Source organism: Streptomyces sp. NPDC050164, assembly GCF_044459945.1.
Taxonomy (GTDB): Bacteria; Actinomycetota; Actinomycetes; order Streptomycetales; family Streptomycetaceae; genus Streptomyces; species Streptomyces coeruleorubidus_A.
Map to the genome: position 1 here is coordinate 93,691 of NZ_JBITJK010000016.1, position 55,046 is coordinate 148,736.

The window sequence follows — 55,046 nt, forward strand, 5'->3', positions numbered from 1 at the left end:
GGTCCGGCTTCGGCGGGATCGGGGCCGCCGTCGGGCCCTTCGTAGGCGGCTGGCTGGTGGACGGGCCGGGCTGGCGGTGGGTGTTCCTGCTGAACGTTCCGCTGGCGCTGCTGTGCGTGCCCGTGGCGCTGCGGCACGTGCCCGAGTCGGGCGGTGAGGGGGCCCGGGGCCGGTTCGACGTGCTGGGGGCGGTGCTGGGCGCGTCGGCGCTCGCGCTGCTGACGTACGCGTTGATCGAGGCGGCCGGTGTGGGCGGCCTGGTGGTGGCGGGTGCGGCGGTGGCGGGGGCGGTCGCGGCCGTCGCCTTCGTGGTGGTCGAGCGGCGGCGGCCCCAGCCGATGATGCCGCCGGACATCTTCTCCTCCCGCCAGTTCACCGCGGTCAACCTCGTCACGCTGTGTGTGTACGCCGCCCTCGGCGGGTTCTTCTTCCTCGCCGCGCTTCAGCTCCAGGTGGTCGTGGGTTACTCGGCCCTCGCGGCCGGTACGGCGTTGCTGCCGACGACCGCGCTGATGCTGGTGCTGTCGGCGCGGTCCGGCGAGCTGGCCGACCGGATCGGGCCGCGGCTTCCGCTCACGGTGGGGCCGCTGCTGTGCGCCGCGGGGATGCTGCTGATGCTTCGGGTCGGGCCGGAGGCGTCGTACGTGGCTGATGTGCTGCCTGCGCTGGTGGTGCTCGGGCTGGGCATGGTCACGCTGGTGGCGCCGCTGACGGCGACCGTGCTGGGGTCGGTGGATGTGGCCCGGGCGGGGCTGGCCAGCGGGATCAACAACGCGGCGGCTCGGGCGGCGGGGCTGGTGGCGGTGGCGGCGTTGCCGTTGCTGACGGGGATGGGGGAGGAGGCGTACCGGGAACCGGGTGCGTTCGATCTCGCCTTCGGGAAGGCGATGGCGTGGTGTGCGGGGGCATTGGTGGTGGGGGCCGTCGCCGCCGCGGCGGTGGTGCGCAGGCCGCAGCCGGGCTGCAAGCGGCCGGAGTGTCTGAGGCACGGGGGTGTGACGGCGCCGCCGCTGGAGGGGGAGCCGGTGCGCAAGCGGTTGTCGTAGGGGCGGGGCGTTGGCGCTGAGGCCGGGGCGTTGCGCAACCCGGCGGAGCGGGGTGCCGCTTCTTCGGGACGGATGCCGCCCTGGGGGTACCAGGCCCTTAAGGCACTGGGGGAGGCACGACTGCCCGCAGCTCACGCCTGCGGCAGACTTGGGGCATGTCCATTCACGAGAACCTCCTCGGGGGCCCGCCCCCGACCCACCTCCCCGACGACCCCGGGCCACGGGAAATGCTCGCGTCGGGTACCGCGCCGGTCGACGTCGCCGCCGCACACCCCACCTCCTCGCTCGCCTGGGCGCAGCTCGCCGACGAGGCGTACGAGCGAGGCTCGACCGTCGAGTCGTACGCGTACGCCCGTACGGGCTACCACCGCGGCCTGGACGCGCTGCGTCGCAGCGGCTGGAAGGGCCACGGCCCGGTCCCGTGGGAGCACGAGCCGAACCGCGGCTTCCTGCGTGCCCTGCACGCCCTCGCCCGGGCCGCACAGGCGATCGGCGAGCAGGAGGAGTACGAGCGCTGCTCCCAGTTCCTGAAGGACTCCTCGCCGACGGCGGCGCAGGTCCTGGGCTGACGGCGGTCCGTGTGCGCGAGGCCCGTCCGCCGAGCGGGCGGGCCTTGCGGTTTCGGGGGACGATTGCGGAGTATGCCGGTGGGGACCGGGGCCCCCGTGCCGGCATCGGCAGGGGCGGACCGCTACCCGGAGTTGCAAAGCAGGAGACAGCGATGTCCCACGAGGCTCACGAGCCCGAGACCCCGCATCTCGATTTCCACGGCACGACGCCGTACGAGGACTACGTCAAGGCGGACGTGCTCACCCACCTCCAGCACACCCTCTCCGACGATCCCGGAGAGATGGTCTTCCTGGTCACGACCCAGGTGATGGAGCTGTGGTTCACCGTCATCGTCCACGAGTGGGAGACGGCGGCACACGCGCTGCGCGGCGACGACGTACCGACCGCGACCGCCGCGCTGAAGAGGTCCGTACGCGAGCTGGAGGCGCTCAACGCCTCCTGGAAGCCGCTCGGCCAGCTCACACCGGCCCAGTTCAACTCGTACCGGTCCGCCCTCGGCGAGGGCTCCGGCTTCCAGTCGGCGATGTACCGGCGGATGGAGTTCCTGCTCGGCGACAAGTCCGCGTCCATGCTGGTCCCGCACCGGGGCGCGCCGCGCGTGCACGCCGAGCTGGAGAAGGCGCTGCACGAGCCGAGCCTGTACGACGAGGTGGTGCGGCTGCTCGCGCGGCGCGGGTACGACATCCCTCAGGCCGTGCTGGGGCGTGACGTGTCGCTGCGCTACGAGCCGTCCCCGGAGGTGGAGGCCGCCTGGACGACCGTCTACTCGGGCGACGAGAGCGACGAGGTCGCCCGGCTCGGCGAGGCGTTGAGCGATGTCGCCGAGCTGGTGTGGCGCTGGCGCAACGACCACCTCGTCGCCACCCGCCGCGCGATGGGCGCCAAGACCGGCACGGGCGGCTCCGCCGGAGTGGCCTGGCTGGAGAAGCGGGCGCAGAAGCAGGTCTTCCCCGAGCTGTGGACGGCGCGGTCCCATGTCTGAACTCGCGATGCGTGCGGAGAAGCTGGACGCCGCCGACGACCTGCGCGGCAAGCGGGACGCCTTCGTCCTCGACGACGTGACCTACCTCGACGGCAACTCGCTCGGCGCGCTGCCGGCCGTCGTCCCCGGGCGGGTCGAGGATGTCGTACGCCGCCAGTGGGGCGAGCTGCGCATCCGGTCCTGGGAGGAGAGCGGCTGGTGGACCGCGCCCGAGCGGATCGGTGACCGGATCGCCCCGCTGGTCGGGGCGGCGCCCGGGCAGATCGTGGTGGGCGACTCGACAAGTGTCAATGTCTTCAAGGCGCTTGTGGGTGCGGTGCGGCTCGCCGGGCAGGGCCGCGATGAGGTCCTCGTCGACGCCACGACCTTCCCCACCGACGGATATATCGCGGAGTCGGCCGCCCGGATGACCGGCTGCGCGCTGCGGCCGGTGGCACCGGCACAGGTGCCGGGCGCTCTGGGCGACCGTACCGCCGCCGTCCTCCTCAACCACGTCGACTACCGCACCGGCCGGCTGCACGATCTGCCGGCGCTGACGGCCGCCGTGCACGGGGCGGGCGCGTACGTCGTCTGGGACCTGTGCCACAGCGCGGGCGCGCTGCCGGTCGGGCTGGACGAGCACGGTGTGGACCTCGCGGTCGGCTGCACCTACAAGTACCTGAACGGCGGGCCGGGGTCACCGGCGTACCTGTACGTGCGCCGGGAGCTTCAGGACCGCTTCGACTCCCCGCTGCCCGGCTGGAACTCCCACGCCGAGCCGTTCGGGATGCGCAGCGGCTACGAGCCGGCCCCCGGCGCCCTGCGCGGCCGGGTCGGCACGCCCGACATCCTCTCCATGCTCGCCCTGGAGGCGGCCCTGGAGGTCTGGGACGGGGTGTCGGTCGAGGCGGTGCGGGCCAAGTCGCTCGCGCTGACGGACTTCTTCCTGGAGTGCGTGGCCGCGTATGTACCCGAGGGCAGGGTCGAGTGTGTGACGCCGGTGCCGCACGCGGAGCGGGGCAGCCAGATCGCCCTGCGCTGTGACGACGCCGGTGACGTCATGAAGCGGCTGATCGAGCGGAATGTGGTCGGTGACTTCCGGGCACCCGACGTGCTGCGCTTCGGCTTCACACCGCTGTACGTCGGGTTCGCCGACGTGGAGCGGGCGGCGCGGGTGCTGGCTCGGACGCTGGAGTGAGTTCCCCGGGACGAACGGCCCCTGCCGCCGCGGGGGCCGTTCGTTCAGGAACCTCGTCCGCCCCTCCCGGCGCGCCGGGAGGGGCGTCGGACGCGGCGGGAGATGACACTGGCCGACCGCTGCCACGCGGCAGACCAGGAGCGCATCGCACCCGGACAACGGTGGACGCAAGGACGGGCCGTGCTTCGCCGGGTACGTCGAGGTGCTCGGCCCGCTGCATCCGTCTCGCCCGCCCCGGCATCGGCCGCACCCGGATCCGGCCGACGCCTGGCAGCGACAGGCGCTGATCGGCGCGGCCACCGCCGCGCCCAGCCGCACCACCGGCGCCGGTTCCCCGAGGGAGGCCGCACGGCGCGGCCGAGCCCGGTGATCGGGCTGATCGGCCGCGCCGGACTCGGGTTCGCGTTGCCGGGAACCTCCCTCCTGGCGCCGAAGCCGGTCCAGCGGCCGACGCCACGTGGGAACGCACCTGCACGGTCCGGCGGTCGCGTTCCCACGCTGCATGAGGACGTCCCGGTCACGCCCTGGACGGCACCTCCGCCTTCTCGTCCGGCTCGGCCTCGCCCACCTCGGATGCGGCGAGCGCCTTGTTGCGGCGGACGGAGGCGAGGAAGGACGCGGCGATCAGGACGACGCCGATCAGGCCGGTGATGATCTCGCTGATCTGGTGCTGGATGGTGATCAGCAGGATCGTGGCGAGGGCACCGATGGCGTAGTGGGCGCCGTGCTCCAGGTAGACGTAGTCGTCGAGGGTGCCCTGGCGGACCAGGTAGACGGTGAGGGAGCGGACGTACATCGCGCCGATGCCGAGGCCGAGCGCCATCCAGAAGATGTGGTTGGTGATGGCGAAGGCGCCGATCACGCCGTCGAAGGAGAAGGAGGCGTCGAGGACTTCGAGGTAGAGGAAGAGGAAGAACGCGGCCTTGCCGGCGAGGGCGACCGCCGAGACCGGTCGGCCTTCGGCTCCGGCCTTCTCCTCCCTCTCGTGTTCCTCTTCTGCTTCGAGCCTGTCCTCGAAGTAGCCGGAGAGGCCGCCGACCACGAGGTAGGTGATGAGACCGGCGACGCCGGAGAGCAGCACGGTGGCGGACTTGTCCGCGTGGCCCGTGCTGACGTGGGCGTGGGTGGCGAAGGTCATCGCCGTGGCGAGCAGGACGATGAGCGCGACACAGACCGCCAGCATGTCGATCTTGCCGAGCCGGGCCAGCGGGCGCTCCAGCCGGCCCAGCCACTTGATGTCGCGGTCCTCGAAAATGAAGTCCAGGAAGATCATCAGCAGGAACATGCCGCCGAAGGCCGCGATCGCCGGATGGGCATCGGTGACCAGGTCCTCGTAACGCCGGGGTTCGTCGAGGGCGAGCTGGACCGCCTCGACGGGGCCGACCTCGGCGCTGATGGCGACGATCAGGACCGGGAAGACCAGCCGCATGCCGAACACCGCGATCAGGATGCCGATGGTGAGGAAGAACTTCTGCCAGAAGGCGTTCATCTTCTTCAGGATCCCGGCGTTGACGACCGCGTTGTCGAAGGACAGCGAGATCTCCAGGACGGAGAGGATCAGGACGATCCCGAAGGCCTCCCAGCCCCACTGCCACGCGGCGAAGGCGAGGCCGAGCGCCGTGACGGCGAACGACCAGCCGAAGGTACGCAGCACCACCGCTAGCCCTCCGCCTTCACGGCCAGGACCGGGCAGCCCACGCCCAGGAGGATCTGCTGGGCCGCCGAGCCCATGATCAGCTTGCCGACCGCGCTGCGGCGCCGCAGCCCGATCACGACCAGGGACGCGTCCGTCCGCTCCGCCAGGTCGATGATCTCCTCGGCGGCGTCCCGGGCCCCGAGGACCTGGCGGATGTCGAAGTCGACGCCCAGGGCCGCCAGATCCTCGCGGACGTGGCTCAGGTCGGGCTCCTGGGCGAAGCGCGGGTCCACATACGCGTCGCCCCGGGTGGTGTTCACCACCAGCAGCTTCTCGTCGCGCCGGTGGGCCTCGCCGATCGCCGCGCGCAGGGCCGCCTCGCCCTCGGGGGAGGGCACGTAGCCGACCAGAATGGTCATCTCGATCTCCAGATGTCTCAGGCGGCGTTGCGCGCGCGCAGGGGACGTACGACGAACCGGCCTATCAGCGGCCACACCAGGACCAGCGCGATCGCCGCGTAGACGGTGTACGACACGGGACCGCCCAGCAGGCCCGACAGCTCGCCGCCGGAGAGCTGGAGGGAGCGCCGGCCCTGCAGCTCCGCGCGGGGGCCGAGGATCACGCCGACGATCAGCGGCAGGACCGGCAGTCCGAAGCGGCGCATGCAGAAGCCGAGGAGGCCCAGGGTGAGGAGGATGAACAGGTCCAGGGGCTGGGCGTTGACGGCGTAGGCGCCCATCGTGGCGAAGAACAGGATGCCCGCGTAGAGGTACGGGCGCGGAATCCGCAGCAGCTTCGCCCACGCCGGGGCCAGCGGAAGGTTCAGCAGCAGGAGCAGCAGGTTGCCGATGAACAGGCTCGCGATCAGGACCCACACCAGGCTCGCCTCCCGTTCGAAGAGGAGGGGGCCGGGCTGGATGCCGTACGACTGGAAGGCCGCCAGCATGACCGCCGCCGTGGCGTTCGTCGGGAGGCCGATCGCCAGCATCGGGACCAGCGTGCCCGCCGCGGATGCGTTGTTCGCGGCCTCCGGACCCGCCACGCCCTCGATGGCGCCCTTGCCGAACTCCTCAGGGTGCTTGCTCAGCCGCTTCTCCGTGGCGTACGACATGAACGTCGGGAGCTCGGCGCCACCGGCCGGCAGCGCGCCGAACGGGAAGCCGAACGCCGTGCCGCGCAGCCAGGGCTTCCAGGACCGCCGCCAGTCCTCCTTGCCCATCCACGGGCGTCCGACCGGGATCACCTCGGCCGGCTTGCGCCGCAGATGCGCGGCCACCCACAGTGCCTCGCCGACGGCGAAGATGCCGACCGCCACCACGACGACGTCGATGCCGTCGGCCAGCTGCGGGACGCCCAGGGTCAGGCGCTGCTGGCCGGACACCGAGTCGATGCCGACCAGACCGATCGTCAGGCCCAGCGACAAGGAGATGAAGCCCCTGACGCGGGACGATCCCAGCACGGACGTCACCGCTATGAACGCCAGCAGCATCAGCGCGAAGTAGTCGGGCGCGCCCAGGCTGACCGCGAAGGACACCACAAACGGGGTGACCAGGACCAGCAGCAGGGTGCCGATCGTGCCCGCCACGAAGGAGCCGATCGCCGCCGTGGCGAGGGCCTGGGCGGCCCGGCCCGCCTTCGCCATCCTGTTGCCCTCGATCGCGGTGACCACGGACGAGGACTCGCCGGGGGTGTTCAGCAGGATCGACGTCGTCGAGCCGCCGTACATGCCGCCGTAGAAGATGCCGGCGAACATGATGAACGCCTGCACCGGCTCCATGCCGTACGTCACCGGCAGCAGCAGCGCCACCGTCATCGCCGGGCCGATGCCCGGCAGGACGCCCACCGCGGTGCCGATGACGACGCCGATCAGGGCGAGCAGCAGGTTCATCGGGGCCATGACGTCCGCGAAGCCCTGCATGAGGTTGTTCAGATTGTCCATCGCCCAGGCCTCACAGGATTCCTTGCAGGACACCGGCGGGGAGGTTCACGCCGAGGCCGATCGCGAACGCGTAGAACGTCGTCAGGGACAGCGTCACCGCGATCAGGAGGTTGCGGATGTAGTGCCGGTTGCCGAGGGTGAACGCCGTGCCCCAAAACAGCAGGGCGCCGCTGATCACCCAGCCGAGCCGCTCGATGAGCAGCGCGTTCGCCACGAACACACCGATCAGCAGCAGCACGGTGCGCCAGTCGCTCCCCTGGGACAGGTCGACGTCCTCGCCGGCCTCCGGCTCACCGCGGCCGCCCCGGGCCACGTCGACGGCGTACAGCACCGCGAGCAGGACGAGCAGGCCGCCCAGAATCAGGGGCACCGCGCGCGGCCCGACCGGGTCGGTGCCGCTGGTGACGTGCGGGATGCCGAGGGCGTCCACGATCACGGCGGCGCCCAGCAGGGCGAGGAACGCGCACACGCCGTACTGTGCGCGGTCCCCGCCCTCCCGGGACGGACGGGAGTCCTCCACGGTCCGTTCGTTCGCCTGGGAGCTCATGCCAGCCCGAGCTCTGCCAGCAGGTCGGCGACCGCCTTGTCCTGCTTGGTCAGGTAGCTGCCGAACTCGTCACCGGTCTGGAACGCGTCGACCCAGCCGTTCTTCTCCAGCTGCTTCTTCCACTCGTCGGAGTCGTGCATCTTGGTCAGCGCGTCGACCCAGGCCTGCTTCTGCTCGTCGGTGATGCCCGGAGGGGCGACGATGCCACGCCAGTTGGTGAAGACCAGGTCGATGCCGGAGTCCTTGAGGGTGGGCGCGTCCTTCAGCGCGTCGACCGGCTTCTCGCTGCTGACCGCGAGCACCCGCACCTGGCCCGCCTCGACCTGGTCGAGGAACTCACCGAAGCCGCTCGCCCCGAAGGCGATCTTGTTGCCGAGAAGGGCCGGGAGCAGCTCGCCGCCGCCGTCGTACGAGACGTAGTTGACGTCGGTCGGCTTGATGCCGACCGCCTTCGCCAGCTGCATCGGGAGCAGGTGGTCGGGGCCGCCCGGCGAGGAGCCGCCGCCCACCGCGAGCTTCTTGGGGTCCTTCTTCCAGGCGGTGACGAGGTCGTCGATCGTCTTGTACGGGGAGTCCTTCGGCACGACGATCGCGCCGGCCTCCTCGATCAGCCTGGCGAGCGGCGTGGTGTCGGTGAGCGTCGCCTTGGACTTCTGGGTGTGCGAGGCTCCGACGACACCGAGGCCCATCTGCATGGCCATCTTGCCGTTGCCCTTGTCGTTCACCAGGCGCTGCAGGCCGACCGTGCCGCTGGCGCCGGGCAGGTTGAACACCTGGACACCGGAGGCGGCCTTGGTGTCCTGCATCACCTGGGAGACGGTGCGGGCGGTGAGGTCGTACCCGCTGCCAGGGGTGTTGGGGACCATGAGGCGGAGGCCGGTCACGGGCTTCGAGGCACCGCCTGCGCTCCCGGACTCCTCTTTATCGGCGGTGGCGCCACAGGCGCTGACCGCGATCATGGATACGGCAGCAAGAGCTCCGACAAGTGCGGCTCGTCGCGTTCTCATGGCTCATCTCTTTCGCTTGGGCCGATCCGGCGCCATGAGTGTGCGGTTCCTGAGATATCCTGTCTCGGTTGTGTGACCATTGAAGGTTGAGTTCATTGTGGTCACGACGTCACGCGGCTGTCGTTCGTGCCGCCCTCCGCCTGGGGTAACCCAGCGTGACATCCCCGTGTCCGCGCATGTCGCGCGCCCTGATACCGTCCCGGCCAATGGCCGAACCCCCACCTGGTCCGCCATATACGTTTGAGCGCTGAGAGGTTGGAGCATGACGGACGACGTCGCAGCAGCACGGGCCGCCGCCGAGGAGAAGTCGGCGTTCTCCCACGCGCCCGTCGCCCCCGACGCCACCGCCGCCTACGGCGACCACCCCGACCAGGTGATCGACTTCTACGCCCCGCGCGGGGAGGGCGGCCCGGGCGGGCCCGCCCCGGTCGTCCTCGTGCTGCACGGCGGTGCCTGGCGGGCACCGTACGACCGGCGTCACATCAGCCCGTTCGCGGACTTCCTCGCCCGTCGCGGGTTCGCCGTGGCCAGCGCCGAGTACCGGCGCGGTGGTGACGACGACTCCGTCGCGGGGCGCTGGCCCGACACCTTCGACGACGTCGCGGCCGCGCTGGACGCCCTTCCGGCGCTCGTCCGGGAGCTGCTGCCGCAGGCCGACCCGCGCCGTACGGTCCTCACGGGTCACTCGGCGGGCGGGCACCTCGCGCTGTGGGCCGCGGCCCGGCACGTCCTGCCGGCCGGCTCGCCCTGGCGCGCCGGCAGCCCGGCGGCACTGCGCGGGGTGGTCGCCCTCGCACCGATCGCGGACTTCGCGGTCGCCGACAAGCTGGACGTGTGCGGCGGTGCCGTACGGCAACTCCTGGGCGGGGACGAGCACTTCGCCGAGCGGCAGCCGTACGCGGACCCGGCGCTGCTGCTGCCCACCGGCATCGCCACCACTCTCGTCCAGGGCCGCACGGACCTCGACGTGCCGCAGGCGGTCGCCGAGTCGTACGCGGACGCAGCGGCGAAGGCCGGGGAGATGGTGGGAGTGACGCTGCTGGAGGACGTGGGGCACTTCCCGCTCATCGACCCGGCGGCGGACGCGTGCGCGGTGGTGGTGGAGGAGATCGCGCAACTGGCCTGGTGAGCGGCTTTCCTGGGCGCCCGTGGGAGACCCCCGGTCCTACCCGTGGGAGACCCCCGGTCCTACCCGTAGGAGCGACCCCCGGTCCTACCCGTAGGTCATACCCGTAGTACCTGAGAGCCAGGCCGCAGGTGAGCTCCGCGGTGTGACGCGGACGACGGGTCCCGCTCCGTAACTTCCCTTCCACGCAGACCCGATGGCCGGGTGCGCTGGAGGGGGACGACCATGGGGTTCGCAGCGAAGTACGGCCGTGGCGACGGCGGTCGGCGCCGCGGCGGCCGATGGCGTCGTGCCGCGCTCGCCGCCCTCATCACCGGCGCGGTGGTGTTCCCTCTCTCCGGGGCGGTGCGGCCGGAGATCCCCGCGCCGGCACCCGCCTCCCTCGCACCTCTCAGCGCGTCGACGCTCGACGAGGCGTACGCGGCCAACCGTGCCAACGCCGCCGAAGCGGCCCGAATGGCCGCCGCCCACCAGGACCGGGACCGTGCCGCGACGGACCGTGCGCTGGCCGCCCCGGCCCGGCGTCTCCTCGGGTTCGACGGCCGCGGCTCCGGCCGGGTGACGGAGGTCCTGGGCGACCTCGCCCGCGCCGACCGCATCGCCGTCCTGGTCCCCGGCTCCGACACGAGCCTCGACACCTACGGCCGGTTCCACGCGGCCGCCGCCGCCCTGTACGGGCAGCTCGCCCGGCAGGCTCCCGCGGGCACGCGCACGGCGGTCGTGGCCTGGCTGGGCTACGAGACGCCGGGCACGGTCAGCGCGACGGTCACGACGACCGGCAGGGCGGAGCAGGCGGCCCCGCACCTGCGCGCGCTCGTCACCGACCTGCGCGCCACAACGGGCGGCGGGCCGCGCATCTCGCTGCTGTGCCACTCGTACGGCTCGGTCGTCTGCGGCCGGGCCGCCGCCGGGCTCGCCGTCGACGACATCGCGCTGGTCGGCAGCCCCGGCACGGGCGCGGACTCCGCGGCCGACCTGCACACCCGCGCCCACGTCTGGGCGGCCCGCGGCGGCGACGACTGGGTGGAGAACGTCCCGCGTGTCAGCGCGGACCTGTTCGGCACCACCGTCGGCTTCGGCACCGACCCCGTCTCCCCGGCCTTCGGCGCCCGGGTCTTCGCGGCCGGCGACGGCGGTCACAGCGACTACTTCAGCCCCGGCTCGACCTCCCTGACCAACCTGACCCGGATCGTCCTGGGCGAGACCAAGGCGGTGACTCATGACTGACGTCGGAGTACGAGGTGTCCGAGATGTGGAGCGAGGGGTCCGGCATGCAGTGCGCCGCGGCGCCCAACGCGTCGGTGCGGCCACCCCGGCCGACCGCGACCGGGCCGTGGACGCCCTGCGCGCCGCCGCGGTCCTCGGCGTCGTCCTCGGGCACTGGCTGGTCACGGCCCTGGTCGCCGACGGCCGCGCCCTGCGCACGGCGAGTCCTCTCCAGCACATGCCCTGGCTGACGCCCGTCTCCTGGCTGTTCCAGACGCTCGCCGTGTTCTTCCTGGTCGGCGGGCACGTCGCCACCCGCGGCCTGGCCTCGGCCCGGGCCCGTGGCATCCCCTACCACCGCTGGCTGACGGCCCGTCTGTCCCGGCTGTTCAAGCCGGTCGCCGCCGTCCTCACCCTGTGGACGGTCGCCGCGCTCGCCCTGCTGCTGTCGGGCGCCGAGTTCGGGACGGTCCGGACACTGGTGAAGCTGGCCCTGTCCCCGCTGTGGTTCCTCGTGGTGTTCGCGGCCCTGACGGCGGCGACCCCGCTGCTGACCCGGCTGAACCCGCTCTGGCCGCTGGCCGTCGTGCTCCACGTGGACCTGCTGCGCTTCGGCCTCGGCGGCCCCTCCTGGCTGGGCTGGGTGAACGTGGCCGCGGGCTGGCTGGTGCCCTACACACTGGGGGCGGCCTGGACCCGGGGCGAGCTGGAGCGCCGCCGCGCGGGCTGGATCCTGGTCGCCGGCGGTGCGGCGGCGACCGCGGGGCTCGTCGCGTGGGCGGGCTATCCGGCGTCGATGGTCGGGGTCCCTGGGGAGGGCATGTCCAACCTGGACCCGCCGACGCTGGCCGTCGTCACCTTCGGGCTGGCCCAGTGCGGTCTCGCCCTGCTGCTGCGCGAGCGGCTGCGGCGGGCGATGCGCCGACCGGTGGCGTGGGCGGCGGTGGCGCTGGTCAACCTCTCCGCGATGACCGTCTTCCTGTGGCACCAGACGGCCCTGATGGCCACGACGGCCACCGGCCTCCTCGCGGGCCGGCTCCCCGGCCTGCACACGCTGCCCGACAGCCTCGGCTGGGTCGGGGCCCGGCTGCTGTGGCTGCCCGCGTTCGCCCTGGCCCTCGCCGTCTGCTGGGCCGCCTTCCGGTTCTTCGAGCAGGGCGGTGGCCGGGGCAGGCGGTCGCGGGTGGTGCGGGCGCACCGTCCGTCCGACCGGGGGACAGCGGTGAAGGCACACCATGTCTAGGCTGGGGCGCGTGACGGACACGGGGGTGGGCGGCGCGCTGCGGGCGCGCGTCATGGGCTGGCTGCGGGTGCTGCGCGAGGACCTGTGGACCGCCCGGGTGGACCCGTTGCCGCCGTCCACCTGGCTGCGCTGGCTGCCGCACGGTCTGCTGTGCCTGGCCGCTTTCGGCATCACGCTCGGTGGCACGGCCCAGCTCAACGACAACGGCCATCTGAACGCCGGGTACGCCTTCCTGCTCGCGTTCGGGCAGGGCGTGGCGGTACTCCTCGCGATGTGGCGGCCGGTTCCGGCCTGGTGGCTGTCGACGGTGGCGACCGTGGTGGGCGCGGTCGCGGTGTACGCCCGGATAGAACCCGACTACTCATTCACCTGGCCCTGGACCGCGGCCGGGATCATCGCCCACCTGCTCGTCCTGTTGCTGCTCGCGCTGCGGGTGCCCACCCGCGTCGCCGTGGAGGCGCTGGCCGTGACCGTGCTGGCCACCTGGGTCCTGGAGGGACTGACGGTCTCCGGGGTCCAGTACCAGCCCACCGGGGTCCTCGCGGTCACCCTGTTCGCCGTCGTCGTGGTCGTCGGCACCGCCCTGCGCGGCCGCCGAGAGGCCCGCGCGGAGCTCGTCGAGCAGACCACGCTCACCGCCGAGGAGCGCACCCGGCGCACCCTGCTGGAGGAGCGCAGCCGCATCGCGCGGGAGCTGCACGACGTGGTGGCCCACCACATGTCCGTCATCTCCATCCAGGCGCAGGTCGCCCCGCACCTGGTCGAGAACCCGCCCGACGAACTCAAGGAGAACCTCGCGGGCATCCGGCAGAACGCGCTGGAGGCGCTGACCGAGCTGCGCCGGGTGCTGGGCGTGCTGCGCTCGGAGCACCCCGGGCCGGGGGAGCCCGCCGGCCCGGACGGAGACACCGCCGGCCACGCCCCGCAGCCCGATCTCGACCGGCTGGACGCACTTGTGGAGAACACCCGGGCCGCCGGCCGCGAGGTCATCACCGAGATCAACGGCGAGCGGCGGCCGCTGCCGCCCGGCGTGGAGCTGTCCGCGTACCGGATCGTGCAGGAGGCGTTGAGCAACGTCCTGCGGCACGCGCCCGGTGCGAGAGCCACGGTCCGTCTCACGTATCAGCCGGACGGGCTGGAGGTGGAGGTCGTCAACGGCCGGCCGACCGGGCCCGCGCCGCCGTCGACGGGAGCGGGGCACGGACTGCTCGGCATGCGGGAGCGGGTCGCGATGCTCGGCGGCACCATGACGGCGCACCCGTGGCACTGGGACGGCTTCAAGGTCACCGCCTTCCTCCCGGACACCCCGCCCGCCGACGCCCCGGGCACCGCCCGTTCCACCGACCGCACCACCGATCCCCGGGGAGGGACCCCATGACGAGCAGCTCCGGCCGACCCATCCGGGTTCTCATCGTCGACGACCAGGCGATGGTCCGGCAGGGCTTCACCGTGCTGCTCGGCACCCAGCCCGACATAGAGGTCGTCGGCGAGGCGAAGGACGGGGAGGGCGGCGTCGCGAAGGCCGCCGAGACCGCCCCGGACGTCGTCCTCATGGACATCCGCATGCCCGGGATCGGCGGCATCGAGGCCACCGAGCGCATCACCACCGCGAACCCGGACATCAGGGTGCTGGTGCTCACCACCTTCGACCTCGACGAGTACGTGTACGACGCGCTGCGCGCCGGAGCCTCCGGGTTCCTCCTGAAGGACGCGTCGTCGGAGCAGCTCGCCGAGGCGGTCCGGGTGATCGCGGCCGGTGACGCGCTGCTCGCCCCGGTCATCACCCGCAAGCTGATCGCCGAGTTCTCCCGGCTGGACGACCGGCCCCGCGCCCCGCTCAAGGAGCGGATCGGTGACCTGACCGAGCGGGAGACGGAGGTGCTCGCCCTGATCGCGCAGGGCCTGTCGAACGCGGAGATCTCCAAGCACCTGTTCGTCGCCGAGCAGACGGTGAAGACCCACGTGGGCCGGATCCTGGTGAAGCTGGGCCTGAGGGACCGGACACAGGCGGCGGTGTTCGCGTACGAGTCGGGGCTGGTGCGCCCGTCGGGGTACTGAGGGCGGGCCCCCGGGGACCCGTAGTACCTGAGAGGGACGCCGGGGAACCCCTCTCACTGGGGACGACCGCGACCCGGGGGTGCGCATACCGTTCTGTACGTGACCGAGACGACTCACATGCAGACCACGCCGCCGGGGGACGGGGCCCAGATGCGCAGCCCCGAGTACCGAGTGGCCGTGGACTCCCTGCGCGGGCTGCGGCAGGACCTCATCCACGACGCGTTCGCCTACCGGCCGCTGCCGCGCAGGAGCACCGACGGGCGGATCATCCGGCGGCTGCCCGGCCGCCTGCGGGAGTACGCGACCTGGACGCCGCACGCACTGATAGCCATGGCGGCCCTGTTCGCCCTATTCCTCTCCAGCGTCGACACCGATGGCGAGCTGCTGCTGGTCGCGCCGCTGACCGTGCTTCCGGTCCTGCTGACCATGATCCGGCCGGTCGGAGCGTTCTGGGCGTCCATGGCCTTCACGCCGCTGGCCGCCGTGCTCGGCAGCAACGGCGAATGGCCATGGGCCCCCGCCAGCTTCGCCTGCCATCTGACCGTGCTGACGGTCGTGGCCATACGCACCAGGCCGCGTGCGGCCGGGTGGATGTGGGCCCTGACGGCGCTGTACGCCCTGATCGCGGACAGCGGCATCGGCCCGACCTACCTGTACGGCACCAACTCCGCCCCCATGCTGGTCTTCTCGGCCATGATCCTCCTCTGCGTCACCGTCTGGCACATCCGCCGCCACGCGGAGCAGGAGGTCACCGCCCAGCAGACGGTCACCGCGCACGAGCGCTCCCGCCGCACCCTGCTGGAGGAGCGCACGACGATCGCCCGCGAGCTGCACGACGTGGTCGCCCACCACATGTCGGTGGTCGCCATCCAGGCGGAGGCCGCGCCCTACCGGGTGGAGAACCCGCCGCCGGAGCTGGAGAAGGCCTTCGCCACGATCCGGGAGAACGCGGTGGCGGCCCTGACCGAGCTGCGCCGCGTCCTGGGCGTCGTCCGCGCCGAGGACTACGAGGCCCCGGACGCCCCGCAGCCCACGCTCGCCGACCTGGAAGGGCTGCTGGCCAATGTGCGGGAGGCCGGACTGGGTGTCGACAAGGTGGTGACCGGCGCGGTGCGCGAGCTGCCGCAGGGCGTGGAACTGTCGGCGTACCGGATCGTGCAGGAGGCCCTGAGCAACACCCTGCGGCACGCGCCGGGTGCGAGCGCCCGCGTCGAGATCGGATACGTTCTCGGGGGCCTGGGCCTGCGCATAGTCAACGGCCCGCCGCCGAACCCCGGCCTGATCAAGCCCTCGCCGGGCGCCGGGCACGGCATCACGGGCATGCGGGAGCGCGTGACGATGCTGAACGGCGAGATGACGGCGGGCCGGACGGACGACGGAGGCTACGAGGTGGCGGTGTTCCTGCCGGTCGCCCTGCCGGACGAGGATGACGCATGACCATTCGCGTGCTGATCGCGGACGACCAGATGATGGTGCGCGAGGGCTTCTCGGTCCTGCTGAACGCAATGCCGGACATGGAGGTCGTCGGCGAGGCGGTGAACGGCCGGGAGGCCGTCGCGAAGGTCCGCGAACTCGCCCCGGACGTCGTGCTGATGGACATCCGCATGCCCGAGCTGAACGGCATAGAGGCGACCCGCGAGATCGTCGCCGCCGACGGTGCGGCGAAGGTGCTGGTGCTCACCACCTTCGACCTCGACGAGTACGTCTACCAGGCGCTGCGCGCGGGAGCCTCCGGCTTCCTCCTCAAGGACGCCTCGGCCCGCCAGCTCGCCGACGGCGTGCGGGTCGTGGCATCCGGTGAGGCCCTCCTGGCCCCCTCGGTGACCAGGCGCCTGATCACCGAGTTCTCCAAGCTCTCCGAGACCCCGCGCCTCATGCCCTCCGCGCAGGCGGCGTACGGCGACCTCACCGACCGGGAGACGGAGGTGCTGGTCCTCATCGCACAGGGCCTGTCGAACGCGGAGATCGCCGAGCGGCTGGTGGTCGCCGAGTCGACGATCAAGACGCATGTCAGCCGGATCCTGGTGAAGCTGGGGCTCAGGGACCGGACGCAGGCGGCGGTGTTCGCCTACGAGGCGCGGCTGGTGACGCCCGGCTAGCCGGGGACGTCGCCCCGCAGGCCCTCGGGCCCGGGGGCGACGGGCCGGATCAGTCCAGCTGCATCGGCACGCAGTCGCTCACGTACGACTTGTTGACCCAGCCGGTGGTGCCCTTGGCCAGCCCGCTCTTGGACTTCTGGCCCAGCTTCAGCTTGATCCAGGAGCCCTTGGTGCCGACCTTCTTGCCCCAGTCGTTCTTGTGGAGGATGCCCTTGGACTTGTAGCCGGTGCCGGGGCCCGTGCGGAAGTTCACGCCACTGCTCTTGTAGACGTAGTAGTAGACGCGCGGCTTGCACGGCATCTCGGCGGCGGTGGCGGCCGGGGCGCTGGTCGCGACCGCGCCGGCGGTCAGCGACAGGGCCAGCACGGCCGAGGCGGCCAGTCGTGCGGGGACGCGGGTGCGGAACTCGGCTCGCTGCTGTGTCATGAAGTTCTTTCCTTGCGAAGGCATGTGCCGCTCAGTCGGCACGCACAGCTTAACGATCTTGGTCTGGATGGCTGACCCTGCCTGTCCTGCCGGAACACCCCTGGTCAGATGGGCGGATGTGGGGCTAGCGTCCGTCCATGGCAGCTGCTTTTGACCTCGCGTTCGACCCGTGGGACCCGGCGTTCCTCGCCGACCCGTACCCCGCCTACGCCGAGCTGCGTGCCCGGGGCCGCGCGCACTACTACGAGCCCACGAACCAGTGGCTCGTCCCGCACCACGCGGACGTCTCGGCGCTGCTGCGGGACCGGCGCCTGGGCCGGACGTACCTGCACCGGTTCACGCACGTGGAGTTCGGCCGCACCGCGCCCCCGCCGGAGCAGGAGCCGTTCCACACGCTCAACGACCACGGGATGCTCGACCTGGAGCCGCCGGACCACACCCGGATCCGGCGCCTGGTGTCGAAGGCGTTCACGCCGCGCACGGTGGAGCGGCTGAAGCCGTACGTGCGGGGCCTGGCGGACGAGCTCGCCTCGGCCCTGGTCGAAGAAGGCGGCGGCGACCTGCTGAAGGACGTAGCCGAGCCCCTCCCGGTGGCGGTGATCGCCGAGATGCTCGGCATCCCGGAGTCCGACCGGGCCCCGCTGCGTCCCTGGTCGGCGGACATCTGCGGGATGTACGAGCTCAACCCGTCCGAGGAGACGGCGACGAAGGCGGTCAGGGCGTCGGTGGAGTTCTCCGACTACCTGCGCGAGCTCATCGCGGCCCGCCGCAAGGAACCGGGCGAGGACCTCATCTCGGGCCTGATCGCGGCCCATGACGAGGGAGACCGCCTCACCGAGCAGGAGATGATCTCGACGGCCGTCCTCCTCCTCAACGCCGGTCACGAGGCGACGGTGAACTCCACGGTCAACGGCTGGTACGCCCTGTTCCGCAACCCGGCCCAGCTGGAGCTGCTGCGCGCGGACCACACGCTCATCCCCTCCGCCGTGGAGGAACTGATGCGCTACGACACCCCGCTCCAGCTCTTCGAGCGCTGGGTCCTGGACGACATCGAACTCGCCGGCACGACGATCCCGCGCGGCGCGGAAGTCGCCCTGCTCTTCGGCTCCGCCAACCATGACCCGACGGTGTTCGAGACCCCGTCCGCCCTGGACCTGACCCGCCAGGACAACCCCCACATCTCCTTCAGCGCCGGCATCCACTACTGCATCGGCGCACCGCTGGCCCGCATCGAACTGGCGGCGTCGATGGGGGCGTTGCTGGAGCGGGCCCCGACCCTGCGACTGGCCGCCGAGCCGGTCCGCAAGCCGAACTTCGTGATCAGGGGGCTGGAGGGGCTGGCCGTGGAGATGGGCTGATCACCCGTTTCGGATGATCACTGAGCGATTCCGGGTGATCGGTGCCGGTGGCCCGGTCACGCTGGTGCCTGCCTGCGGAGGGAGGCACCATGACGGTTATGGCAGAGCGCGCGTCGTCTCAGTTGTCGGTGGCCATGTTCGAGCGGATCGCGGAGTTCGCCGAGCGTGAGGACGAGACCCGGAAAGGGCGACTGGGCCGACCCCGACGGCGTGCTGATGGCCGTCGAGGTCACGTCGTACGACTCGGACACCCACAACCGCGATCGTGTGGAGAAGCCCCGGACGTACGGCGAGGCCGGTGTCCCCGTCTATCCGCTGATCGACCGTGATCACCTGTCGGTCCTCGTGCACAGTGACCCGGACCCGGACCCGGAGGTGGGCTACCGGACCACTCGCATGTCCAAACTCGGTGGGAAGGTCGCCCTCCCCGACCCGGTCGGCATCGAACTCGACACCGCGGAGCTCAAGCAATACGCCGACTGATCACGTCGTCATGTCCCGCCTCCGCAATCCCGCCAGCCCCGCAGCCACCAGCACCACAGCCAGCGCGGTCAGCACCACCACCGGCCCCCACTCCATGGATCCTCCCGGCAACTTCGGCAGATGCCCGAACGGCGAGAGATCCAGCACCGCCTGCGGTACATCCAGCGCAGGCCCGACCCAGCCGATCAGCAGCACCGCCCCGGCGGCCACCCACGCCGCCATGGCCCCCCGCGGCAGCACGCCGTGCAGCAGCACCGCCACCCCGCCGATCACCCACACCGCCGGCAGCTGCACCAGGCACGCCCCCAGGATCGGCCCGGTCTCCTTGCCGTAGCCGGCGGCCAGGCCCAGGCCGGCCAGGAGCATGATGAGCGCCGAACCGCCGAAGGCGATCACCAGGTGGCCCGCGGCCCACCGCAGGCGCCCGACCGCGTTCGCCAGGACCGGTTCAGCCCGGCCGGAGGTCTCCTCGCCGTGCAGGCGGAGCACCGACGCCACGATGTACAGCGCGGCGACCAGGCCGAGCATGCCGACCATCGACGCCAGGAACGCGTCCGTCAGGCCGGACCGGCCGCCCATCCGCTCGAAGATCCGCCGGGCGTTCTCGTTGTCCCCGACCAGGTCGGCCGCGCCCTCGGTCATGCCGCCGTAGACGCCCCCGGCGAGGAGGAACCCGATGCTCCAGCCCAGCACGCTGCCCCGCTGCAACCGCCAGGCCAGCGCGCCCGCACTGCCCAGGCGGCCGGTCGCCGGGCCCGGCCGGGTGGGCAGGAAGCTCATGCCGAGGTCCCGGCGGCCCGCCAGCCCGTACGCCACCGCGCCCTGCAGGAGGACCGCACCGGCGAGCAGCGCCAGCACCCACCAGCGTTCGTCCGCGTACGGCCGCAGGTTCTCCAGCCAGCCCAGCGGCGACAGCCAGGTCAGCACCGACGAACCGTCGTCCGTCGCCGAGTCGCCCGCCGCGCGCAGCACGAACGCGGCGCCCAGCACCGCCGCCGTCAGACCACGGGCCAGCCGCGCGCTCTCCGTCAGCTGGGCGACGATCGCCGCCATCGTGGCGAAGACCATCCCGACACCGGCGATGCCGAGGCCCAGGGCCAGTGCCCCGGCCGCCCCCTGTCCGGCCAGGCCGACCGTCAGCAGCAGCGCCAGCACCCCGTTCGCGACCACCGCCGCCAGCAGGGCCGCCGTCAGGGAGGCCCGGCGGCCCACCATCCCGGACGCCACCAGCTCCTGACGGCCGCTCTCCTCCTCGTCCCGGGTGTGCCGTACGACGACCAGCAGGCTCGTCACGGCCGCCAGGGCGCCCGCGTAGACGCCGGCCCGCCAGGCCGTCAGCGCGCCCAGCGAGTCGCCGAAGACCGGACCGACCATCGCGCGCAGCGAGGAGTTGGCCTCCATCTGCCGGATCAGGTCGGCGCGTTCGGCCGGGGTGCCGTAGAGGCCCTCCAGGGTGTTCGGCATGGAGAGGACCATCAGGGCGTTCACCGCGATCCACACCGGGATCATCAGCCGGTCCCGGCGCAGGGCGAACCGCAGCAGCGTGCCCGTCCCGGCCAGCTGGCGTGAGCTGCCGGGCCTCACCGCGAAGGCCGTCATCGGGTAGCCGCCTCGTCCTGGTAGTGCCGCAGGAACAGTTCCTCCAGCGTCGGCGGCGTCGACGTCAGCGACCGTACGCCCGACTCGCTCAGGGACCGCAGGACGGCGTCCAGCCCGTCGGTGTCGACCTGGAGCCGGACCCGGCGCCCCTGCACGTCGAGGTCGTGGACGCCGGGCAGGTTCGCCAGCCCGTCGGGGGAGGCCGCGAGTTCGGCCGTCACGCTCGTACGGGTCAGATGGCGCAGGTCGGCGAGCGAACCCGACTCGACCGTGCGGCCTTTGCGGATGATGCTCACCCGGTCGCACAGCTCCTCGACCTCGCTCAGGATGTGGGAGGAGAGCAGGATCGTGCGGCCCCGGTCGCGCTCCTCGGCCACACAGCGCTGGAAGACCTCCTCCATCAGCGGGTCCAGGCCCGAGGTCGGCTCGTCCAGGATCAGCAGGTCGACGTCCGAGGCGAACGCGGCGACCAGGGCGACCTTCTGCCGGTTGCCCTTGGAGTACGTGCGGCCCTTCTTGGTCGGGTCGAGTTCGAACCGCTCGATCAGCTCCGCGCGGCGCCGGGGGTCCAGCCCACCGCGCAGCCTGCCGTACAGGTCGATGACCTCGCCGCCGGAGAGGTTGCGCCACAGCGTCACGTCCCCGGGGACGTAGGCGATACGGCGGTGCACCTCCACCGCGTCCGACCAGGGGTCGTGGCCGAGCACCTGTGCGGCGCCCGAGTCGGCGCGCAGCAGGCCGAGCAGGACCCGGATGGTGGTGGACTTGCCCGAGCCGTTGGGGCCGAGGAAGCCGTGGACCTCGCCGGAGGCGACCTCCAGGTCGAGCCCGTCCAGCGCGTGGGTCCGCCCGAAGGACTTGTGCAGTCCGGAGACGGTGAGGGCCTTCGTCATGCTTCAGAACGTACGTCTGCTTCAGAAATTTGTGAAGTTAAGGAAGCGTATAAATCGTCGATAGGATGGGCGCATGAGGGAATCAGCCGGGGCGGACCGGAACGCGCAGGCCGTGTCGAGGTTCGTCGAGTCCTTCGCGGCGCAGCTCGTCGAGGCCGGGATGCCGCGGATGCCCGCCCGGGTCTTCGCCGCTCTCCTCTCCTCGGACGAGGGCTCGATGACCTCCGCCGGACTGGGAGAACAGCTGCGCATCAGCCCCGCGGCGGTGTCCGGGGCGGTGCGCTACCTGGCCCAGACGCACATGGTCTCGCGCGAACGGGAGCCCGGCTCCCGCCGGGAGCGCTACCGGGTGCACGGCGACCAGTGGTACGAGGCCCTGACCAACCGCGACGCCGTCCTCAAGCGCTGGGAGGCGGCCCTGCGCGAGGGCGTCACCAGCCTCGGCGCCGACACCCCGGCCGGCCGCCGCATGTCCGAGACGCTCGCCTTCTTCGAGTTCCTGGAGAGCGAACTCGCGGAGCTGATGGAGCGCTGGCGGGTGCAACGGGAGAAGACGTTCGGGCAGGAATGACGCGAGGGTGCGGTTCACGGCGCGGCCGGCACCGTCAGCCCCCAGGCCCCCTCCCGGACCACCCACGTCCGGGTCCGTACCGGCCCCGACACCACCGTGTCCGCCCGGTAGCGGAAGTGGGCCCCCGACACCGTCACCGTCCGGCCCTCGGCGAGCAGGGGTGAGGCCTCGGCGCCCACCGACACCGGGCGGACCTCCACCGACGCCACACCGGAGGCCGAGGGCGACACCGACACCGCCTCGACCGGCTGGTTCAGGTCGACGAGGGTTTCGCCGTCGACCTCGACCCGCAGCCGGGAGGGGCCGGGCTCGGGAGCGGAGGCGAGCCGCGACGGGCGGGAGGCCGGGACCAGGGTGCGTACCAGGGACTGGCAGGTCCGCAGCCAGGGGCGGCCCGGCTCGGCCTCGGGGTCCGGCGCCTGCGGGCCTGCCTGCACCGGCGGTATCCGCAGTGCGCCGAGCACCACCCCGTCGCTGTCGTCGACCAGCAGGTCCATCCGCCGCTCGACCCCGTCGAGCACCGCCCGCGCCGCCGCCACCGTCCCCGTCGGCACCCCCAGCGACCGGGCGAGGGACAGCACGTCCCCGACCGGCACCACCGACAGTGCACATCCGGCCAGCTCCCGATGCCGGTGCAAAAGCGACACCGCGCGGATCAGGGCCCGGTCGTCACCGACCACGACCGGGCGCCGCGAGCCCCGCCGGGCCAGCGCCCGGGCGAACTCCTCCGGCCCCTCCGGCAGGCACAGCTTCACGGCCGCACCCGCTCCGAGCACGTCTTTCGCGATCCGTACGGACTCGCCGTCGGACCGACGGGCGACCGGGTCGATGACCACCAGCAGCTGCTCGGACGTCGCGGAAGTCGCCACCTCGGCCATGCCTCGCTTCCTCGGGTAGCATCTTTGTGCAAGAGCCCCTTGCGCTATTGCGCCAGGGGCTTCGTCTATTCCGGGGCATCCGGTCCGACGGTTGGCGGCCAACGGCGGTCGCGGTGCACGCGGCGGAGATCCGCCGCGTTCGCCCTCGACCATGGACATGCCCCGCCCGGAAGGGGTGTACGCGCGTGCCCGCACTTGTGCTGCTCGGTGCTCAGTGGGGTGACGAAGGCAAGGGAAAGGCCACCGACCTGCTCGGTGGCTCGGTGGATTATGTAGTGCGCTACCAGGGCGGCAACAACGCCGGCCACACCGTGGTCGTGGGCGACCAGAAGTATGCCCTCCACCTCCTCCCTTCCGGAATCCTGTCCCCCGGCTGCACGCCGGTCATCGGTAACGGTGTCGTCGTCGACCCGTCGGTCCTGCTCTCCGAGCTGAGCGGTCTGAACGAGCGTGGTGTCGACACCTCCAAGCTCCTCCTCAGCGGAAACGCGCACATCATCACGCCGTACAACGTCACGGTCGACAAGGTGACGGAGCGCTTCCTCGGCAAGCGGAAGATCGGCACGACCGGACGCGGTATCGGTCCGACCTACGCCGACAAGATCAACCGCGTCGGCATCCGCGTGCAGGACCTGTACGACGAGTCGATCCTCACGCAGAAGGTCGAGGCGGCCCTCGACGTCAAGAACCAGATCCTCACCAAGCTCTACAACCGGCGCGCGATCGCCGTCGACCAGGTCGTCGAGGAGCTGCTGGGCTACGCCGACAAGCTCGCGCCGTACGTCGCCGACACCGTCCTGGTCATCAACCAGGCGCTGGAGGAGGACAAGGTCGTCCTGTTCGAGGGCGGCCAGGGCACGCTCCTCGACATCGACCACGGCACGTATCCCTTCGTCACCTCCTCGAACCCGACCGCGGGCGGCGCCTGCACGGGCGCGGGCGTGGGCCCGACGAAGATCAGCCGGGTCATCGGCATCCTCAAGGCCTACACGACCCGCGTCGGCGCGGGCCCGTTCCCGACGGAGCTGTTCGACGAGGACGGCGAGGCCCTGCGCCGCATCGGCGGCGAGCGCGGTGTCACCACCGGCCGTGACCGGCGCTGCGGCTGGTTCGACGCGGTGATCGCCCGCTACGCGACCCGGGTGAACGGCCTGACCGACTTCTTCCTCACCAAGCTCGACGTCCTCACCGGCTGGGAACAGATCCCGGTCTGCGTGGCGTACGAGATCGACGGCAGGCGCGTCGAGGAGCTTCCGTACTCCCAGACGGACTTCCACCACGCCAAGCCGGTCTACGAGATGCTGCCGGGCTGGAGCGAGGACATCAGCAAGGCCAAGTCCTTCGCCGACCTGCCGAAGAACGCCCAGAGCTACGTCAAGGCGCTGGAGGAGATGTCCGGCGCCCCGATCTCCGCGATCGGCGTGGGCCCGGGCCGGGACGAGACGATCGAGATCAAGTCGTTCCTGTAGCCGGACCGAGCGGCATACGCCCTGCGTCCCGGCGACCCTCGTGGTCGCCGGGACGTTCTGCTGTCTGCTCCTGATGGAGCAATCAAGGGGCTTGAAGGGCAAATCGGGTCATACGCTGAGCTTGCGATTCGCAGCAGACACCACCCCGACGAGACAGACACCACCCCGATGAGACAGAGGAAGTGAGTGCTATGCGCGTGATGCTCAAGGCGACGCTGGACACGGACAAGGGCAACGAGGCGATCCGGGGCGGCAAGATGCCGCAGCTCATGCAGGAGGCCATGGAGAAGCTCAGGCCGGAGGCGGCCTACTTCGGCCCCGAGGGCGGTCGCAGGACCTGCTTCATGGTCTTCGACATGCAGGACAGCTCCCAGATGCCTCCCGCGCTGGAGCCGTTCTTCACCGGCCTCAACGCCGAGGTCGAGGTGTTCCCGGTCATGAACAGCGACGACCTGCAGAAGGGGCTGTCCCAGCTGCGCTGACGCTCAGCTGAAGACGATCATCGACCCCTGGGCCAGACTCCGCGTCACGGCCGCGTGCAGGCCGAGCCAGACGTGGCGCTCCCTGGCGAAGGGGCTGGGATCGTAGGGGGCCGGGACCGCGGGTTCCTCCAGTTCTGTGGGCACGAGCGGCGGTTGGGGCGGCGCCGGCGGATTGGCCGGGTCGATGCCGATGGCCGGCGCGACCAGCTCCAGCTCCCGCAGCAGGGCGTGGGAGGAGCCCAGCGGACCGCCGCCCGCGAGGAGCTCGTCGTCGGCGAGCGGGCTGGGGAAGTCGACGGGGACGTACGCACCCGCGTGGTCGTAGTGCCAGACGAGGTGCGACTGCTGGGCCGTCGACTCGAACATCTCCAGCAACTGCTCGTAGTCGCCGCCGAGTTCGTCCACGGGCGTCACCGGCAGCCCGCACACCTGGAGCAGATAGGCGCGGCGCAGGAAGTGCAGCGCGTCGTAGTCGAAGCCCGCGACCGGGGCGACGTCGCCCGACAGGCCCGGCATGTACTGGTACACCGGCACCGGCGGCAGCCCGGCCTCGGCGAGCACCTTGTTGTATTGCGCGAGTTCCTCGGCGAACGGGTTGTCCGGCGTGTGGCACAACACGTCGACGAGCGGTACCAGCCACAGGTCACAGGCCAAAGAAGGCTCCTCGCTCAGCTCGTTGGTCGGGTGGCGCGGTGGTCAGGGAAGGGTATCGGTGCGGCACGGAAGCGGCTCCTGCCGTGCATGTCCCATACCCATACGAACACATGCGACGCAGGTCATCCTGAGGCGAGGCGCTCGATCAGGGCGATGGAGTGGGCGTTGTAGTCGGCGATGATCGACCGGGCGGTGTCGTTGTCGCGGGCGATCAGGGCGTCGACCAGTTCGGTGTGACCGGCCCACAGCTCGCCGCGCAGGTCGGTGAGCCGACGCAAGTGCTGCACCGCGCAGACCCAGCTCTGAACGCGCAGCCGGTTCAGGAAGTCGGCGAGGTAGGGGTTGCCGAAACAGGCGCCGAGCTCGCGCCAGAAGCGCAGGTCGTAGCCGATGAGGACGGTGAGATCACCGGCGGCGGCGGCCCGCTGCGCCTCCTCGCCGCGCCTGCGGACCCCGGCGACGACGGCGGCGGCCCGGGGGTCGTCGGGCCGCACGGCGCCGGGATGCCCCTCGCTCAGCGCGAGGAACATCCCCTCGATGACCAGGCCGCGGGCCTCGATCATGCCGCGGAAGTCCTCGACCGAGTACTCGTGGACGCGGAAGCCGCGGTGCTGGTCGGCGTCGAGGAGCCCCTGCGCGGAGAGGTCGACCAGCGCCTCCCGGACCGGCGTGGCGGACACCCCGTACTGCTCGGCGATCTCCTTGACCGTGAACTCCTGCCCCGGCTGGAGCCGCCCCGCCAGCACCTCGTCACGAAGCGCGTCGGCGATCTGCTGCCGCAGGGTGCTGCGCGTCACGGCGCCGTTGCCGGAGCTGCGGGGCATGGTCAGAGCGTCTCCCTCGTCGCGTTCGGGGGCCGTGCACGTATATGTCTACGGGCACGCCACCTTACGCGTTCGAACGAGGGGCGAGATGGTCGGCTACTGACGGGTTGTGGTCGGCTGCTGGCGGGATTACGGCTGTTTACTCCGTGTATTCGTCCGCCACCGAGAGCGCCGCGTCCAGGGTCGCGAGCCCCTCCTTCAGCTCCGCCTCGGTGATGTTGCAGGGCGGCACCACATGCGTCCGGTTCATGTTCACGAACGGCCACAGCCCGCCCGCCTTCGCGGCGGCGGCGAAGGCGGCCATCGGCGCGTTCGCCTCCCCGGCCGCGTTGTAGGGCACCAGCGGTTCCCGCGTCTGCCGGTTCCGGACCAGTTCCAGCGCCCAGAACATGCCGACACCGCGCACCTCGCCCACGCTCGGGTGCCGCGCGGCCAGCTCACGCAGTTCCGGCCCGAGGACGGACGCGCCCAGCCCGGCCGCGTTCTCCACGATGCCCTCCTTGGCCATGACGTTGATCGTCGCGACGGCCGCGGCGCACGCCAGCGGATGCCCGGAGTACGTCAGACCACCGGGGTAGGGCCGCTTCCCGAAGGTCTCCGCGATCGCGCCGGAGATCGCGACACCGCCCAGCGGCACGTATCCGCTGTTCACGCCCTTGGCGAAGGTCAGCAGGTCGGGCGTGACGTCGAACAGGTCCGCCGCGAACCACTCACCGGTCCGCCCGAACCCGGCCATGACCTCGTCCAGGACGAAGACGATCCCGTACTTGTCGCACAGCTCCCGCACCCCGGCGAGATAGCCGGGCGGCGGGACCATGATCCCGGCCGTCCCCGGGATCGTCTCCAGGATGATCGCCGCGACGGTCGAGGGCCCCTCGAAGGCGATCGTGGTCTCCAGGTGCTCCAGCGCCCGCGCGCACTCCTGCTCCTCGGTCTCCGCGTAGAAGCGGGAGCGGTAGAGGTAGGGCGCCCAGAAGTGCACGACCCCGGCGGTGCCGCTGTCGGAGGCCCAGCGGCGCGGGTCGCCGGTGAGGTTGACGGCCTGCTGCGTACCGCCGTGGTACGAGCGGTACGCCGAGAGCACCTTCGGGCGGCCGGTGTGCAGCCGGGCCATCCGGATCGCGTGCTCGACGGCGTCGGCGCCGCCGTTGGTGAAGAAGATCTTGTTCAGGTCGCCCGGGGTCCGCTCGGCGATCAGCCGGGCCGCCTGCGACCGCGCCTCGACCGCGAACGCGGGCGCGAAGGTCGTCATCGTCGCCGCCTGCTCCTGGATCGCGGCGACGACCTCGGGGTGCTGGTAGCCGATGTTCGTGAAGACGAGCCCGCTGGAGAAGTCGAGGTAGCGCCGGCCGTCGTAGTCCCAGAAGTACGACCCCTGCGCCCCGGCGACGGCGAGCGGGTCGATGAGCTCCTGAGCGGACCAGGAGTGGAACACATGGTCACGGTCGGCGGCCTTGACGGCGGCACCGGCTTCGGGGTTCGGCTGAGGGGTCATGCGGGCGAGCGTAGGTGCGGGGGAGAGGGCGGTGAAATCGGCGGCCTGTCTGCCGTCGGCGGCATTCCGCGACAGGTTGTACAGGTGAGGCGTCGGATGTTGACAGTGTGCTGTCTGAATGTCAGGATGCTGTCATATCTACTTCGGGTGGGAGCTCGGGTTTCAGGAGGAGCCATGAACGCCATCGCAGACCGCAAGCCCGTCCATCTCGCCGTCTACGACACCCTCGCCGACTGGGAGACGGGCCACGCCACGGCCCATCTCGCCCGCGCCGGACACCGGATCCGCACCGTCGGCCCGTCCACGGACCCGGTCACCAGCATCGGCGGACTGCGCATCCAGCCCGACACGGCCCTGGACGAGGTGCGGCCCGAGGACAGCTCCCTGCTGATCCTCCCGGGCGCCGACCTCTGGGACGCGGGCGACGACCTGGCACCCTTCGCCCGCAAGGCCCGGGCGTTCCTGGTGGCGGGCGTGCCGGTCGCCGCGATCTGCGGGGCCACCGCCGGGCTCGCCCGGGAAGGCCTGCTCGACGACCGGGCCCACACCAGCGCGGTCTCCTTCTACCTGGCCGCGACCGGCTACGCGGGCGGCGAGCGCTACGTCGAGGCCGACGCCGTCACCGACGGAAACCTCGTCACCGCCGGCCCGACCGAGCCCGTCGCCTTCGCCCGGGAGATCTTCCGGCTGCTCGGTGTGTACGAGGGCGAGGTGCTCGACGCCTGGTACCGGCTGTTCCACGACTCCGACGCGGCGGCGTACGCCGTGCTGGAGAAGGCCGGGGCGGCATGAGCCGGGAGCGTCAGGACCTGCTCAGCCGCAGCGCCCTCGGGGTGTTCCGGCTGAACGGCCAGTTCCTCGCCGTGGCGGAGGAACTGGCCCGGCCGGCCGGGCTCACCGCCGCCTGGTGGCAGGTGCTCGGCGCGGTCCTCGGCGAGCCGCTGCCCGTCTCCGGCATCGCCCGCGCCATGGGCATCACGCGGCAGAGCGTGCAGCGCATCGCCGACCTGCTGGTGGAGCGCGGGCTCGCCGAGTACCGGCCGAACCCCGCGCACCGCCGCGCCAAGCTCCTCGCGCCGACCGAGGAGGGGCGTGCGGCGATCGCCCGTATCGGCCCCGGGCACGCGGCGTTCGCCGACCGGCTGGCCGAGGCGTTCGGGGAGGCGGAGCTGGCGGAGGCGGTGCGGGTGCTGGAACGGCTGTCGAAGGTGCTCGACCAGGAGGGGCTGCCCGTCCCGCCTGTTACGGAACCGTAGACATCGCCCAGGTCACCCCGCCCGGGCCCCGCACTATTCTCGATCCGTTGCTCACGTGTGGGGGGAAGGCGGCTGAGCGATGGAGAAGCTGGGGCCCGGGGATCCGCTGGGGGTGCCCCCAGGCGTCAAGAGCATCGGTGCGTACCGGCTGCTGGCGCTGCTCGGTGCGGGTGGCATGGGGCACGTGTATCTGGCCCGCTCGGAGCGGGGTCGTACGGTCGCCGTGAAACTCGTGCGCGAGGAGCTGGCCGCGCAGGAGGAGTTCCGCGAGCGGTTTCGGCAGGAGGTGCAGGCCGCGCGGCGGGTCGGCGGGTACTGGACGGCGCCGGTGCTGGACGCGGACACCGAGGCGGCGGTGCCGTGGGTGGCCACCGGATACGTCGCCGGGCCGAGCCTGCAGCAGGTCGTCGGACACGACCACGGCGCCCTGCCCGAGCGGACGGTCCGCATCCTCGCGGCCGGGCTCGCGCACGCGCTGAAGGACATCCATGCCGCGGGCATCGTCCACCGCGACCTCAAGCCGTCCAACGTCCTGGTCACCATCGACGGCCCGCGCGTCATCGACTTCGGTATCGCCCGGGCCCTGCAGACCGTGACGGACGGCGGGCTCACCCGCACCGGCGCGCTCGTCGGATCGCCCGGGTTCATGGCGCCCGAGCAGGTGCGGGGCGACCGCATCACCCCCGCGTGCGACATCTTCTGCCTCGGCTCGGTCCTCGCCTACGCTGCCACCGGCGCCCTGCCCTTCGGCACCGCCAACAGCGGCGTGCACGCCCTGATGTTCCGCATCGCCCAGGAGGAACCGGACCTGGAGGGCGTCCCCGAGGGCATCGCCGACCTGGTCCGTGACTGCCTGCGCAAGGACCCCGCCGCACGCCCGTCCCTCGACCGCATCCTGGAGCGCACCGGCGCCGACGACACCGTCTCCGACGGCCGCGCCCTCGACCCCTGGCTGCCGAGCGCCCTGGTCGCCCAACTCGGGCGGCACGCGGTGCGGTTGCTGGACGCGGAGGATCCGGAAGGGGAGGCCGCAGGGGAGCGGGCCGGTGGCGCCGGCCTCCCAGACCTCCCTGTGGAGCAGCGGGGTTCCGGTCCTGACGAGAGCCCCGGCCCCGACCCGACACCCGAGCACGCCCCCGCCGCCGACGAATCGTCCCCGGGCCCCGCGTTGCCCCCGGCCCCCGCGACGGCGCCCGCCGCGCCCGGCGGCCCGCCCCCGCCGGGCCGCCCGGGCGAGGGCCCGGCGCTGAACCATCTGCCCACCATGGTCGTCGGCCCGAGCACCGCCCCGGCGCCCCAGCAGACCCCGGGCGCGCCGTCCCACCCGCAGGCACCTCCGCCCCCGTACCCGGCATACGGCTACCCCCAGCAGCACCCCCACCCCGGCGCCCCGGGCGCCGCCCCGCCGTACCACCCCGCCTACGGCGGCCTCGGCTCCACCCCGCCCTACGGCCCGCCGCCGTACGGCACGAGCCCGCCCTACGGCATGGCCCCGCCCTACGGTCCCCAGGGGCCGGCGCGAAGAAACGGCCGTTCCACCGCGCTGCTCGTCGTGATCGCCCTGGTCGTCGCGCTGGCAGCGGGCGGCTCCGTGTACGCGCTGATGAATGGCGGCGATGGCGGCCGGGCCGGCGGCGACCCCACCCCCACGCAGAGCACCGGCGCGCCCCCGACCACGCCGGGCCCGTCCCCGACGACCTCGGCGCCGGACACCTCCGCCTCTCCGACGGACGGCTCGATCCCGACGGCGTACCTGGGCACCTGGACCACGACCATCGACAACGCCGACGGCCGGCACACCCGCCGGCTGACCATCCAGCAGGGCGAGCCCGGCGACACGGTCCTGTCCCTCGTGGCCGACGGCCCCACGAAGGGGGGCGGCAGCTACCACTGCGTCTTCGAGGGCGAACTGACCGACGCCCCCGACGCCGGCGGCCCGGTGAGGATCGGCCCGTCCACCGTGACCGTCGGGCAGCCGCGCACGGCCTGCACCCCGGGCGCCGCCACCGAGATCACCGTCCTTTCGGACGGCACGCTCCAGCGCGTGAACTCAAGCAGCGGGGAGAGGCTGACGTACACGAGGCAGTGACCGGAGGCGGCGACCGAGCTTCTCCCCGCACCCTCTTGCCGAGACTTGGCGTGTCCACAACCATGTTGCGGAGTCGGCCGGCACCCCAGCCCCGGGAGGACGCATGCGCCCCAGCAGAAGAACGGTCCTGACCGCGACGGCGGCGTTAGGGGCGGCAGGGGCGGCGGCGGGCACGGCCGAGGCCGCGTCGCAGCCGGAAGCCGGGCGCCCCCCTGCCACGGCCCAGCGCCCCACCCGCGAACTCCGCGCCCTGCTGCGGGAGATCGACACGGACCGCATCGAGCGCACGGTCCGCAAGCTTGTCTCCTTCGGCACCCGCCACACCCTCTCCTCCCAGGACGATCCGGCACGCGGCATCGGCGCGGCCCGGGACTGGCTCCTCTCCGAACTGCGCACGTACGCCGCCGCGTCCGGCGGCCGGATGACGGTGGAGCTCCAGTCGTACGTCCAGGAACCTGCCCCGCGCATCCCGGCCCCCACGCGCATCACGAACGTCGTCGCCACCCTGCGCGGCTCGGTCACCCCCGACCGCGTCCACGTCGTCGCCGGGCACTACGACTCCCGCGTCACGGACGTCATGGACGCCACGTCCGACGCACCCGGCGCGGACGACGACGCCTCGGGCGTGGCCGTGGTCCTGGAACTGGCCCGGGTCATGGCCAGACGCCGCCCGGCGTCGACGATCGTCTTCGCGGCGGTGGCGGGGGAGGAGCAGGGCCTGTACGGATCGGGCCACATGGCGCAGCAGCTCAAGGCCGCCGGGGCGGACGTCCAGGGGATGTTCACCAACGACATCGTCGGCAGCTCCACGGCCGACGACGGCACGCGGGACCCGTACACGATCCGCCTGTTCGCCGAGGGCGTCCCGTCCTCCGAGACCGGGGAACAGGCGGCGATACGCCGCTCGGTGGGTGGCGAGAACGACTCCGCGACCCGCCAGCTGGCCCGCTTCGTCCGCGACGTGGCCGACAACGACGCGACCGGCATGCACGTCCGGGTGATCTACCGCCGCGACCGCTATCGCCGGGGCGGCGACCACATCCCGTTCCTCGAACGCGGCTACCCGGCCGCCCGCTTCACCGAACCGGCCGAGGACTTCGCCCACCAGCACCAGGACGTACGCGTCGACGACACGGGCAAGCAGTACGGCGACCTGCCGGAGTTCTGCGACTTCGGCTTCATCGCGAGGGTGGCCCGGGTCAACGCGGCGACCCTGTGGACCCTCTCCCAGGCCCCCGGTACGCCGAGGGACGCGAAGATCGTCACGTCGACCCTCACGAATTCCACGGAGCTGGTCTGGAGCCGGGGCACGGAGCCCGACCTGGCCGGCTACGAGGTGGTCTGGCGCGAGACAACGGCCCCCGAGTGGACCCACGTCATCCCGGTGGGCGACGCGACGACCCACGAGGTGGACCTGTCGAAGGACAACGTGTTCTTCGGCGTAAGGGCGGTAAACCGGGCTGGTCTACGTAGCCCCGTGGCGTTTCCCGACCCCGCTTGACCGCGGGCGTTCAGCAAACCAACGCCCGCTCACCGCGGCTCCGGCGGCCGCTGCCGAGGCATGTTCGGCCTCGCACCACCCCCCGGCGGCACGGAGAACCGCCCATGGAAACCCCCCGCCTCGCCCCCGCGCCCACCCCCCGAGAACACCACCGCCTGCAACCCCACGGGCGCATCCCCGCTCCGAAACTCCCCCACCCACTCCGCCGTCTCCCCCCGCACCAGCTCACTCACATCCTCGGAGAACCTCCGCAACACCCCGAGACACCGCTCGGCCGCCTCGCTCGCCGTCCCCTCCGCCGGCCCCAGAACCTCCCGTACGCACTCCGCCGCCCAGTCGAACTGAAGCGCCTGCAACCGGCGCTGGACGGCCTGCGCGGTAGCCACATCCCGCATCCACCCCGACGTCACCCCGAAGTACCGGTCGCCGGCCACACACGCCACCCCCAGCAGCAGCGCCAGACACCCCCAGGGCGCGATCCCGCCCGCGACCCCGGTCAGATCCAGCAGGGGCAGCGCGACCCCGGTGACCGCCCCCACCGCGGCCCCACAGCGCAGCACCCGCGCGCACCGCCGCTTCCACACCCGGTCCTCGAGATACCAGGCCGCCGTCTGCAGCGCCCCGCGCTCCACCCACCGGTACAGCTCGTCCAGCCGGACCGCCGGCTCCCCCCAGTCCCCGAGCGGAAAGGCCCGCCCGGTCAGATCGCCCGGCCGCAGCCGGGCCGCCCCCTCGCCCCGTCCGTCCTGAGGCGGCCCCTCGGGCTGCATCTCCGGCTGACCCACCCGGCACTCCCTACTGACCACGCTGCGTGACAAGCGACACACACGACGCACACGCGCCGGATCCTTCCTACCCCCCAATGGGTGGCGAGATGTAGCTTTCGCCGCTTTTCCGCCCGGAAGTATTCCTTGATCAGTTATAGGGCGCGAGCGGAACTCACCCGAAAGAGTGCTGGGGCGACGGCAGGCCCGACCACGTAGGCTCGTGCCGAACGGGAAAACCCGTACCGAGCAAGGAGCTGATCGTGATCCCCGGTGGTGGCCAGCCCAATATGCAGCAGCTGCTCCAGCAGGCCCAGAAGATGCAACAGGACCTGGCGCGGGCGCAGGAGGAACTGGCGCAGACGGAGGTCGACGGCCAGGCGGGCGGCGGCCTCGTGACCGCGACCGTCACCGGCGCCGGAGAGCTGCGCAACCTCAAGATCGACCCGAAGGCGGTGGACCCGGAAGACACCGAGACCCTCGCCGACCTGGTCGTGGCGGCTGTGCACGCGGCCAACGAGAACGCGCAGGCGCTCCAGCAGGAGAAGCTGGGCCCGCTCGCGCAGGGGATGGGCGGCGGCGGCATCCCCGGTCTGCCGTTCTGAGACGCTCACCGCCTTCCTCGGACAGGCGGCTGACAACTACGGTACGTACGGGAAGGCCGTACGGCGCGAACGACCTCGATGACCCAGGAAAGGCAGTCCGTTGTACGAAGGCGTGGTCCAGGACCTGATCGACGAGCTGGGGCGGCTGCCCGGCGTCGGTCCGAAGAGCGCCCAGCGGATCGCCTTCCACATCCTGCAGGCGGAGCCCACGGACGTACGACGGCTCGCCCAGGCCCTCATGGAGGTCAAGGCCAAGGTCCGCTTCTGCGCGACCTGCGGCAACGTCGCGCAGGAAGAGCTGTGCAACATCTGCCGCGACCCCCGCCGCGACCCCGCCGTCGTCTGCGTCGTCGAGGAACCGAAGGACGTGGTGGCGATCGAGCGCACCCGTGAGTTCCGGGGCCGCTACCACGTCCTGGGCGGCGCGATCAGCCCGATCGACGGGGTGGGGCCGGACGACCTGCGGATCAGGGAACTCCTGGCGCGCCTGGCCGACGGCACGGTCACGGAACTCATCCTCGCCACGGACCCGAATCTCGAAGGCGAGGCGACGGCGACGTACCTCGCCCGCATGATCAAGCCCATGGGCCTGAAGGTCACCCGCCTGGCCAGCGGCCTCCCGGTGGGTGGCGACCTGGAATACGCGGACGAGGTGACCCTCGGTCGCGCCTTCGAGGGGAGACGACTCCTAGATGTCTGACGCCACGCTGCACGCGACCGACCAGAACCCGGATGACTTCGCCGTCCAGATCGCGGACCAGGTCGAGAGCTTCCTGGTCGCCGTCACGGAGATCGCGAAGGGCGACGAGCCGGAATCGGCCGTTCCCTTCCTGCTCCTGGAGGTCTCCCAACTCCTCCTGGCCGGCGGCCGCCTCGGCGCGCACGAGGACATCGTGCCGGACGAGCGCTACGAGCCCGACTCGGGCCCCGAGCCGGACGTCGACGAGCTCCGCGAGAACCTGGCCCGCCTCCTCGACCCCATCGACGTCTACTCGGAGGTCTTCGACCCCTACGAGCCCCGCAAGGCTCCGGTCCCGGCTCGTATCTCCGACGACCTCACCGACGTCATCACCGACCTGCGCCACGGCATGGCCCACTACCGGGCGGGCCGCACCACGGAGGCCCTGTGGTGGTGGCAGTTCTCCTACTTCTCCAACTGGGGCTCCACCGCCTCCGCGACCCTGAGGGCCCTCCAGTCGGTCCTCGCCCACGTCCGCCTCAACCAGCCCCTGGCCGAACTCGACGGCCTGGACACGGACCAGGCCATGGGCGACGACACCCTGGAGATCGAGGCGGGCCGGGTGATGGTGGAGGAGATCGCGGAGCCGCTGGGCATTCGCCCGGCCAAGTAGCCCACCGGCCCGTCACGGCCGCCGCGCGGCCATGGCGGCGCCGCGACGTCACCGGCCCACGGCGGGTGCGATCTTGGCCTTCATGAGTGCCCGGTTCCGACCGTGGTTCAGCTCCAGCTCGGCGAGGGACCGTTCGGCTCCCCGTACGGCACGGGTCGGCCGGTGAACGCGTCCAGCAGAATACGGGTGCCGACCTGCCGGGCCAGTTTGACGGGCACATTCTTGCCGCTCATCTGGCCGGTGCAGGGGCCTGTTTCCGCCCCGATGATGGATGCGGACAGTACTACGCTGCCACTCGTTTCCAGTACGTCCACGGCAGGGCCGTTGTCGCAGGATCCGTGGTTGGCCACCACGGTGACGGACCTTCCGTCTCCGGCTATCTCAACCAGCCGTTGGAGCGACCACAGCTCACCGGAGGGAACACTTGCGGCCGGCTTGATCGGCGGTTCGGGGAGCTTGGACGGCCTGACGGCGACCCGCTTGAGCGGGGTGTCGTAGCCTTCCAGTGTGAACAGCCAGGCCGGAACGGTCGCCGGTCCGCGGTTGGTGACCAGGGTCATCTCGCCCAGACGCGCCCCCGTCACGATCAAGTGCGGGCCGGGGCTGCTGTCGCGGTCCAGGGCCTCGTATGCCTGCCGCGCTCCCATAAGCGGCAGGGTAAGCGCATCCCCGCTCTTCCATTGCACCTGCCCATCCCCGTGCGGGCCGGCAGGTAGCTCGCCGCGCAGGACGAAGTTCTTGGTCTGGTAGGCGCGTTCATCGACTGCGTTGCTCAGGCCGTTCTCCGGCAGCTGGACAGCTTCCCCCAACGGGTAATAGCCCTTACGCCACTCCTCTGCGGCCTTGGAGCCGTCCCACGCCTTGGCGACCTCGCGGGCACGGGCCTCTCGCTTCGGCGCCGTGGCGGCGTCGCGGATTTCCATGCCGCGGCCATCGCCCTTCTCACTGCCGCAGGCGGTGATGGCAGCAGTTCCCACGGTGAACAGGAGAATCGCGACAAGCAGGTTGACTCTGTGCCTGGTGTTGGTGCGCATGGTCCCCCCCGGGGACTGACGATGACAGGCGGAAGCTATGCGGTGAGTGCCGCAGGCTTGTATTCATCTGACGTGGCAGCCCAGGGCTGGGTTCGGGCAGGTCCGTTTGTGAGCCGCGTTCGTAGCCGTATCGTGACCGGACCACCGGGTGCGGGATGCAGGCGACGCCGTGTGGCCTGCACCGACCAGCGACGGTGCAGGCCGTGCGGTGGCTTCAGTAGACGGCCAGGTCGTGGTCGATGAGTACCCTTTGCACGGGCTGATACCAGGTGGCGCGGTCTGGCTGAGCGTCCGTATCACCGCAGGGCTGGTCGGCATAGTTGCCACCGGATGTGATACCCAAGGCGGTCGTCCCCGTGAACATAGCCCCGCCGCTGTCACCGAACATGTTGCAGAGGCTGGTCTCGATCATGTTGTAGAGAGTGACACCGTCCGTGTAGGTGACGGTTGTGCTCGGTTCGAGGACCATGCCGTCGAGATCTTGGCTTACAGCTCCGACACGCTTCACCTTCTCCCCGTCCACAGCCCAGCGAGATCCTGTGATCTGAGGCTGTCTGCCGTCCTTGTACTGGATCACCCCGTATGCGGCGACATTCGGGTTGGTGTAGTCGATGATGGCCCAGTCGCCGGGCTCGTAATCCCAGTCGTTTGACGTCCACACCGTGCCGAGCTTGACCCCGTTGCTGCGCCGAACCCAGTCGTAGTGTCCGCCAAGTAGGCAGTGTCCAGCAGTGAGCAGGAACCTTTCCCCAGTGCTGGTGTCGCCGTCATCTCGGGTGACGTTGAATGCTGAGCTGCAGTAGTAGCGAGTGTCCTGTTCCCAAGCAATGCCGATGCCGCCGACCATAACGTCGGCAGTTCTCTCCAGTTCGCCTGAGTGCTGCTCGATGCGTACCGCGTCGCCGTGGACCGCAGCGACTCGCTCGATTCGGGCCCGATCGGCAGCGGACACCCCCTCGTAGATGTCGACGGAGACCTGGTTGCTGCTCGGATCGACGCCCCACGAAGTGTTGGGAATGCCCGCCAGCTGGTCAAGTTCGGCGTGTATGGAGTCGAGTTTCGCCGCGCTGTGAGCGACCACCTTCGCTGTCCCGCCTGCGCTCCGAACCGACGCCGCGGCGGCCTCGTCAGTGACCGCGACCGTGAGGCGGCCGTCTTTGTAGTAGACGCCTGCGGTGCGGTCGTCGCCAAGCTTGGTGGCCAGCGCGTCAGCCTTGGCAGGGTCCGTGAGCGGTGCCGGGGCTGCCTCCGCGGCAGGCGAGACGAGTGCCGCGAGGAGACAGCCGATCGTCATCGCAATTCCAGTGCGGCATATCCCACGTCTTCGCATGCATTCCTCCACCAATAGACAAAGAGCACGTCATCGTTGATCGACCCGGCCGGAGGAGGGTGTCTGCTATTGGTTGCCGAGGAGTGAACGAGAACCGACAACTCATGTGGGAGAGGCGGAGGTTGGCTTGTTCGCCTTTACTTATGGCGAGAACGGAGTATGGGACGCGAGGCCCGAGCGTCCAACCGTGATACGGAACCCGGGCCTTCAACGTGGGGGGGGCAGGCACCGCTCCTCAAACTTGCGGCAGCCCGCCGTACTGCGGCCACGGGCCGGGGCTGGATTACCAATCCCTGTGTGTCGCCCCTCAGTGGGAGTCCTATGCGTGGTGCGCACGTGGGTGCCGTCCAGCAGTGCCGCCAGCAACTCGATGACTTCCAGCACCCAGCGACGCACCGTGGAGGCGGTGACCTGCCCGGCTGGCAGCTTGCGACCCCGTGAGTTCTTCGCGTAACTGCTGGGCCTGCGGCCGGCCAAGTAGCCCACCGGCCCGCCACGGCCGCCGCGCGGCCGTGGCGGCACCGTGACGTCACCGGCCCACGGCGGTGGCCAGCGCCTGCGCGTCGACGTAGGGAGCGGTCGGCGTGGGCTCGCTGTACCACCTGAGCGGCCAGGTGTTCCCCTCCAGCGCCGGGATCCCGATGTACGTGACCGTGACCGTACGCGAGTCCTGCCCGCCCAACTGCTGCACTCCGAGCGGCCAGTGGTGTCTGCGTACCGCCCCGGGCGCCAGCAGGAAGTACACCCACCGCGGCCCGCTCGCCTCACACACGATCGGCCCCGCGTCCCCGTCGGTCTCCTCGATCAGCCACTCGGCGACCAGCTCCCCCCGCACGCCTTCGATCCGGACCGCGTCGAAGTGCACACCCGCGATGTGGAGTTGATGACCTGCCGCCGGGACCCACTCAGGTCGGTGAATTGCGTTCGTCATGGCCACACGCTCGTGCTCGGGCGGCTACTTTCGGTAGCGACTGTCGTGGTACACGTCGTGGTGTAACCGTCGGAGGTGGACGCTGTGTCGGCCCAGTACAACTCCAATTCCCAGCCGCCGGTCGCCTGGCGGTACAGCGGAAACCAGCGGAAGCGCTGGCGTACGAAGGCGAACGTCAGCCGGGAGGAACTGGCCGCCGCGGCCAACTACTCCCCGGACACGATCAAGGCCATGGAGCAGGGCGTCCGCATGCCGACGCCACGTGCCCTAGACACGGCCGACGACCTGTGTCGGGCCGACGGTTTTCTGAGTGCGGCCAAGGAGTACTTGCAGCGAGAGAAGTTCCCGGCGCGGGCGCAGGGCTTCATGGAGAGGGAGCGGGAGGCGATCAGTCTCTGGTGGTACGAAGCCATGTACATCCCCGGTCTGTTGCAGACCAAGCGCTACGCACAGGCACTCATCGAGAACCATGTCCCGCCCCTCGACGCGGACACGGCGGAGGAACGGGTCGCCGCCCGCTTGGAGAGGCAGGTGATCCTCACCGACCGGAAGCCGCCGGTGGCCCTCTGTTTCGTCGTCTACGAAGCTGCGCTGCGCAGTTCGCAGGTGGACGCGGAACAGTTGCACCGCCTGCTGGAGGTCTCCCGCCTGAGGAACGTCGTGTTGCAGGTTCTGCCCTTCGAACGGGCCATCACCGCAGCGCTCCTGGGGCCCCTGGTGTTGTTGGAGACTCATGACTACGAGCGTTTCGCCTACGCCGAAGGCCAGTTGGGAAGCGAACTGACGGCCGAACCAGGGGCTGTCAGTCGCGCCACGGAGCGGCTTAGCATGATCCGCGCGCAGGCTCTCAGTCCGGACGAGTCGGCACGTTTCATCGAGCGGATGGTGGATCAGTTATGAGTGACCAACTGCGCTGGATCAAGTCGAGTTACAGCGACTCCGAGGGCGGCGCCTGCGTCGAAGTCGCCCTGTCCGCCGCCGTCCACGTCCGCGACTCCAAGACCCCTGCGGGTCCCGAGCTCCACGTCACCGCGCCCGCCTGGTCGGCGTTCGTCTCCGCAGTTCAGCCCGAGGCTTGAGCCTCGGGCTTCGAGCCCTTTCCCTGGGTTTCTGGGCTGGAAAAACCAACCCAACCAACCAGGCCAGTAGGTGAGTTGTGGGCCGCCTACCTCGAACGGGTGACGTTCCGTGACCAGCTTGCGCCGCAGCGTGAAGCACCTCTAGGTTCGCGGCAATAGATCGGCCCCGGTCGGTGCGCCAACACCGGCTCCGGGGCCTGAACCGACGAATCGAAACGGAACTTCGATCGTGGCTTGCTCCCAGCCTAGTCCCGCCCTGCCGTCCCCGTCGCACCCGATGGCCAAATCGGGCTACGGCAAACGCCCCGCAGGTGACGAAGACCCGCACGCCGACCCGGACTTCGCACACCTGAGCCCCCGTGACCGCGAGATCGCCGTCTTCGTCGACCATCTCGAAGAGGGCCACGCGATGGGCTACAAGGCGATCGCGTCCGTGCATCCCCGCTACGGCCAGCAGGCCGTGCGCACCTCGCTGAAGAGTCTGAGCGAGGCCGGCCACTCGCGGCAGATCCGGGAGCACATCACCGTCGAGGACAACTCGATGCGGTGGGTGACCCGGACGTACTGGTCGCGTACGCACAGGTCACCGGAGTGGTGGGCGGAGTTCGCCCGGGAGCGCAAGGGCAGGATCGTCCCCGACGACTACCGGCCCGGGCTGGCCAGGACGGACGCCCCCGAGGCACCCGCCGAGGAGCCTGCCCCGGAAGCCGAACCTCAGCCCCGCACTGCCTACCGCACCCTCGCCGACGTCCGCGAGGCGGACCCCCGTATGTCCCTGTCCGAGTCCGACTGCCAATCCCTCGAATCGCTCGTGGGGGAGTGGCTGTCGCGCGGCTCGACCCCCGAGGACATCACCAAGGCACTGACCGACGGGCTTCCGCCCGCCGTGACCAACCCGGGCGGGCTCGCCCGCAGACGACTGGAGGACAAGATGCCCCCGAAGAAGGCCAAGATCCGGCAGAAGGCCGCACCGCGCCGGGCCCGCGTGGACCGCGTGATCATGTGCTGCATCACCTGCGACGCGGACGAGCTGACCACGAAGATCGAGGGCGGCATGTGCCCGGACTGCCGTGCCGAGTACGAGGCAGACCTGGCGGCCGAGGCGGCCGGTGAGCTGGACGCCGGATACGTCCCCGACACGTTTCTGGCCAACCCCGATCCCGTGTACGAGGTCGTGGACGTCGCCCGCCGCGCGGCCGAGGTACGGGCCGCGGGCGGCCTGCGCTCCAAGACGACGCCGTGACCTCCCGGACCCAACGCCGGCCGCAGATGACCGTCGAGGAGTTCGAGGAGCTGGAACACCATGCCCCGGAGACCGTTTGGCTGGAGTTCATCAATGGGAGGGTCGTGGTCAAGCCCGCGCCGGACGGCAACCACAGCGAGATCGTTGCCTGGCTGCAGAGGGTGTGCGTGCGGCATCGCCCCGAATTGTGGCTGCACAGCGAGCGAGGCTTGAAGACGGAGCGCTATCGCGAAGGGCGCGCTCGGCCGGACGGCGTTCTTGTGCCGGTCGGCAGCTTCAAGGGCCACGGTGAGTGGTCCGCGACTGAAGGCGCACTGATGGCCGTGGAGGTGACGTCGTACGACGCCGACGCAGGTCAGCGCGACCGAGTCGAGAAACCTGGTGGCTATGCGGCCACCGGTATCCCGGTCTACCTCCTCATCGACCGGGATGACCACTCGGTCACAGTGTTCACCGAACCCCAGGACGGCCGCTATCGACAGCAGGAGAACAGGCCCTTCGGCGCCACCCTCAAGCTCCCCGAGCCCGTCGACTTCGCCCTGGACACCGAGCCGCTGAAGGAGTTCGTCGACTGAGGCCGAGGCCTCTCAGAGCCGTACGGCCGCGCCCGTCACGCCGATCCCCGCGCCCGCCTCCGCCGGTACCGTCACCGTGATCGTGCTCGGCCGTCCCATGTCCACGCCCTGGTGAATGGTCAATGTCGCGGGGACCGGGACGAGCCCGAGTTCCCGCAGGTAGCCACCGAACGCGGCAGCCGCCGCCCCCGTGGCCGGGTCCTCGACCACACCGCCGGGCGGGAACGGGTTGCGGGCGTGGAAGACCGTGGGGGACTCCCGCCAGACCAGGTCGATCGTGGTCCAGTCCTTGCGGGCCATGAGGGCGCCGAGCGCGGCCATGTCGTAGTCCAGGCCGGCCAGCCGGTCCCGGCTCGCGGCGGCGACGACCGGGTGCCAGGCTCCGGCGAAGGCCGCGCGGGGCGGCAGCGCCGGGTCCAGGTCCCCGGCGGACCAGCCCAGGATCCCCAGCAGCTCGGCCAGATCGGCTTCCTCGACCGGTGCCGTACGCGGTGCGACACTCACCAGGGTCGCCACGAGGGTGCCGTCCGCCGCCCGGTCGGTGGTGACGGTGACAGGGCCCGCCGCCGTGCGCAGCCGCAGGCGTCCGGTGCCGTGCCGCTCCGCGTGGGCGACGGCCGTGGCGATCGTCGCGTGGCCGCAGAACGGCACCTCGGCGAGCGGGCTGAAGTACCGCACGTCCAGGGAGCCGTCGCCGGACTCCACCACGAACGCCGTCTCGGAGTAGCCGACTTCGGCCGCCGTCGCCAGCATCGTCGCGTCGTCGACCCCGGTCGCGTCCAGCACCACCCCCGCGGGGTTGCCGCCCTTGGGATCCGTGCTGAACGCCACGTAGCGCAATATCTCCATGCCCAGACGGTAGCGTCCGGCTCCACGTCACGCTGCGTGATTTGGGGGCCCCTTGTACGGCCCCTGTACGTGAGCTGCACGGCCGCTAACCGGTGACACGCGAGTCTGGAGTCACTTCCACCGCAGAGGAAGCGGAGGCAAGTCAACTCCCCTCGATGTCACTGGAGATGTCATGAACCGTCGCCCCGCACGCCGACGCATAGCCGTCGCCACCGCTGTCGCCGTCCTGGCCGCCGGTACCTTCGCCGTCGGTGCCGGGGCCGCCGGAGCCGACTCGCGCGGCACGTCCGAGACGAAGTCCGCCAAGATGGCCACCGAGGCGCAGGTGCTCGGGCTGTTCGACCAGTGGAACGCGGCGCTGCAGACCGGTGACCCGCAGCAGGTCGCCGACCTGTACGCCAAGGACGCGGTCCTGCTGCCGACCGTCTCCAACAACGTCCGTACGGACAGAGCCGAGATCGTCGACTACTTCGAGCACTTCCTCCAGAACAAGCCGGTCGGCACGAAGGTCGAGTCGATCGTCAATGTTCTCGACAGCGACACCGTCATCGACACCGGCGTGTACGAGTTCGCGCTCACCCACCACGAGACGGGCGCGAAGAACACCGTCAAGGCCCGCTACACGTACGCCTATGAGAAGCAGTCCGACGGCAAGTGGCTGATCGTCAACCACCACTCCTCGAAGATGCCCGAGAGCTGACCGCCCGGAGGGTGATCGTCACGCAGAGGCCGCGCCCATGGGGGTGCCCCCGGTCGAGCGAAGCCGAGACTGGGGGAGCGTCCGTCAGGGCCACGGTCCCGCCGTCGTCCGTCGCCAGTTGCTTGACGACGGCGAGACCGAGGCCGGAGCCCCCCTTGCCGGTCAGGCCCTGGCCGCGCCAGAAGCGGTCGAAGGCACGGGACTTCTCGGCGTCCGACATACCCGGTCCCTCGTCCAGGACCGACACCCCCACCACATCGCCCAGGGGGTCCACCCGCACGGTGATCGTCCCGCCGTCCGGTGAGACCTCCAGGGCGTTGGAGAGCACGTTGTCCAGCATCTGGTCCAGATGCCCGGGGCTGGACAGCACAGACGGCCGGCCGTCGATACTCCCCCTGAGCGCGATGGTGACTCCGCGCTCGTCGGCGGCCGGTCTCCACACGGCGAGCCGCTCCCGCACGATGTCCAGCAGCGGGAGCGGCTCGGCCACCGTCACCTTCGCCTCGGCACGGGCCAGCACCAGCAGGCCGTTGACCAGGCGGTTCATGCGCACGACCTCGGCGGTGGCCTGCTCCACGTCCTCCCGTACGAACGCGTCGTCCACACCGTCCGCGATGTTGTCCAGGGACAGCCGCAGGGCCGTGAGCGGGGTGCGCAGCTGGTGCGAGGCGTCCGCCACGAAGATGCGCTGGGCCGCGATCAGCGTGTCCAGGCGTTCCGCGCCCTGGTTGAGGGTGCGCGCCAGCGTCTGGGTCTCCGGCGGGCCCGTCACGGGGGAGCGGGCGGTCAGGTCGCCGTCGCTGAACTTGCTCGCCATGTCGTTGAGCTGGCGCAGCGGGCGGGTGAGGCGGCGCGCCACCCCCACGCCGAGCAGGGCGGCCACCACGAGGACCAGCACCGCGAGGATCGCCCGGAAGCCCCAGATCGTCCACAGGCGGTCGGTCATCTCGTCCGTCGAGTAGACGATGCGCACGGCACCGACGGCCCGGTCCTCGCCGGCCCTCTTGGCGGGGACCGTGATCACCAGCTCGGGTCCCCAGATGAAGGAGGAGCCCCAGTCGGTCGTGGGGTCGTTCCGGTCGAGGGCCGCGGTCAGGGCCGCGTCCTGCCTCGGGCGGAGCAGGCTCGGCGCGCAGCCCGGGGCGCCGGCCACCTGGACGTCGCCGGGCGTCTGGGCGGCGTATGCCTCGGCCATCTCCTGGAGTGCCTCGCACGAGGTGGAGTCGCCGTTGGCCAGCAGCAGGGCCATGGTCTCGGCCTCGCGCACCACGGAATCCTCGGTGTCGCCCCGCAGCTGGGAGGTGAGCGAGAAGGCCACCGGCACCGTGAACAGGGCGATGGCGATGGCGACGAGGAAGATGTAGCTGCGGACGAGCTGGCGGATCATGAGGCGTCGGTGTCCGTGTTCGCGCCGCCGCTGTCCTTGTCGCCGCCGTCGTCCTTGACGATCTCCAGCCGGAAGCCGACCCCGCGCACCGCCTCGATCGTGATCGCGCCCGCCAGCTTCCGCCGCAGCGCCGCCACGTGCACGTCGAGCGTCTTCGTCGGCCCGAACCAGTTCGCGTCCCAGACCGCTTCCATGATCTGCTCGCGCGACATCAGCGCCCCGGGCTCCTCGGTGAGGAAGGCCAGCAGGTCGTACTCCTTGGGCGCGAGGGCCACCTCCTCGCCGTCGAGCCGGACCCGGGCCGCCTTGCGGTCGACGGTCAGGCGGGGGCCGTAGTGGTCGGGGCCGCTCTCGGGCGTCCCGGCCGCGGGGGTGCGGGGCTGCGCGCGGCGCATGACCGCCCGGATGCGGGCGATGACCTCCCGGACGCCGAACGGCTTGGAGACGTAGTCGTCCGCGCCGATCTCCAGGCCCACCACCCGGTCGGTCTCGTCGCTGCGGGCGCTGATCACGATGATCGGGACGTCGCCGCGCTCGCGCAGCGCCTTGCAGACGTCGAGGCCGTCGGTGTCGGGCAGGCCGAGGTCGAGCAGGACGACGTCGTAGGGGTCCGTGTGGTTCAGCGCCGCCTGGCCCGTGGCGACCCACTCGACCTCGAAGCCGTAGCGCTTCAAGCCGCGTCTGAGGGACTCGGCAACCGGTTCATCGTCTTCCACCAGCAGTACGCGCACAGGCGAACCCTAGTGCTTGAAAGTTGGCCCACAACGACAGCCCACGTGCGATTGTGACGCCGGGCACTTTCTCGCGTGGCCTGTGCCCAGATGGGCATGAGCAGCTCTGGACGAGTGCCCGGGAAATCTCAGCATGCGATATCGCGGCGGGGTTTTTCGGACGCTCGTTAGACTGAGCCGACCGCAGTACGAATGCGTATGAGCGGATAGAGACGGATTGAGCGAGGAGCGCACGTGGGCCTTGTCGTGCAGAAGTACGGAGGCTCCTCCGTAGCCGATGCCGAGGGCATCAAGCGCGTCGCCAAGCGGATCGTGGAAGCGAAGCAGAACGGCAACCAGGTGGTTGCCGTCGTTTCCGCGATGGGCGACACGACGGACGAGCTGATCGATCTCGCCGAGCAGGTTTCCCCGATGCCTGCCGGGCGCGAGCTCGACATGCTGCTGACCGCCGGAGAGCGGATCTCCATGGCGTTGCTGGCCATGGCGATCAAGAAGCTGGGCCACGAGGCCCAGTCGTTCACCGGCAGCCAGGCAGGTGTCATCACCGACTCGGTCCACAACAAAGCCCGGATCATCGACGTCACGCCGGGCCGGATCAAGACCTCGGTGGACGAGGGCAACATCGCGATCGTGGCCGGTTTCCAGGGCGTCAGCCAGGACACCAAGGACATCACCACCCTCGGCCGCGGCGGTTCCGACACCACCGCGGTGGCCCTCGCCGCCGCCCTCGACGCCGATGTGTGCGAGATCTACACCGACGTCGACGGCGTGTTCACCGCCGACCCGCGCGTGGTGAAGAAGGCCCGGAAGATCGACTGGATCTCCCTCGAGGACATGCTCGAGCTGGCGGCATCCGGGTCGAAGGTGCTGCTCCACCGCTGCGTGGAGTACGCCCGCCGGTACGACATCCCGATCCACGTCCGGTCCAGCTTCAGCGGACTTCAGGGCACGTGGGTCAGCAGTGAGCCACTCGTTCAAAAGTCACAGCAGCAAGGGGACAAGCAGGTGGAGCAGGCCATCATCTCCGGTGTCGCGCACGACACCTCCGAGGCCAAGGTCACGGTCGTCGGCGTGCCGGACAAGCCGGGCGAGGCGGCCGCGATCTTCCGTACGATCTCGGACGCCGAGATCAACATCGACATGATCGTGCAGAACGTGTCCGCCGCCTCCACGGGCCTGACGGACATCTCCTTCACACTTCCCAAGGCCGAGGGCCGCAAGGCCATCGACGCCCTGGAGAAGAACAAGGGCGGCATCGGCTTCGAATCCCTGCGCTACGACGACCAGATCGGGAAGATCTCCCTGGTCGGCGCCGGAATGAAGACCAACCCGGGTGTCACGGCCGACTTCTTCAAGGCGCTGTCCGACGCCGGTGTGAACATCGAGCTGATCTCGACCTCCGAGATCCGCATCTCGGTCGTCACGCGCGCCGACGACGTGCCCGAGGCCGTCCGTGCCGTGCACACCGCGTTCGGTCTCGACTCCGACAGCGACGAGGCCGTCGTCTACGGAGGCACCGGCCGCTGATGGCCGGTCTCCGACGGGCCGACCGGCCGACGCTCGCCGTCGTGGGAGCGACCGGGGCCGTCGGCACGGTCATGCTCCAGATCCTGTCCCAGCGGGCGGACGTCTGGGGCGAGATCCGACTGGTCGCCTCCCCGCGCTCGGCCGGCCGCAAGCTGGCCGTGCGCGGCGAGGAGACCGAGGTCGTGGCGCTCACCGAGGAGGCCTTCGACGGGGTCGACGTCGCGATGTTCGACGTCCCCGACGAGGTCGCCGAGCGGTGGGTGCCCGTGGCCGCCGCCAAAGGCGCGGTGGTGGTCGACAACTCCGGCACGTTCCGGATGGACCCGGACGTGCCGCTCGTCGTGCCCGAGGTCAACCCGCACGCCGTACGGATGCGCCCGCGCGCGATCATCGCCAACCCCAGCTGCACGACGCTCTCCATGATCGTGGCCCTGGGCGCGCTGCACGCCGAGTTCGGGCTGTGCGAGCTGGTGGTCTCCTCCTACCAGGCGGTCAGCGGCGCCGGCCGCGCGGGCGTGGCGACGCTGCGGCAGCAGTTGTCCCTGGTCGCCGGCACGGAGCTGGGGACCAGCCCCGGTGACGTGCGGCGGGTCGTGGGGGACAGCACCGGGCCGTTCCCGGAGCCGGTCGCGCTGAACGTCGTGCCGTGGGCCGGGTCGCCGCGCGAGGACGGCTGGTCGTCGGAGGAGCTGAAGGTCCGGGACGAGTCCCGCAAGATCCTCGGTCTGCCCGCCCTGCCCGTGGCCGTGACCTGTGTCCGCGTCCCGGTGATCACCACGCATTCGCTGACCGTGCACGCCCGCTTCGAGGGCGAGGTCACCGTCGACAGGGCCCGCGAGATCCTCGCCACGGCACCCGGGGTCGTGCTGTTCGACAACCCGGCCGCGGGGGAGTTCCCGACCCCTGCCGACGTCGTCGGCACCGACCCGACGTGGGTCGGGCGGGTGCGGCGGGCGCTGGACGACCCGACGGCGCTCGAACTGTTCGTCTGCGGGGACAACCTGCGCAAGGGCTCCGCGCTCAACACCGCCCAGATCGCCGAACTGGTGGCCGCCGAGCTTTCGTGACGTGCCGAGCCGGTGGCCGCCGCCGGGTTCTCGTGAGGTTGCCGGGTTTTCGTGAAGTTTCGAACGCCGAAACCCCCCGACCTGTGTCATAGGCGGTTTGTAGGATCTGTGTACGACATGTGAGCCGGCCGATGGTCCGGACCACTTGTCCCGAACCCCATCGGCATCCGAGGATTTACCTCCCCGCCCTCCGCAACCGTGCGGAGGGCGGGGGGCGTCTTTGCGGTCGCCCTTCAGGGCCGTGGGACACCTTCAGGCGTGGGGACGCCTGGAACCGGGCGTGGGGACGCCCGTTCATATCTGGACATAGGGGAAGAGCGGGACGCATGAGGGCATTTGATGCACCATCGGCTGTGCTGCCTGACGCGGGTAGACCTTCGGCGGCGAAGGTCGGCGTGAAAGTGTCGCCCGGCGCGTACAACCCTGACAGGGGTGAGCGTGTCCAACAGGCGTGGCAGAGGTACTCGACTTCAGCGCGGCACGCGGCACGGTCATTCGACCGCCCCGTCCGGCGGCTCTACGACCCCGCATGTCCGGTACTTCCGGTGGCATGCCGGTGATCGCGCCCGTGCCCGCAGCGCGGCCGGCCCGCATCCCGAACCAGCGTGAAGGCGCCGAGGACGGTGTCGCGGCCGGGACCACCGTCGACCACCTCACCGAGACCTACCGCGCGCACTACCGCTCGCTGCTCGGTCTCGCGGCCCTCCTCCTCGACGACACGGCCTCCTGCGAGGACGTCGTCCAGGAGGCCTTCATCCGCGTCCACTCGGCCCGCAAGAGGGTCCGCGACCCCGAGAAGACGCTGGCGTACCTGCGTCAGACGGTCGTCAACCTGTCGCGCTCCGCGCTGCGCCGTCGCATCCTCGGCCTGAAGCTGCTGTCGAAGCCCATGCCCGACATGGCGAGCGCCGAGGAAGGTGCCTACGACCAGTTGGAGCGCGACTCCCTCATCAAGGCGATGAAGGGCCTCCAGCGCCGCCAGCGCGAGGTGTTGGTGCTGCGCTACTTCGCGGACATGACCGAGGCCCAGGTCGCCGAGACCCTCGGCATATCCCTGGGCTCGGTCAAGGCGTACGGCTCGCGCGGTATCGCGGCGCTCCGGCTGGCCATGGAGGCGCCGGTATGAGCGACGGCGACGGCGCGCGCCGCGACGGGCGCGACCGGCACGAGCCCTTCGAGTGGCACGAGCCGACAAAGCTGCACGGGCAAGATCCGAAGCAATCGCACGCTGGGAACGGAACTGTGAACCACGGCCTGGACGAAAAGGGTCCCAAGGGGCTCGAGTCGGACGAGCTGGACCTGCGCAGGATGCTGCACGAAGCGGTGCAGGAGGTGGAACCGCGCGACGGCACGCTGGACTATCTGCGCAAGGCGGTGCCCCAGCGGCGGACCCGCAAGCGGCAGGCCGTCGTCGGTATGGCAGCCGCCGCGCTGTTCATCGGCACGGCCATCCCCGCCCTCGTGCATGTCTCCAACTCCACCGGCTCCGAGGCCAACCCGTCCGCGATCGGCCACGCTTCCGAGGCCCAGGGCGGCGCGGGCCAGGGCAAGGGCCCGGACGGCGGCGAGAGCTCCGTGGGCGGCTCCCCCGGCAGGACCGAGGGCAAGGAAAAGGGCGAGAAGAAGCAGAAGGACAAGGAAAGCAAGGGCCCCGGCGCCTCGGCCGGAGCGTCCCAGGGTGCCGGCCCGTCCTCCACCGCCGCGGCCGGCATCCAGGCGTGCACCGCCGCCCAGCTCGGCCCCGCCGCCGGAAGCAGCGTCGCCCCCGACTCCACCGGCGCGGTCTACGGCACCTTCCGTGTCACCAACGTCTCGGCGGCGAGCTGTACGGTCACCGACCCCGGCTCGGTGAGCGCGCTGGCGCAGGGCGCGGCCGACGTCAGCAAGGTCGGTGCGGCCCGGCACACGGCAGGGGACGCGGCGGCAGGCCTGCCCGACCCCTCCCTGGAGGCCGCCCAGCTGGTGCTCTCGCCGGGCGCCGCCTACGACGTGAAGTTCGCCTGGGTCCCCAGTGAGACCTGCCCCGCCGCCGGCGGTGACCCGGACCCCGACCCCGACCCCACTCCCGACCCCACCCCGACGGAGGACAGCGCGGCCGCGGGCGGCACCTCCACCGGTGGCGACACGGGCACGGGCACGGCCCCGCAGCTGGCCACGGAGGACGGCACGGCCGACGGCAGCGTGGCGGTCACGTACACACCGGCGACCGGCTCGGGCGCGGGCTCGGTGACGGTGCCCAACGCGTGCGCGGGGACGGTCTACTGGACGGGCGTACTGGCGGTGTCGTAACGGTGTGACCCGCGGGCAGTCGTGCCGCCTGGGGCGATGGGGCCCCCTGCTCGAGCGAAGCCGAGAGCTTGGGGGAGGGTGGGCGCGGGCGGCACCCCGCACCGCCGGGCTGCGGCCCCACCCGCCTTCAGCAGCGACGCCGCTTACTTGGCACCGGCGTCCGCAGCGACAGGCTCCTCCTCCGGCACCAACCCAAGCTCCGCATCCCGCGCGAACTCGATCTCGCGCCGCAGCAACCGGAACCACATGAAGATCACGAACCCCACGAAGGCGAACCACTCGGCGGTGTAACCGAGGTTCTGGAACGCCTTCAGATCCAGCCCGGTGTCCGGCGGCGCACTGGCCGGCACCGCCTTCATCCCCGAGTCCCCCTTCGCCAACGTGACCCACGCGTCGTACACGTCGTACGGCACCAGGTTCACCAAGGACGCCGCACTGATCGCCGCGGTCTGCCCGGCCGGCAGCCCGCCCTGCGCACTCACGCCGTTGTCCCCCGGAGTCTCGGACGCCTGGAGGGCCCCCGTGACCGTGACCTCACCGGCGGGCGGCGCGGGCGCCTTCGCCGCGTCGGCGGCACCCGGCAGCCACCCCCGGACCACCGGCAGCGCCTCGCCCGAGTCGGTGCGCAGCAGCGTCAGGACGTAGAAACCCTGCTTGCCGTCGAGCTCCCGGCCGGGCACCAGCAGCTGCTTGCCGTAGCGACCGGTCGCGGTGACCTGCTTGCCGGACGTCGCCTTGGTCACCGGCAGCATCTCCCCGAGCGGCCGGGGCGCCTCGTGCCGGGCCTCGGCGACCTGCTCGGTCGCCGTGCGGTGGTCCTGCACACGGTCCTCGAACCGGCCCAGCTGCCAGGACCCCATGAAGATGCAGAAGGGGATGGACAACAGCACGAAGACGTTGATCCCCCACCATCGGGGCGTCAGCATAAACCGGTACACACCCTTACGGTACGGGGCTGCCGGGCGGGTCCGGCCTGCGGGGTCGGTACGACTCGGTGCCGCTTCGTCAGTCCTTGCGGGCCCGGATCGAGTACATCAGCGGGATCCGCGGCCGGTCCGCCGGATAGCGGAAGTAGCCGTCCCGCCGCTCGAAGCACCCGAACCGCCGGAACAGCGAGACGTCGTGCTCGTGCAGGAACTCGATGCGCAGCCCGGCCGCCGCCAGCGCCGAGACGACCTCGCCGACCGGGTGCTGCCACTCCACGCGCCGGTTGTGGACGAACTCGGAGCCCTCGGCCGCGTACGAACCCGGACTCTCCTCGATCCAGGCGTCACGGGCGAAGTAGTCGTAGGTGATCCGCGAGCCGGTCTCGTCGTCGAGGACGTCGGTGAGCGGATGGAACTCGGAGAGGTATAGGAACCCGCCGGGCGCCACCAGCGAGGCCGCCGTCTCGGCCCAGTGCCCGATGTCGGGCAGCCAGCACAGCGCGCCGACGCCGGTGTAGACGATGTCGTACGACGGGTCCGGGACCGCGCCGGCCGCGTCGTACACGTCCGCCGCGACGAAGGCCGCCCGGTCCTGGCCGAGGCCGAGGTCGCGCGAGAGGCCGCGGGCGATGTCGACCGCCGGTGCGGAGAAGTCCAGGCCGACGACACGGGCGGCGCCGTGCCGGGCCCAGGACAGCGTGTCCAGGCCGATATGGCACTGCAGGTGCAGCAGCGAGCGGCCGGAGACGTCGCCGACCTCGGCGAGTTCGAAGTCGCGCAAGGGGTCCTGGCCGGCCCGGAAGGAGTCGAGGTCGTAGAAATCGCCGGCGGCGTGCAGGGGGACGCGTTCGTCCCAGTGGGCGCGGTTGGCCTCGTGCCAGTCGGCCGGGGTGGGGGAGTACATGGGGGTCACTCCTGACCTGCTCAGAAGGGGGACCGGTGGAGGTTATCCACAGGCTGGGGACCTCGCCAGCGAATTGTCGGCGGGGGGAGGCACTATGGGGCCATGACTGAGAGCAACGGATCCGACGCGCGGGATCAGCGGGACCAGCACGAGCAAGAGGTACAGGCGGGGCAGCAGGAGCGGATGCCGGACTGGGAGAAGCGCTTCCGGGCGCCCAGGGTGTCCCTGCCCGACTGGGCGGAGGACGCGCCGGACCGCTCCCTGTTCGTGTCGAACGCGACGGGGACGTACGAGCTGTACGCCTGGGACCGGTCGACGGGCGAGCAGCGCCAGGTGACGGACCGGCCGAACGGCACGACGGACGGCGTGCTGTCACCGGACGGCGCCTGGATCTGGTGGTTCGACGACAAGGACGGCGACGAGTTCGGCGTCTGGCGCCGCCAGCCCTTCACGGGCGGCCCGGACGAACTCGCCGCCGAGGGCCTGGACGCCTCCTACCCGGCGGGCCTCGCCCTCGGCCGCGACGGGCGCACGGCGGTCGTCGGCCGCTCCACCGACGAGGACGGTACGACGATCCACCTCGTCCGCACCGGCGAGGACCCGGTGGAGATCTACCGCCACCGCGAGTCGGCCGGCGTCGGCGACCTCTCCCACGACGGCTCGCTCATCGCCATCGAGCACACCGAGCACGGCGACGCCATGCACTCCGCCCTGCGCGTCCTGCGCACCGACGGCACCCCGGTCGCCGACCTCGACGACACCGAGGGCGGTACGCGCGAGCTCGGCCTGGAGGTCCTCGGTTTCGCCCCCGTCGACGGCGACACCCGCCTCCTCATCGGCCACCAGCGCCGGGGCCGCTGGGAGCCCCTGGTCTGGGACGTCGCCTCCGGCGAGGAGACGGACCTGGCGCTGGAACTGCCGGGCGACGTCAGCGCCGAGTGGTACCCGGACGGCAGCGGCCTGCTCATCGCGCACAGCTTCGAGGCCCGCAGCGAGCTGTTCCGCTACGACCTGGCGAGCCGCGCCCTGACCGAGATCCCGACCCCGCCCGGCACGGTGTCCGGCGCCACGGCCCGGCCCGACGGCAGCGTGGAGTACCTGTGGTCCTCGGCCGCCGAGCCGTCGGCCGTCCGCTCCACGACCGGCGGTGTCGTGCTCGACCCGCCCGGCATGAAGTCGCCCGGCTCGGTGCCGGTGGAGGACGTGTGGGTGGAAGGGCCGGGCGGCCGCATCCACGCCCTCGTCCAGAAGCCGAAGGGCACCACCGGCCCACTCCCCACGGTCTTCGACATCCACGGCGGCCCGACCTGGCACGACAGCGACTCCTTCGCGGCGGGCCCGGCGGCGTGGGTCGACCACGGCTACGCGGTGGTCCGGGTCAACTACCGCGGCTCGACGGGCTACGGCCGTGCCTGGACCGACGCCCTGAAGCACCGTGTGGGCCTCATCGAACTGGAGGACATCGCCGCGGTCCGCGAATGGGCCGTCACCTCCGGCCTCGCCGACCCCGACCGCCTCATCCTCACCGGCGGTTCCTGGGGCGGCTACCTCACCCTCCTCGGCCTCGGCGTCCAGCCCGACGCGTGGGCCCTGGGCATCGCCGCGGTCCCCGTCGCCGACTACGTCACGGCGTACCACGACGAGATGGAGGCGCTGAAGGCGATGGACCGCACCCTCCTCGGCGGCACCCCCGAAGAGGTCCCCGACCGCTTCGAGGCCTCCTCCCCCCTCACCTACGTCGACCAGGTCAAGGCCCCGGTCTACATCTCGGCCGGCGTCAACGACCCCCGCTGCCCCATCCGCCAGATCGAGAACTACGTCAAGCGCCTGGAGGCGAGAGGCGCGGTCCACGAGGTGTACCGCTATGACGCCGGGCACGGGTCGCTGGTGGTGGACGAACGGATCAAGCAGGTGAGGCTGGAGCTGGAGTTCGCGGAGAGGTATTTGAGCCGACGGTCGTGATGCGCGGGGCGCCGCCGCTGACGCGTGACTCGCGGGGCGCGGGGGCTCGTAATCCGCGGGCAGCCGTGCCGCTGGGGCGATGGGGACCCCCCTGCTCGAGCTAAGCCGAGAGCTTGGGGGAGGGCGGGCGCAGCGGCACCCCGCTGCGCCGGGCTGCGCAACGCCCCGGCCTCAGCCTCAACGCCGCGCACCGGATAACGCCGGGTTGCGCAACACCAGGGCCTCAACCCCCACGTCGCGCACCTCGTGACGCCGAGCCGTGAACCCCACCGCTCGGCGTCTACGCCCCCGCCCGCTCCCGCCTCCTCCGCCCCAGCAAATCCGCCAACCCCCGTCGTGTAGCCGCCAGCACCACTCGATCATCCGCCCCCAGCACATACGTAGGAGGCAGATCCCAAACCAGCCCCGAAGCCGGCGCCCCTTCCTCCTCCGGACTCTCCCCCTCACCCCGCCGCCCCCCAGGAGGTGCCGTATTGAGCGCCAGCACCCGCCACGCCCCCGCCCGGAACGCCTCTCCCACCGTCCGCCCCTCCAACTGCGGATGCCCGGCCACATCCACCTCCGCGAACAGCAACACCCGCCGCTCGACCGGAATCGCCCCCAGGATCTGCCGCCCCATCATCGCCCCGGCGAACGCGGGCGCGGCCAGATGGGACACACTCCGGCTCCGGGTGAGGGCGAACGGATGCGCGGCCCGCAGCGTCCGGTACACCGCGGTCGCGAAGTCGTCGTCGTACAGCCGCAACACCACCCGCAGATCAGGCCGCACGGACCGCGCGTACAACGCGGCCTCCAGATTCGTCGTGTCCGCACTGGTCAACGCCAGCAACGCATGCGCCCGATGGATCTTCGCGGCCTCCAGCACCCCCTCCTGCGTGACGTCTCCGAGCACCACCGGCACCCGCAGCCGCCGCGCCGTCGCCATCCCCCTGGCCTCCGGATCGGACTCGACGCACACCACGGGAATGTGCAGCTCCCGCAGCCGCGTCAGCACCCGCGTCCCGATCTTGCCGAGCCCGAGCAGCACCACATGCCCGCCGAGCCCCCGCGGCGGCTTGCGCAGCGCAGAGGCGCTGCGGAACGTGCCCAGCGCCTCCAGCACCGCGGCCAGCAGCACCGGCAGCAGCAGCAACCCGACCAGCCCGGACAGCAGTTGCAGGACCTGCCGCCCGGTCG

55 protein-coding genes (2 of these 55 only partly in view) are annotated in these 55,046 nt (G+C 71.2%); 33 read left to right on the forward strand and 22 right to left on the reverse strand.

Annotated features, from left to right (window positions below):
* From ACIBNA_RS22165 to kynU, 4 genes are all read left to right on the forward strand, one after another.
* On the forward strand, positions 1-1,046 hold the 3' portion of the coding sequence (locus ACIBNA_RS22165) for an MFS transporter (RefSeq protein WP_399166863.1). The gene continues 424 nt to the left of window position 1, outside the view; 1,046 of the gene's 1,470 nt are visible here — the last part of the coding sequence; its start codon lies beyond the left edge, outside the window; it ends in the stop codon at positions 1,044-1,046.
* 155 nt (positions 1,047-1,201) lie between these two features.
* Positions 1,202-1,615 carry a DUF3151 domain-containing protein gene (locus tag ACIBNA_RS22170; protein ID WP_184986320.1) on the forward strand — a complete coding sequence of 138 codons (414 nt, stop codon included), beginning with the start codon at positions 1,202-1,204 and terminating at the stop codon, positions 1,613-1,615.
* A 152-nt stretch (positions 1,616-1,767) separates the two neighbouring features.
* Positions 1,768-2,598: a tryptophan 2,3-dioxygenase family protein gene (locus ACIBNA_RS22175; protein WP_399166864.1), complete on the forward strand. Its 831-nt coding sequence runs from the start codon at positions 1,768-1,770 to the stop codon at positions 2,596-2,598.
* Positions 2,591-3,775, forward strand: coding sequence for a kynureninase (gene kynU / locus ACIBNA_RS22180; protein ID WP_399166865.1), 1,185 nt, complete (start codon positions 2,591-2,593; stop codon positions 3,773-3,775). The genes ACIBNA_RS22175 and kynU overlap by 8 nt, the downstream gene beginning before the upstream one ends.
* A gap of 517 nt (positions 3,776-4,292) precedes the next feature.
* Here kynU and ACIBNA_RS22185 read toward each other — a convergent pair.
* From ACIBNA_RS22185 to ACIBNA_RS22205, 5 genes are read right to left on the reverse strand one after another with little or no spacing between them, the layout of a single operon-like run.
* The gene (locus tag ACIBNA_RS22185; protein WP_399166866.1) at positions 4,293-5,432 is read right to left on the reverse strand and encodes a DUF475 domain-containing protein; all 1,140 of its coding nucleotides are present in this window, start codon (positions 5,430-5,432) and stop codon (positions 4,293-4,295) included.
* 2 nt (positions 5,433-5,434) lie between these two features.
* Positions 5,435-5,830, reverse strand: coding sequence for a universal stress protein (locus ACIBNA_RS22190; RefSeq protein WP_399166867.1), 396 nt, complete (start codon positions 5,828-5,830; stop codon positions 5,435-5,437).
* A 17-nt stretch (positions 5,831-5,847) separates the two neighbouring features.
* Positions 5,848-7,350: a tripartite tricarboxylate transporter permease gene (locus ACIBNA_RS22195; protein WP_399166868.1), complete on the reverse strand. Its 1,503-nt coding sequence runs from the start codon at positions 7,348-7,350 to the stop codon at positions 5,848-5,850.
* 10 nt (positions 7,351-7,360) lie between these two features.
* Positions 7,361-7,897 carry a tripartite tricarboxylate transporter TctB family protein gene (locus ACIBNA_RS22200; protein ID WP_399166869.1) on the reverse strand — a complete coding sequence of 179 codons (537 nt, stop codon included), beginning with the start codon at positions 7,895-7,897 and terminating at the stop codon, positions 7,361-7,363.
* A complete protein-coding gene (locus ACIBNA_RS22205; RefSeq protein WP_399166870.1) occupies positions 7,894-8,904 on the reverse strand; it encodes a Bug family tripartite tricarboxylate transporter substrate binding protein in 1,011 nt (336 codons plus the stop codon). Before ACIBNA_RS22205 ends, ACIBNA_RS22200 begins: the two co-directional genes overlap by 4 nt.
* Positions 8,905-9,166: 262 nt before the next feature.
* Between ACIBNA_RS22205 and ACIBNA_RS22210 the strand changes: the two genes are divergently transcribed.
* The 7 genes from ACIBNA_RS22210 to ACIBNA_RS22240 all read left to right on the forward strand — a co-directional run bounded on the left by ACIBNA_RS22210 (position 9,167) and on the right by ACIBNA_RS22240 (position 16,636).
* On the forward strand, positions 9,167-10,033 hold the full coding sequence (locus ACIBNA_RS22210) for an alpha/beta hydrolase (RefSeq protein WP_399166871.1): 867 nt from the start codon (positions 9,167-9,169) through the stop codon (positions 10,031-10,033).
* Between the two features lie 222 nt (positions 10,034-10,255).
* Positions 10,256-11,257 (forward strand): alpha/beta hydrolase, encoded by a 1,002-nt coding sequence (locus ACIBNA_RS22215; protein WP_399166872.1) that lies wholly within the window; start codon positions 10,256-10,258, stop codon positions 11,255-11,257.
* Positions 11,250-12,479: an acyltransferase gene (locus tag ACIBNA_RS22220; RefSeq protein ID WP_399166873.1), complete on the forward strand. Its 1,230-nt coding sequence runs from the start codon at positions 11,250-11,252 to the stop codon at positions 12,477-12,479. Before ACIBNA_RS22215 ends, ACIBNA_RS22220 begins: the two co-directional genes overlap by 8 nt.
* The gene (locus ACIBNA_RS22225; RefSeq protein WP_399166874.1) at positions 12,472-13,857 is read left to right on the forward strand and encodes a sensor histidine kinase; all 1,386 of its coding nucleotides are present in this window, start codon (positions 12,472-12,474) and stop codon (positions 13,855-13,857) included. Before ACIBNA_RS22220 ends, ACIBNA_RS22225 begins: the two co-directional genes overlap by 8 nt.
* Entirely contained in the window at positions 13,854-14,537 is a 684-nt protein-coding gene (locus ACIBNA_RS22230) for a response regulator (RefSeq protein ID WP_399166875.1), read from the forward strand. Before ACIBNA_RS22225 ends, ACIBNA_RS22230 begins: the two co-directional genes overlap by 4 nt.
* A 99-nt stretch (positions 14,538-14,636) precedes the next feature.
* On the forward strand, positions 14,637-15,974 hold the full coding sequence (locus ACIBNA_RS22235) for a sensor histidine kinase (protein WP_399166876.1): 1,338 nt from the start codon (positions 14,637-14,639) through the stop codon (positions 15,972-15,974).
* Complete coding sequence (locus ACIBNA_RS22240) at positions 15,971-16,636, forward strand: response regulator (RefSeq protein WP_399166877.1); 666 nt, start codon at positions 15,971-15,973, stop codon at positions 16,634-16,636. Before ACIBNA_RS22235 ends, ACIBNA_RS22240 begins: the two co-directional genes overlap by 4 nt.
* A gap of 49 nt (positions 16,637-16,685) precedes the next feature.
* On the opposite strand, the gene ACIBNA_RS22245 is transcribed toward ACIBNA_RS22240, so the two are convergent.
* Entirely contained in the window at positions 16,686-17,063 is a 378-nt protein-coding gene (locus ACIBNA_RS22245) for an SH3 domain-containing protein (RefSeq protein ID WP_399166878.1), read from the reverse strand.
* A 137-nt stretch (positions 17,064-17,200) separates the two neighbouring features.
* Between ACIBNA_RS22245 and ACIBNA_RS22250 the strand changes: the two genes are divergently transcribed.
* Positions 17,201-18,421 (forward strand): cytochrome P450, encoded by a 1,221-nt coding sequence (locus ACIBNA_RS22250; RefSeq protein WP_399166879.1) that lies wholly within the window; start codon positions 17,201-17,203, stop codon positions 18,419-18,421.
* 165 nt (positions 18,422-18,586) lie between these two features.
* A complete protein-coding gene (locus ACIBNA_RS22255) occupies positions 18,587-18,904 on the forward strand; it encodes a Uma2 family endonuclease (protein ID WP_399166880.1) in 318 nt (105 codons plus the stop codon).
* Here ACIBNA_RS22255 and ACIBNA_RS22260 read toward each other — a convergent pair whose 3' ends face one another.
* Together ACIBNA_RS22260 and ACIBNA_RS22265 are read right to left on the reverse strand one after the other, a co-directional pair.
* A complete protein-coding gene (locus ACIBNA_RS22260; RefSeq protein ID WP_399166881.1) occupies positions 18,905-20,503 on the reverse strand; it encodes an ABC transporter permease in 1,599 nt (532 codons plus the stop codon).
* The gene (locus ACIBNA_RS22265) at positions 20,500-21,396 is read right to left on the reverse strand and encodes an ATP-binding cassette domain-containing protein (protein WP_399166882.1); all 897 of its coding nucleotides are present in this window, start codon (positions 21,394-21,396) and stop codon (positions 20,500-20,502) included. The genes ACIBNA_RS22260 and ACIBNA_RS22265 overlap by 4 nt, the downstream gene beginning before the upstream one ends.
* A gap of 73 nt (positions 21,397-21,469) precedes the next feature.
* On the opposite strand from ACIBNA_RS22265, the gene ACIBNA_RS22270 reads away from it, so the two are divergent.
* On the forward strand, positions 21,470-21,967 hold the full coding sequence (locus ACIBNA_RS22270) for a GbsR/MarR family transcriptional regulator (protein ID WP_399166883.1): 498 nt from the start codon (positions 21,470-21,472) through the stop codon (positions 21,965-21,967).
* Positions 21,968-21,981: 14 nt separating this feature from the next.
* On the opposite strand, the gene ACIBNA_RS22275 is transcribed toward ACIBNA_RS22270, so the two are convergent.
* Positions 21,982-22,845, reverse strand: coding sequence for a diacylglycerol kinase family protein (locus tag ACIBNA_RS22275; protein WP_399166884.1), 864 nt, complete (start codon positions 22,843-22,845; stop codon positions 21,982-21,984).
* Positions 22,846-23,030: 185 nt separating this feature from the next.
* On the opposite strand from ACIBNA_RS22275, the gene ACIBNA_RS22280 reads away from it, so the two are divergent.
* Together ACIBNA_RS22280 and ACIBNA_RS22285 are read left to right on the forward strand one after the other, a co-directional pair.
* The gene (locus ACIBNA_RS22280) at positions 23,031-24,314 is read left to right on the forward strand and encodes an adenylosuccinate synthase (RefSeq protein ID WP_274817956.1); all 1,284 of its coding nucleotides are present in this window, start codon (positions 23,031-23,033) and stop codon (positions 24,312-24,314) included.
* A 191-nt stretch (positions 24,315-24,505) separates the two neighbouring features.
* On the forward strand, positions 24,506-24,796 hold the full coding sequence (locus tag ACIBNA_RS22285; protein ID WP_399166885.1) for a DUF3303 family protein: 291 nt from the start codon (positions 24,506-24,508) through the stop codon (positions 24,794-24,796).
* 3 nt (positions 24,797-24,799) lie between these two features.
* Here the strand turns inward: ACIBNA_RS22285 and ACIBNA_RS22290 are convergent, their stop codons facing one another.
* From ACIBNA_RS22290 to ACIBNA_RS22300, 3 genes are all read right to left on the reverse strand, one after another.
* Positions 24,800-25,450, reverse strand: a complete 651-nt coding sequence (locus ACIBNA_RS22290) for a hypothetical protein (RefSeq protein ID WP_274817958.1) — start codon at positions 25,448-25,450, stop codon at positions 24,800-24,802.
* A 122-nt stretch (positions 25,451-25,572) separates the two neighbouring features.
* Positions 25,573-26,274 carry a GntR family transcriptional regulator gene (locus ACIBNA_RS22295; RefSeq protein ID WP_399166886.1) on the reverse strand — a complete coding sequence of 234 codons (702 nt, stop codon included), beginning with the start codon at positions 26,272-26,274 and terminating at the stop codon, positions 25,573-25,575.
* A gap of 139 nt (positions 26,275-26,413) precedes the next feature.
* A complete protein-coding gene (locus ACIBNA_RS22300; RefSeq protein ID WP_399166887.1) occupies positions 26,414-27,769 on the reverse strand; it encodes an aspartate aminotransferase family protein in 1,356 nt (451 codons plus the stop codon).
* A gap of 174 nt (positions 27,770-27,943) precedes the next feature.
* Between ACIBNA_RS22300 and ACIBNA_RS22305 the strand changes: the two genes are divergently transcribed.
* The 4 genes from ACIBNA_RS22305 (at position 27,944) to ACIBNA_RS22320 (ending at position 32,615) form a co-directional block, all read left to right on the forward strand.
* Positions 27,944-28,561 carry a type 1 glutamine amidotransferase family protein gene (locus tag ACIBNA_RS22305; protein WP_399166888.1) on the forward strand — a complete coding sequence of 206 codons (618 nt, stop codon included), beginning with the start codon at positions 27,944-27,946 and terminating at the stop codon, positions 28,559-28,561.
* On the forward strand, positions 28,558-29,025 hold the full coding sequence (locus tag ACIBNA_RS22310) for a MarR family winged helix-turn-helix transcriptional regulator (RefSeq protein WP_399166889.1): 468 nt from the start codon (positions 28,558-28,560) through the stop codon (positions 29,023-29,025). Before ACIBNA_RS22305 ends, ACIBNA_RS22310 begins: the two co-directional genes overlap by 4 nt.
* A 79-nt stretch (positions 29,026-29,104) precedes the next feature.
* The gene (locus ACIBNA_RS22315) at positions 29,105-31,114 is read left to right on the forward strand and encodes a serine/threonine-protein kinase (protein WP_399166890.1); all 2,010 of its coding nucleotides are present in this window, start codon (positions 29,105-29,107) and stop codon (positions 31,112-31,114) included.
* A gap of 103 nt (positions 31,115-31,217) precedes the next feature.
* Entirely contained in the window at positions 31,218-32,615 is a 1,398-nt protein-coding gene (locus tag ACIBNA_RS22320) for a M20/M25/M40 family metallo-hydrolase (RefSeq protein WP_399166891.1), read from the forward strand.
* A gap of 29 nt (positions 32,616-32,644) precedes the next feature.
* Here the strand turns inward: ACIBNA_RS22320 and ACIBNA_RS22325 are convergent, their stop codons facing one another.
* Positions 32,645-33,400: an SLATT domain-containing protein gene (locus ACIBNA_RS22325; RefSeq protein WP_399166892.1), complete on the reverse strand. Its 756-nt coding sequence runs from the start codon at positions 33,398-33,400 to the stop codon at positions 32,645-32,647.
* A gap of 242 nt (positions 33,401-33,642) precedes the next feature.
* On the opposite strand from ACIBNA_RS22325, the gene ACIBNA_RS22330 reads away from it, so the two are divergent.
* The 3 genes from ACIBNA_RS22330 (at position 33,643) to ACIBNA_RS22340 (ending at position 35,336) form a co-directional block, all read left to right on the forward strand.
* Entirely contained in the window at positions 33,643-33,984 is a 342-nt protein-coding gene (locus ACIBNA_RS22330) for a YbaB/EbfC family nucleoid-associated protein (RefSeq protein WP_399166893.1), read from the forward strand.
* 100 nt (positions 33,985-34,084) lie between these two features.
* Positions 34,085-34,684: a recombination mediator RecR gene (recR, locus tag ACIBNA_RS22335; protein WP_399166894.1), complete on the forward strand. Its 600-nt coding sequence runs from the start codon at positions 34,085-34,087 to the stop codon at positions 34,682-34,684.
* A complete protein-coding gene (locus ACIBNA_RS22340) occupies positions 34,677-35,336 on the forward strand; it encodes a DUF5063 domain-containing protein (RefSeq protein WP_399166895.1) in 660 nt (219 codons plus the stop codon). Before recR ends, ACIBNA_RS22340 begins: the two co-directional genes overlap by 8 nt.
* Positions 35,337-35,443: 107 nt before the next feature.
* Here the strand turns inward: ACIBNA_RS22340 and ACIBNA_RS22345 are convergent, their stop codons facing one another.
* The 3 genes from ACIBNA_RS22345 to ACIBNA_RS22355 all read right to left on the reverse strand — a co-directional run bounded on the left by ACIBNA_RS22345 (position 35,444) and on the right by ACIBNA_RS22355 (position 38,637).
* Complete coding sequence (locus ACIBNA_RS22345; protein WP_399166896.1) at positions 35,444-36,370, reverse strand: hypothetical protein; 927 nt, start codon at positions 36,368-36,370, stop codon at positions 35,444-35,446.
* Between the two features lie 214 nt (positions 36,371-36,584).
* A complete protein-coding gene (locus ACIBNA_RS22350; protein WP_399166897.1) occupies positions 36,585-37,664 on the reverse strand; it encodes a S1 family peptidase in 1,080 nt (359 codons plus the stop codon).
* 565 nt (positions 37,665-38,229) lie between these two features.
* On the reverse strand, positions 38,230-38,637 hold the full coding sequence (locus tag ACIBNA_RS22355; protein WP_399166898.1) for a hypothetical protein: 408 nt from the start codon (positions 38,635-38,637) through the stop codon (positions 38,230-38,232).
* Between the two features lie 78 nt (positions 38,638-38,715).
* Between ACIBNA_RS22355 and ACIBNA_RS22360 the strand changes: the two genes are divergently transcribed.
* From ACIBNA_RS22360 to ACIBNA_RS22375, 4 genes are all read left to right on the forward strand, one after another.
* Complete coding sequence (locus tag ACIBNA_RS22360; RefSeq protein ID WP_399166899.1) at positions 38,716-39,531, forward strand: helix-turn-helix transcriptional regulator; 816 nt, start codon at positions 38,716-38,718, stop codon at positions 39,529-39,531.
* A complete protein-coding gene (locus ACIBNA_RS22365; protein ID WP_399166900.1) occupies positions 39,528-39,710 on the forward strand; it encodes a DUF397 domain-containing protein in 183 nt (60 codons plus the stop codon). Before ACIBNA_RS22360 ends, ACIBNA_RS22365 begins: the two co-directional genes overlap by 4 nt.
* 277 nt (positions 39,711-39,987) lie before the next feature.
* Entirely contained in the window at positions 39,988-40,953 is a 966-nt protein-coding gene (locus tag ACIBNA_RS22370; RefSeq protein ID WP_399166901.1) for a hypothetical protein, read from the forward strand.
* Between the two features lie 26 nt (positions 40,954-40,979).
* Complete coding sequence (locus ACIBNA_RS22375) at positions 40,980-41,528, forward strand: Uma2 family endonuclease (protein ID WP_399166902.1); 549 nt, start codon at positions 40,980-40,982, stop codon at positions 41,526-41,528.
* Positions 41,529-41,540: 12 nt separating this feature from the next.
* On the opposite strand, the gene ACIBNA_RS22380 is transcribed toward ACIBNA_RS22375, so the two are convergent.
* The gene (locus ACIBNA_RS22380; RefSeq protein WP_399166903.1) at positions 41,541-42,377 is read right to left on the reverse strand and encodes a PhzF family phenazine biosynthesis protein; all 837 of its coding nucleotides are present in this window, start codon (positions 42,375-42,377) and stop codon (positions 41,541-41,543) included.
* 172 nt (positions 42,378-42,549) lie between these two features.
* Between ACIBNA_RS22380 and ACIBNA_RS22385 the strand changes: the two genes are divergently transcribed.
* On the forward strand, positions 42,550-43,077 hold the full coding sequence (locus ACIBNA_RS22385; protein ID WP_399166904.1) for an SgcJ/EcaC family oxidoreductase: 528 nt from the start codon (positions 42,550-42,552) through the stop codon (positions 43,075-43,077).
* On the opposite strand, the gene ACIBNA_RS22390 is transcribed toward ACIBNA_RS22385, so the two are convergent.
* Complete coding sequence (locus ACIBNA_RS22390; RefSeq protein WP_399166905.1) at positions 43,043-44,464, reverse strand: sensor histidine kinase; 1,422 nt, start codon at positions 44,462-44,464, stop codon at positions 43,043-43,045. The genes ACIBNA_RS22385 and ACIBNA_RS22390 overlap by 35 nt on opposite strands.
* The gene (locus tag ACIBNA_RS22395) at positions 44,461-45,195 is read right to left on the reverse strand and encodes a response regulator transcription factor (protein WP_399166906.1); all 735 of its coding nucleotides are present in this window, start codon (positions 45,193-45,195) and stop codon (positions 44,461-44,463) included. Before ACIBNA_RS22395 ends, ACIBNA_RS22390 begins: the two co-directional genes overlap by 4 nt.
* Positions 45,196-45,429: 234 nt before the next feature.
* Between ACIBNA_RS22395 and ACIBNA_RS22400 the strand changes: the two genes are divergently transcribed.
* The 4 genes from ACIBNA_RS22400 (at position 45,430) to ACIBNA_RS22415 (ending at position 50,078) form a co-directional block, all read left to right on the forward strand.
* Complete coding sequence (locus ACIBNA_RS22400) at positions 45,430-46,722, forward strand: aspartate kinase (protein ID WP_399166907.1); 1,293 nt, start codon at positions 45,430-45,432, stop codon at positions 46,720-46,722.
* Positions 46,722-47,789: an aspartate-semialdehyde dehydrogenase gene (locus tag ACIBNA_RS22405; protein ID WP_399166908.1), complete on the forward strand. Its 1,068-nt coding sequence runs from the start codon at positions 46,722-46,724 to the stop codon at positions 47,787-47,789. The genes ACIBNA_RS22400 and ACIBNA_RS22405 overlap by 1 nt, the downstream gene beginning before the upstream one ends.
* 550 nt (positions 47,790-48,339) lie before the next feature.
* Positions 48,340-48,915, forward strand: a complete 576-nt coding sequence (locus ACIBNA_RS22410; protein ID WP_059415010.1) for a SigE family RNA polymerase sigma factor — start codon at positions 48,340-48,342, stop codon at positions 48,913-48,915.
* Positions 48,912-50,078: a hypothetical protein gene (locus tag ACIBNA_RS22415; protein WP_399166909.1), complete on the forward strand. Its 1,167-nt coding sequence runs from the start codon at positions 48,912-48,914 to the stop codon at positions 50,076-50,078. Before ACIBNA_RS22410 ends, ACIBNA_RS22415 begins: the two co-directional genes overlap by 4 nt.
* A 143-nt stretch (positions 50,079-50,221) precedes the next feature.
* Here ACIBNA_RS22415 and ACIBNA_RS22420 read toward each other — a convergent pair whose 3' ends face one another.
* Both ACIBNA_RS22420 and ACIBNA_RS22425 read right to left on the reverse strand, forming a co-directional pair.
* Positions 50,222-51,016, reverse strand: coding sequence for an SURF1 family protein (locus ACIBNA_RS22420; protein WP_399166910.1), 795 nt, complete (start codon positions 51,014-51,016; stop codon positions 50,222-50,224).
* A gap of 67 nt (positions 51,017-51,083) precedes the next feature.
* Positions 51,084-51,908, reverse strand: a complete 825-nt coding sequence (locus ACIBNA_RS22425; protein WP_399166911.1) for a class I SAM-dependent methyltransferase — start codon at positions 51,906-51,908, stop codon at positions 51,084-51,086.
* A 102-nt stretch (positions 51,909-52,010) separates the two neighbouring features.
* Here ACIBNA_RS22425 and ACIBNA_RS22430 point away from each other — a divergent pair, with 102 nt between their 5' ends.
* The gene (locus tag ACIBNA_RS22430) at positions 52,011-53,870 is read left to right on the forward strand and encodes a prolyl oligopeptidase family serine peptidase (RefSeq protein ID WP_399166912.1); all 1,860 of its coding nucleotides are present in this window, start codon (positions 52,011-52,013) and stop codon (positions 53,868-53,870) included.
* Positions 53,871-54,150: 280 nt separating this feature from the next.
* On the opposite strand, the gene ACIBNA_RS22435 is transcribed toward ACIBNA_RS22430, so the two are convergent.
* A protein-coding gene (locus tag ACIBNA_RS22435) for an NAD-binding protein (protein ID WP_399166913.1) crosses the window boundary here: on the reverse strand, positions 54,151-55,046 show its end. The gene runs 1,000 nt beyond the window's last position; only the last 896 of its 1,896 coding nucleotides appear in the window; its start codon lies off the right edge, out of view — the gene reads right to left on this strand; the stop codon is at positions 54,151-54,153.

Excerpts from the sequence above, each read along its gene's own strand:
- ACIBNA_RS22385 (WP_399166904.1), top strand. The coding sequence starts at position 42,550 with ATGAACCGTCGCCCCGCACGCCGACGCATAGCCGTCGCCACCGCTGTC.
- ACIBNA_RS22350 (WP_399166897.1), bottom strand. The coding sequence starts at position 37,664 with ATGACGATCGGCTGTCTCCTCGCGGCACTCGTCTCGCCTGCCGCGGAG.
- ACIBNA_RS22195 (WP_399166868.1), bottom strand. The coding sequence starts at position 7,350 with ATGGACAATCTGAACAACCTCATGCAGGGCTTCGCGGACGTCATGGCC.
- ACIBNA_RS22170 (WP_184986320.1), top strand. The coding sequence starts at position 1,202 with ATGTCCATTCACGAGAACCTCCTCGGGGGCCCGCCCCCGACCCACCTC.
- ACIBNA_RS22365 (WP_399166900.1), top strand. The coding sequence starts at position 39,528 with ATGAGTGACCAACTGCGCTGGATCAAGTCGAGTTACAGCGACTCCGAG.
- ACIBNA_RS22370 (WP_399166901.1), top strand. The coding sequence starts at position 39,988 with ATGGCCAAATCGGGCTACGGCAAACGCCCCGCAGGTGACGAAGACCCG.
- ACIBNA_RS22240 (WP_399166877.1), top strand. The coding sequence starts at position 15,971 with ATGACCATTCGCGTGCTGATCGCGGACGACCAGATGATGGTGCGCGAG.
- ACIBNA_RS22225 (WP_399166874.1), top strand. The coding sequence starts at position 12,472 with ATGTCTAGGCTGGGGCGCGTGACGGACACGGGGGTGGGCGGCGCGCTG.
- ACIBNA_RS22300 (WP_399166887.1), bottom strand. The coding sequence starts at position 27,769 with ATGACCCCTCAGCCGAACCCCGAAGCCGGTGCCGCCGTCAAGGCCGCC.
- kynU (WP_399166865.1), top strand. The coding sequence starts at position 2,591 with ATGTCTGAACTCGCGATGCGTGCGGAGAAGCTGGACGCCGCCGACGAC.
- ACIBNA_RS22405 (WP_399166908.1), top strand. The coding sequence starts at position 46,722 with ATGGCCGGTCTCCGACGGGCCGACCGGCCGACGCTCGCCGTCGTGGGA.
- ACIBNA_RS22315 (WP_399166890.1), top strand. The coding sequence starts at position 29,105 with ATGGAGAAGCTGGGGCCCGGGGATCCGCTGGGGGTGCCCCCAGGCGTC.
- ACIBNA_RS22190 (WP_399166867.1), bottom strand. The coding sequence starts at position 5,830 with ATGACCATTCTGGTCGGCTACGTGCCCTCCCCCGAGGGCGAGGCGGCC.
- ACIBNA_RS22425 (WP_399166911.1), bottom strand. The coding sequence starts at position 51,908 with ATGTACTCCCCCACCCCGGCCGACTGGCACGAGGCCAACCGCGCCCAC.
- ACIBNA_RS22430 (WP_399166912.1), top strand. The coding sequence starts at position 52,011 with ATGACTGAGAGCAACGGATCCGACGCGCGGGATCAGCGGGACCAGCAC.
- ACIBNA_RS22390 (WP_399166905.1), bottom strand. The coding sequence starts at position 44,464 with ATGATCCGCCAGCTCGTCCGCAGCTACATCTTCCTCGTCGCCATCGCC.
- ACIBNA_RS22310 (WP_399166889.1), top strand. The coding sequence starts at position 28,558 with ATGAGCCGGGAGCGTCAGGACCTGCTCAGCCGCAGCGCCCTCGGGGTG.
- ACIBNA_RS22320 (WP_399166891.1), top strand. The coding sequence starts at position 31,218 with ATGCGCCCCAGCAGAAGAACGGTCCTGACCGCGACGGCGGCGTTAGGG.
- ACIBNA_RS22205 (WP_399166870.1), bottom strand. The coding sequence starts at position 8,904 with ATGAGAACGCGACGAGCCGCACTTGTCGGAGCTCTTGCTGCCGTATCC.
- ACIBNA_RS22270 (WP_399166883.1), top strand. The coding sequence starts at position 21,470 with ATGAGGGAATCAGCCGGGGCGGACCGGAACGCGCAGGCCGTGTCGAGG.
- ACIBNA_RS22215 (WP_399166872.1), top strand. The coding sequence starts at position 10,256 with ATGGGGTTCGCAGCGAAGTACGGCCGTGGCGACGGCGGTCGGCGCCGC.
- ACIBNA_RS22245 (WP_399166878.1), bottom strand. The coding sequence starts at position 17,063 with ATGACACAGCAGCGAGCCGAGTTCCGCACCCGCGTCCCCGCACGACTG.
- ACIBNA_RS22285 (WP_399166885.1), top strand. The coding sequence starts at position 24,506 with ATGCGCGTGATGCTCAAGGCGACGCTGGACACGGACAAGGGCAACGAG.
- ACIBNA_RS22210 (WP_399166871.1), top strand. The coding sequence starts at position 9,167 with ATGACGGACGACGTCGCAGCAGCACGGGCCGCCGCCGAGGAGAAGTCG.
- ACIBNA_RS22305 (WP_399166888.1), top strand. The coding sequence starts at position 27,944 with ATGAACGCCATCGCAGACCGCAAGCCCGTCCATCTCGCCGTCTACGAC.
- ACIBNA_RS22230 (WP_399166875.1), top strand. The coding sequence starts at position 13,854 with ATGACGAGCAGCTCCGGCCGACCCATCCGGGTTCTCATCGTCGACGAC.
- ACIBNA_RS22275 (WP_399166884.1), bottom strand. The coding sequence starts at position 22,845 with ATGGCCGAGGTGGCGACTTCCGCGACGTCCGAGCAGCTGCTGGTGGTC.
- ACIBNA_RS22415 (WP_399166909.1), top strand. The coding sequence starts at position 48,912 with ATGAGCGACGGCGACGGCGCGCGCCGCGACGGGCGCGACCGGCACGAG.
- ACIBNA_RS22220 (WP_399166873.1), top strand. The coding sequence starts at position 11,250 with ATGACTGACGTCGGAGTACGAGGTGTCCGAGATGTGGAGCGAGGGGTC.
- ACIBNA_RS22260 (WP_399166881.1), bottom strand. The coding sequence starts at position 20,503 with ATGACGGCCTTCGCGGTGAGGCCCGGCAGCTCACGCCAGCTGGCCGGG.
- ACIBNA_RS22380 (WP_399166903.1), bottom strand. The coding sequence starts at position 42,377 with ATGGAGATATTGCGCTACGTGGCGTTCAGCACGGATCCCAAGGGCGGC.
- ACIBNA_RS22250 (WP_399166879.1), top strand. The coding sequence starts at position 17,201 with ATGGCAGCTGCTTTTGACCTCGCGTTCGACCCGTGGGACCCGGCGTTC.
- ACIBNA_RS22375 (WP_399166902.1), top strand. The coding sequence starts at position 40,980 with ATGACCGTCGAGGAGTTCGAGGAGCTGGAACACCATGCCCCGGAGACC.
- ACIBNA_RS22200 (WP_399166869.1), bottom strand. The coding sequence starts at position 7,897 with ATGAGCTCCCAGGCGAACGAACGGACCGTGGAGGACTCCCGTCCGTCC.
- ACIBNA_RS22175 (WP_399166864.1), top strand. The coding sequence starts at position 1,768 with ATGTCCCACGAGGCTCACGAGCCCGAGACCCCGCATCTCGATTTCCAC.
- ACIBNA_RS22345 (WP_399166896.1), bottom strand. The coding sequence starts at position 36,370 with ATGCGCACCAACACCAGGCACAGAGTCAACCTGCTTGTCGCGATTCTC.
- ACIBNA_RS22340 (WP_399166895.1), top strand. The coding sequence starts at position 34,677 with ATGTCTGACGCCACGCTGCACGCGACCGACCAGAACCCGGATGACTTC.
- ACIBNA_RS22295 (WP_399166886.1), bottom strand. The coding sequence starts at position 26,274 with ATGCCCCGCAGCTCCGGCAACGGCGCCGTGACGCGCAGCACCCTGCGG.
- ACIBNA_RS22265 (WP_399166882.1), bottom strand. The coding sequence starts at position 21,396 with ATGACGAAGGCCCTCACCGTCTCCGGACTGCACAAGTCCTTCGGGCGG.
- ACIBNA_RS22410 (WP_059415010.1), top strand. The coding sequence starts at position 48,340 with ATGCCGGTGATCGCGCCCGTGCCCGCAGCGCGGCCGGCCCGCATCCCG.